Here is a 54,608-nt window from a genome sequence, read left to right as displayed (position 1 = left end):
GGGCGAACTGTCCCAGAACGAGCGCACTCACGCGCTGCAGGCGCTGCGCGATGGTCGCGCACGCGTTTGCGTCGCTACCGACGTGGCTGCGCGCGGTATCGATCTTCCTAATCTCGGCCTCGTCATTCACTCCGATCTGCCGAACGATCCCGAAGTGATGCAGCATCGTTCGGGTCGTACTGGCCGTGCCGGCCGCAAGGGCGTCAGTGTTCTCTTGGTGCCACCATCGCGCCGTCGCCGCGCCGAGATGCTGCTCAATCTCGCTGGCACGGATGCCGTCTGGGGATCAGCGCCGACCGTCGAGGAAATCCGTGTGCTCGATCAGCAGCGCATGCTGCAGGATACGTTGTTCACTGAAGAGTCCACCGAGGACGATCTGACGCTGGCGCGCGCGATGCTCGCCGAGCGTTCGGCCGAGGAGATCGCAGCGGCGCTGGCGCGGCTGTATCGCTCGCGTCTGCCGTCGCCGGAAGATGTGCAGGATCCCGGCACGTTCCGCGGTCGCGAGGATCGCCCCGGCAGCCGTCGCCGGGACGAAGAAGGCGCTCCGGTCCGCAAGACCCCGAAGAAGAGCGAACCGATGGGCGAGGGCGCCAAGTGGTTCCGCGTCGCCATCGGCCGGCAGAAGAATGCCGAAGCGCGTTGGTTGCTGCCGATGATCTGCCGTCGCGGCGGCATCGAGAAGGCCGATATCGGCGCGATCAAGATCTATGACGGCAATTCGGAATTCGAGATTTCGGCAGCCGCGGCTGAGAAGTTCGCGACCATGATCAAGCGTCCGGACAAGGAAGACAATATCCACATCGAGCCGCTAGCTAACGGTCCGGAAGGCGCGGTCGCATCGAGCCGCACGGCGCCGGAAGATCGCGACTATTCCAACAAGCGCCCGCGCAAGCCCAGCTTCAGATCCGATGGCGACCGTCCGGACTTCAAGGACAAGGGTGCCTATAAGGAGAAGTCCTGGAAGGACAAGCCGAAGAGCGACAAGCCTTACCAGGGCGACAAGCCGCGCTACGAGGGCAAACCGCGTTTCGACGACAAGCCGAAGTATGAAGGCAAGCCCAAGTTCGACGGCAAGCCGAAATACGATCCGGTGCGCGCCGACAAGCCGGCTTATGCAAAGCCCCGCGGCGAAGACACGCGTTACGAAGGCAAGCCGAAGTTCGAAAAGAAACCACGCGCTGACAAGCCGCCCTACGTCGCCAAGGCCAAGCGCGATGGCGGTGCGCCAGCTGCCAAGCCGGCTTTCGGCAAGAAGAAAAAGATCTGGGGCAACGCCGGGTAGTCTGGGCCCCGACCTCATGGTGAGGAGCGCGCTACTTTAGCGCGCGTCTCGAACCATGAGTTGGTGATATGCAATCATCCTTCGAGACGCGGCCAAGCGGCCGCTCCTCAGGATGAGGGCGGAGCGTGGGACAAATAGTGGCTAAACCCGTCCGCTTACCGGCAGCAGCGCGCCGGTCAACGCACTCGCCGCATCGCTCGCCAGGAACAGGATCACGCTGGCGAGTTCGTCCGGCGTGACCCACTTTGAAAAATCGGCATTGGGCATATCGCGGCGGTTCGCGGCTGTGTCGATCGTCGACGGCAATACGGCATTGACCGTGACCTTGCCCTTCAGCTCGGCGGCGAGCGTTTCCGTCAGCCGATGCACGCCAGCCTTCGAGGCGGCGTAAGGCCCCATGCCGGCGCCGGCCTGTAGCGCACCCATCGCACCGATATTGATGATCCGTCCGGCCTTCGACGACGTCAGATGCGGGATTGCCGCGCGCGAGGCATTGAGAGCCGTGAGCAAGTTGAGCCGATGCATCGTCTCCCAGCTCTTGTTGTTACCGTCGGCAATATTCTCGAAGGTGAATGCGCCGGCGATATTGATCAGCACGTCGATCTTGCCCAATTGTTTGACCACTGCAGCGATGACGGCGTCGGCTTGCGCGGCATCGGAGAGGTCGACGCCGCCGATCTGCAAGCGATCTGGCGTTGAGGCCGGCGTCTTGGCGGAATGGTCGATGGCGGCAATGGTTGCACCGCTCTTAACGGCGCGTTCGAGCACGACCTGACCCAGCGCACCGGACGCTCCGGTGATGACGACGATCTTTCCGTTCATGGGGAACTCCTGTTACGCGCGATGATCCTGCCCGGAATTGGCCTTGGGTAATAGCCACAGATAGATCGCGCCGGCAGCGAGCGCCATGCCGGCCATTAGGCCGGTCATCACCAGCGCTGGATGTCCGAACGGTTCGAACACCGCGATCATGGCGCTGGCGAAGGCGCCCATGACCATCTGCAGACATCGCATCACGCCGGCTGCCGCACCTGCCACATGCGGCAGGTTCTGCAAGGCTTCGTGGTTGGTGCTCGGTGCAAGCAGGCCGAAGGAAAAGATCGTGAGCGCCATCAGCGGCATCAACGACAGCGTCGTGATGGCGCCGGCAGGCACCAAAGCGACGGCTGCAACGGCGCTCGCGATCATCAGCAACAGACCGGCCATGATGATCTTGCGTGAGGCCACATGGCGGCGGCTTAGGCTCCCGCTGATCAGCGACGCAACCAGCACGCCGCAGGAGGTCAACCCGAACAGCAGCGCAAACATCGTGGTGGAGAGCCCGAGGCTGCCGATCAGCACGGATGGCGCGCCCGAGATGAAGGCGAACATGCAGGCGAAGGCGAAGGCGTAGAGCAGGGAGAAGCCGACGAAGACGCGATCGGACAGCACCATGCGATAGCTCTCGATCAATTGCTTAGGGTTGAGCGAACGGCGTTTCTCGACCGGCTGGGATTCGTCGAGGCTGATGGCGCCGACGATCAGCAGGACAAGTCCGACGGCGGCCTGCGTAGCATAGATGGTTCGCCAGTCGCTGACGGTCATCACCCAGCCGCCCAGCACGGGCGCGATCATCGGCGCGATGCCGAGGACCGCCGCGATCTGCGACAGCTTGTGGCGCGCCGTGCCGTGTTCGAACAGGTCGCGCACGATGGCGAAGGGCAGGATGGCGCAGGCGCCTGCGGCGAGACCTTGCAGCAGTCGAAACGCGAGGAGCACGGTGAAGGACGGCGCGAGCGCGCAGGCGCCGGCGGCGATCGAGAACAGCAGCAGCCCGTCGAGCAAGGTTGCGCGGCGCCCGAAGCGGTCAGCCAAGGGACCGCAGATCAGCGGCGAGATCGCAAAGCCCGCCAGGAACAGGCTGAGCGTCAGCGGCCCGCGTCCTGCGGCGTCGGCGAAACTCGCCTCGATCGCCGGAAGGCCCGGCAATCCCATGTCGATCGAAAGCGGTGGCAATGCTGTCAATGTGCCCAGAAAGGCGGTGAAGGCGAAGCTGTCGCGCCTGAGGGCCAAAATCGATTCCTTGAAAATGCGAAAAAGTGTTTATGCGGTCGCGGCGCTATTCTGCCGGACTGATTTGCGCCGGCAAGATCCGGCGGTCAATGAGACGGCTCAGCGTGAGCCCAAGCCCGACCATGGCAACGAGCGCTGCGAGCAGCGGAAGCTGCGCGTAGTGCATGCCGGCATTCAGCGCGACGCCGCCGATCCATGCGCCGGTGGCGTTGCCGAGATTGAACGCGCCCTGGTTCAGGGTCGAAGCGAGGTTCGGCGCGTCCGTGGCCGCATCGACCACCCAAATCTGCAGCGGCGAGACCAGCGCGAAGGCGATACCGCCCCACAGGATCAGCAGCACCAGGGTCGGAAGCGTCATGTGCACCACAAGCGCAAGTGCGCCGAGCACGATGACGAGACAGATGAATGCACCGATGATGGTCGTGAGTAGGTTGCGGTCGGCGAGGCGGCCGCCGATCAGATTGCCGATGGTGAGACCGACGCCGATCGCTAGCAGTGCGCCGGTCACGGCATGCGGCGTGAGGCCGGTGACCTCTTCAAGCAGCGGCGTGATGTAGGTGAAGAAGCTGAACATGCTGACTGAAGCCATGGTCGAGATCAGCATCGGCAGCAGCACCGGCCAGCGGCCCAAGGCGCGAAACTCTTTCGCCAGTCCGCCGCGTGTGCCCGGCATGCCCGATGAAACGAAGCGGGCGATCGCGAGAAAAGCGATGATGCCGATCACCACGACCGCCCAGAACGCGGCACGCCATCCGGCAGCCTTTCCCAGAGCTGTGCCGAATGGCACACCGAGCACATTGGCCAGCGTAAGGCCGGCGAACATCAACGACACCGCTTGCGTGCGCTGCTCACGTGGCACCAGATTGCTGGCAACGACGGCGCCAATTCCGAAGAACGCGCCATGGGCAAAGGCAGTGACCACGCGCGCGGTCATCAGCAGCCAGTAATCCGGCGCGAGGGCGCAGCCGAGATTACCGATCGCGAACAGCGCCATCAGAGCCAGGAGAGCAGTCTTGCGCGGGATGCCTGCGGTCGCCATTGCCACGATGGGTGCGCCGATCACGACGCCCAATGCATAACCCGACACGAGATAGCCGGCTTGCGGGATGGTCACCGACAGACTGCGCGCGACGTCGGGCAGCAGGCCCATGATGACGAACTCGGTCGTGCCGATGCCGAAAGATGCCGCAGCCAATGCGAGAATAGGAAGGGATAGTCGGATGGGTATTCTCCTGAGCGGAAATATTGCGATGCAACATTAGGAGATGTGCCACGACCTCAGCGATTTGGCGACCGCCTGGCAGGGGAGGCAGCATTGCGCGCCTCGGTCATCAAACTGTCGAGAGGCGTTTCGATGGAGCGGCTGTCGGCGGACAACAGGCCGACTTCAACATAAAATGCAGGCGGACGGCTCAGACCGGAGGCCAGCTGCGCATGGCCATGTCGGCGAGTTTTCGCAATTGCTCACGCGGTGCGCCGCCTGCGGCTTGCACGGCCATGCCCTGCAGGATGGCCGACACGTAGCGCGCGAGATCGCCGGCATCCGCATCGGCTGGCAGATCGCCTTCGGCGAGGGCGCGTGTGAAGCGAAGGCGCAGATCGTCCTCGCTCTTCGAGCGACGCGCCATCAGTTCCTGCTTGATCGTCTCCGCGGCATCACCGCAGCAGAGGGCGCCCTGGACCGCGAGACAACCGGGATTCCTGGGATCAGTCACCGCCTCAACGGATTCGTAGAGGATATGTTCGACCGCTTCGCGGGCCGTGGCCTTCTCCAGGCCGGTGCGGAAATAGCCGCCGGGACCATCGACGTAGCGATCCAGCGCCTTGCGGAACAGATCTTCCTTGTTGCCAAACGCCGCATAGAGACTGGGCTTGGTGATGCCCATGGCTTCGGTGAGGTCGGCCATCGACGCGCCTTCGTAACCCTTGCGCCAGAACACATGCAGCGCGAGGTCGAGGGCCGTGTCGGTATCGAATTCACGAGGACGTCCCAGTGCCACGACGGGCCCTCCAAAGTTTTCTACCGTTCAGTAGATAAGTCTCTTGACAGTAGATGTCGATAGTCCATCTATACCGGACGTTACGAATGTGTGCGTTGCAGCGAGATGCCCGGCGGGACCGGCCAGACGCGGAATGTACAGCTTAGCTACTGAAATGACAGGGCTTTACAAGGCCCACGCAGATTAAATGGGGTTCACAATGGCACATAATCTCCCTCGCAAGATCGCTTTTGGCGCCGGAATCGCGTTGGTGGCGGTCGCCGTTGGCGGCGGCGCGGCGCTGATGAATCTGTCCAGCGTAGCGGCTCAAGCCGAGTCCGGCGCGGTTGTTCCCGCTGCTGTTCAGGCTTCGGTTGCCTTGGTGGAAGCCAAGGCCACGGCGCCTTCGGACGAGTTCTCGGGCCGCCTTGAGGCCATCGAGCGCGTCGAGATTCGCTCCCGCGTCGCAGGCGCCGTCCAGGAGATCCACTTTCGCGAAGGCGCGCTGGTCAAGAAGGACGACCTTCTGATGCTGATCGATCCGGCGCTTTACGCCGCCGACGTCGATCGTGCCCAGGGACAGGTGTCCGCGTCGCGGGCGCGCCTGATCCTGACCAAGGCCGATTTCGACCGCGGTCAGCAACTGACCAGCTCCAGCATCACCCAGCGCGACCTCGACAATCGTATCAATGCGTATCGTGAGGCCGAAGCCAACCTCAAGGCTGCAGAAGCCGCGCTCAAGATCGCCGAGCTCAATCTCAGCTACACTGAAGTGCGCGCGCCGGTCGCGGGCCGGGTCGGCAAGGTGGAGATCACCGTCGGTAACCTGATTTCGGCCGGCCCGTCCGCGCCGCTGCTGACGACGCTGGTCTCGGTCAATCCGATCTATGCAAGCTTCAATGCCGACGAACAGGTGGTGTCGCGCGCGCTGAAGACGCTGGCAGACGAGAAGACGCCGGGCGATATCGACCGCATCCCGGTTCACATGACCACCGTCACTGATAGCGCACCGGTGAAGGGCCGCATGCAGTTCATCGATAATCAGGTCGATCCGCGCAGCGGTACGGTGCGGGTGCGTGCGATGTTCGACAATGCCGATGGTCGCTTGATGCCCGGCCAGTTCGCGCGGCTCACAATGGGCCAGCCGAAGGCAGAACAGACGCTGCTGATTAGCGAGCGGGCAGTTGGCACCGACCAGAACAAGAAGTTCGTCATGGTGGTCGATGCCAAGGACAAGGCGCAATATCGCGAAGTGATCCTGGGGCCCTCGGTTGATGGCATGCGCGTGATCCTCAACGGCCTCAAAGCCGGTGAACGGATCGTCGTCAACGGACTTCAGCGCGTGCGGCCGGGTGTGACCATCAAGCCGGAGATGGTGGCGATGAACGCCGCGTCTCTCGTCTCGATCAAGGCCGTCGCGCAGAACTGATAACGACCGCCCTGTCCGCAGGCGGGCAGGGCGCTCTTCCTAATACACAGCACGTCATCGAGGTCGAGCGATCGGCCGCGCGGGGCCCTTGTACCCCGCAGGTCTGGATCATCACGGAATAGCGCCATGAACTTTTCAAAATTCTTTATTGATCGTCCGATCTTTGCCGGCGTGTTGTCGACGGTGATTTTTCTCGCCGGCCTGTTGTCGATGCCGGTGCTACCGATCTCCGAATATCCGGAAGTCGCGCCGCCGACCGTGGTGGTGACAGCGAATTATCCCGGCGCCAATCCAAAGGTGATTGCGGAAACGGTCTCGACGCCTATCGAAGAGCAGATCAATGGCGTCGAGAACATGCTCTATATGAGCAGCCAGGCGACCACCGACGGCAGGATGACGCTCAACGTCACCTTCCGCCTTGGCACCGATCCCGACAAGGCGCAGCAACTGGTGCAGAACCGCGTCTCGCAGGCCGAGCCGCGCTTGCCGGCGGAAGTGCGCGCGCTGGGCGTGACGACGATCAAGAGCGCGCCAGACCTCACCATGGTCGTACATCTGCTATCGCCGAATGACCGCTATGACATGACCTATCTGCGCAACTACGCGGTGCTCAACGTGAAGGACCGCCTCGCGCGCATCGAAGGCGTCGGTCAGGTGCAGCTGTTCGGCTCGGGCGACTACTCCATGCGCGTCTGGCTCGATCCGCAGAAGGTCGCCGAGCGCGGCCTGTCGCCGGGCGATGTCGTGCGCGAGATCCGCGCGCAGAACGTGCAGGCAGCAGCGGGGCAGGTGGGCGGTTCGCCCAATGAGCCGGGCCTCGACCTGCAGCTCTCGATCAATGCGCAGGGGCGCCTGCAGACCGAAGAGGAATTCGGCGAGATCATCGTCAAGAACGGCGACAATGGCGAGGTGACGCGGCTGCGCGACATCGCCCGTATCGAACTCGGCGCCGCCGACTATGCACTGCGCTCGCTGCTGAACAACAAGTCCGCAGTGGCAGTTCCGATCTTCCAGTCGCCGGGCTCCAATGCGATCCAGATCTCCGACAATGTCCGCAAGACCATGAAGGAGCTGAAGGAAAACATGCCGGACGGTGTTACCTACGACATCGTCTACGACCCCACGCAATTCGTTCGCGCCTCGATCGAGGCGGTGATCCATACGCTGCTCGAGGCCATCGCACTGGTGGTGCTCGTCGTCATCCTGTTCCTGCAGACGTGGCGAGCCTCGATCATCCCGCTGATCGCCGTGCCGGTATCGGTGGTCGGCACCTTCGCCGTGATGCATGTGTTCGGCTTTTCGGTGAATGCGCTGACACTGTTCGGCCTCGTGCTGGCCATCGGCATCGTCGTCGACGACGCCATCGTCGTGGTCGAGAATGTTGAGCGCAATATCGAGCGCGGGCTCGATCCGAAGAGCGCGGCCTATCAGGCCATGCGCGAAGTGACCGGCCCGATCATCGCGATCGCGCTGGTGCTGGTCGCCGTGTTCGTACCACTGGCCTTCATCACCGGCCTGACCGGGCAGTTCTACAAGCAGTTCGCGCTGACGGTGGCAATCTCGACGGTGATTTCGGCCTTCAACTCGCTAACGCTATCGCCGGCGTTGGCCGCGCTGCTGCTAAAGGGCCATGACGCGCCGAAGGATGCGTTGACGCGCTTCATGGACAAGACGCTCGGCTGGTTTTTCGTCCGCTTCAACCGCTTCTTTGCCAGAAGCTCCGACGCCTATAGCGGCGGCGTGAAGCGCGTCGTCTCGCGCCGCGCGGCGGTGATGGGAATCTACGTTCTGCTGATTGGCGTCACCGGTTATCTGTTCCACGCAGTCCCGGGCGGTTTCGTGCCCGGTCAGGACAAGCAGTATCTGGTCGGGTTTGCGCAGCTCCCCGACGGCGCTACGCTGGATCGTACCGAAGAGGTGATCCGTCGCATGGGTGAGATTGCGCAGAAAGAGCCCGGCGTCGAGAATTCGATTCAGTTTCCGGGCCTGTCGATCAACGGCTTCACCAATTCGTCCAACTCCGGCATCGTCTTCATCGGCCTGGATGCGTTTGACAAACGCAAGGATCCGAGCCTGAGCGGAAATGCCATTGCGTTGTCGCTGAACAAGAAGTTCGCTGGCATCCAGGATGCCTTCATCGCCATGTTCCCGCCGCCGCCGGTATCGGGTCTCGGCACGATCGGCGGGTTCAAGCTGCAGATCGAGGATCGCGCCGGCCTCGGCTATGAGGCGCTGAACGACGCCACCAAGGCTTTTATCGGCAAGGCAATGCAGCAGAAGGAGCTGGCCGGTCTGTTCTCAAGCTATCAGATCAATGTGCCGCAGCTCTATGCGGATGTCGATCGCACCAAAGCGCGGCAGCTCAACGTGCCGGTTACCTCGGTGTTCGACACGATGCAGATCTATCTCGGCTCGCTCTATGTGAACGACTTCAACAAATTCGGTCGCACCTATTCGGTGCGCGTCCAGGCTGACGCCAAATTCCGGGCGCGGGCCGACGATATTGGCCAGTTGAAAGTTCGCTCCGACAGCAACGAGATGATCCCGCTCTCGACGCTGCTGCGCGTTAAGGAAAGTGCAGGGCCGGAGCGCGCCATGCGCTACAACGGTTTCCTGTCGGCCGACATCAATGGCGGCGCGGCGCCCGGCTATTCCACCGGCCAGGCGCAGGACGCCGTGGCGCGTGTCGCCAAGGAGACGCTGCCCAAGGGCATCGACTTCGAATGGACTGAACTGACCTATCAGGAAATCATCGCCGGCAATTCGTCGCTGATCGTGTTCCCGGTGGCGATGCTGCTGGTGTTCCTGGTGCTCGCCGCGCAATACGAAAGCCTGACACTGCCATTGTCGATCATCATGATTGTGCCGATGGGCTTGCTGGCGGCGATGTTCGGCGTCTGGTTGACCAAGGGCGACAACAACGTCTTCACCCAGATTGGTTTGATCGTGTTGGTGGGTCTGTCGGCGAAGAACGCCATCCTGATCGTGGAGTTTGCCCGCGAGCTGGAATTTGCCGGGCGGACACCGATCCAGGCCGCGATCGAGGCCAGCCGTCTGCGGCTGCGGCCGATCCTGATGACCTCGTTGGCCTTCATCATGGGCGTCGTGCCGCTGGTGACGTCGACCGGCGCAGGCTCGGAGATGCGTCATGCCATGGGTGTCGCGGTGTTCGCCGGCATGATCGGCGTCACGGCCTTCGGCATCTTCTTCACGCCGATGTTCTATGTGTTGCTGCGTGCCATGGCAGGCAACCGTCCACTGATCCAGCATGGCGAAGCGACGGTCGATCAGGCGGCGCCGCTGGCACCGGGATCGCACGAAGCAGAATCGCGCCCGCACGCCACGTCGCATTCGTAACGCCCGGGACCGGGGAAGGAGACGCCTGATGAGGGCTGCTGGTCCACGAATGCGCCGTTTCGACCCATTCTAAGGCGAGGAATTGCGTAGCCTGCGTCCAAGGCTGTTGGAATCGCCCCCAATTGGCCGGGTGCGCTTTCCTCCACTGCACATCTTCCGCTACAATGCGAAAGGCACTGCAGGGGAATGACGGGTTGCGGACGGGCTTCTACAAATGCGAATACCGGGTTGATGAGGCGGTCGGTCGCAGTGTGATGTTTGTCGAGCATGGCAGCATGCTCGGCGGCAATTCCGCTTTTGCCCATATCGGCAGCTATGAGCTCCGGGGTGACGAGGTGGTGGCGGAGATCGAGAGCCGCCGCCACATGAACGATCCCAACTATCCCTCGCTGCTCGGCCAGGATGTGGCGACCATCAGCGTCACCGGCCGGCCCTATGGCGACACCTATCGTTTTCAGGGTTCGTCGCCGCAAATGCCGGGTGCGAAATTCGAGTCGGTCATGACGACGATCGATGACGGCGAGATGCCTCCGGCCGGACCGATCGGTGCGGGTGGCATCGCCAACGGGCTGTATTCGATCCATCTGCGCACACTCGACGGCATCGATGGCGGGCTCAACGGCGTGATGCTGCTGCATGACGGCCGCATCCTCGGGGGAGACGCGTTCTTCTATTATCTCGGCGCCTATTCCTCCGCGGACGGACGCTGGAAGGGCGAGATGCTCAATCAGGAGCACACGCCGGCAAAGGGCGAGAACCCGGTCTTCGGCGGCCATGAAATCGGTATCGGCTTTTCCGGTACTTGCGACGAAACCGGCGCCGAACTGGAAGCCACGGCGCTGGCCGGCAAACGGAGCCTGCGGTTGCAGGCAGTGCTGAAGCTGATCCGCAAGGCCGTGTAAGTTCCAGGCTGGCGCACGGCTTGATGGGGTGCGCGCCTGTCCGTAATGTCACCGGCGAATGACACAGGTGGCGACAAATCCATGACCCAGCGTATCGGCGCGACGCCTCTGATCTGTTTGCTCGGTATCGCCGTCGGACTGGCTGTGCTGTGCGCGCCGGTGCGCATGCAGGCCCAGTCCGCCGATCTGGTTCTGTGCGATCGCCTCGCGGCCGATCCTGCCGATCCCGACAAGCCTGCCGATGTGAAGGGCGTGGCCGATATTGCCAAAGCCGATATTGCCACCGCCATCAAATTCTGCCGGACCGCGTCCGGCGGGTCGCGCCGTGCGATGTTCCAGCTCGGGCGTGCTTACGCGGCCAATGCGCAGGCAGCTGAGGCGCTCGCGGCATGGCGCAAGGCGGCTGACAAAGGCAGTACCTCCGCCATGGTCGAACTCGGCGTCGCCTATGGCAACGGAACCGGCGTCGCGCGCGACGAAGCGCAGGCGCGCAAACTGTTCGAGCGTGCGGCTGAAGCCGGCAATCCGCGCGGCGTAAGCAATCTTGCGGCACTATCCGGAGGCGCAGGCGCGGGTTCAGACCCGGTGCGTGCACGGCAATTGCTGGCGAAATCCGCGGAGACCAATGCCGAGGCGCAATATCAGCTCGGCATGATGCTGTCGGAAGGCATCGGCGGCGCGAAAGACGATGTTGCGGCACGCAGCCTGTTCGAGAAGGCGGCAGCACAGAACCATGCGGGCGCGTTGGAGCGCATGGGCGCGTTCGCGCAAAGCGGCCGCGGTGGTGCGTCGGATAAGGATGCCGCGAAGGCCTATTATGAGAAGGCCGCTGCGCTCGGCGACGACGATGCGAAGAAGGCGCTGGAACGCATCAAGTGCCCTTATGTGCTCAAGGACAAGCGCGGCAACGTGGTCAGCAATATGTGCTTCTGATCAGCCTAGCCTGACTGCGGTCTGTCGCAGGCGCGCGCCGGCGTACCCACGTCGAATTCGCGCCGGTCATTCACCGACGGATCAACGAAATAGGTGACGGCGTTGAACGGCACCGTGACGCGCGACTTGATCCCCTTGAACCACAGGTTGACGCTGAAGCGATCCGCGGTGACGTTCAGTCGTTCGAACTGGTGCTGCAGCACGAACGTCATCTCTTCGGGATATTTGGCGCGCTGGGTATCGGGCACGATGACGCCGTCGAACGAGGTCCTGAACGTGATCTCGTAATAGTGCCGGCCGCGCAGACCGCGTCTGGCGACGTCGGCAAGCGTGGATCTCACCTCGGCATATTGTGCGAGCGGGGCGGTGGTGCAGGGCTGTTGTGCTGCCGCGTGTGATGTGAGCGCGGCCAGCATCATCATGGCAACGGCGAGGGTGCGGAGGTCGCGAGGCAAGGATGGTGTCATGATCCTTTGTCGCGGCGGCAGCGGGCGGGTTCATGGGGCTGCGACAGCGATTTTCTGCCGCATGCGTCCGCAACCATTTGTTTGAAATTGGCCGCCTAAACTCCCGGCTCTGAGTCGCCTTTTGCGTTTCCCTGGAGCCGCCTGTGAACGAGAGCCTGATCGCCATCTGCCAGTTGTTTCTGGTGCCGCTGACCATTCTGTTTGCCGCGGTAGGGGTGGCCAATGCGCGCTTCGTCAAGCTGTTGGTGTGTTTGCTCGGCGTCGGTCTCGCCGGCCTCTGGCTCTATCGCATCTATCTCTGGACCGGCCTGTCGGTGATCGATCGCCGCACGGCCTACGGCCTCGCGGGAGCCTTTGCGCTATGCTGGGTGCTGACGCTGCTGCATCAGATCAAGAGCAGCTTCGGCGGCGGATACGATCGCTAGGCTCAGGCAAATCTGAATCAGGCCAGCCCGAGCGAGAAGGCCAGTGTGCCGATCGCGGCATGCGACAGGATCACCGGCCAGATGTTGCGCATCCGCAGATAGGCGAAACCCCAGACGATGCCGACCAGGAACGTGTTGAGCAGCAGCACGCTGTCGCCATAGGCGATGTGGATCAGCGAGAAGACCACCGAGGAATAGATCACATAGGTCCAGGGCCTGACCTGCAGCCGATCGGTCATCAGTTTCGGAATCGATCGGCACACGACTTCCTGGCAAGGGCTCGAGACCAGGACATAGAACGGCGCAAAGCTGAGCCAGACCGGTGGCTTGTGGTCGAAGGTGAGAAACCGGGTCTGCGCCACCATGATCGCCGCAATGCCCGCCGTTATTGCGGCACAGAATAGCCAGTGGCTGATGTCAGAGGGCCGGCTGAGGCCGAGTTCCGCGACAGAGAAGCCGGCCAGCAGGCACAGCGCGATACACAGCACCGAGACCAGCAGCAAGGCGGGGATGCGATATTCGAACGGCAGAAAGCCCCAGTGAATGGCGAGACCAGGCGCCAGCAGCAGCGCGGCAAATCCGGGCAGTGGAGCGATCAATCGCCATTGGAATCGTTGCTGTCGTAAAACCGTCATGATGTTCTATAGGTGAAATCATGTGGTGGTTTAAGGGCGGAGTGGCCACGCAGGTTGAGAGCGACGAAAGCGTGATCGTCGATATGTCCGCAGCAGGTGGTGACATTTCCGTCCGACGGTCTGCTCGGCCGTTGCTGGCCGCTCCGATGCGACAAAGTGGAACTCGCCGACTAGTATTGTGTCTCACACATCCGTCCATGACGTGAACAGCGCTGCCTGACCGCGTCGCTCGCCGTTCTCGTCTCTCAGTTCCCAGACGATGCCACCTTCGATCCAGAAGCGCCGGCCGGACTTGGCGATCCGCAACCCGCGATAATTGTCGATGAAGCCGTTACGTGCGACGGCATCCAGCAGGCGCTGGCGCTCGTCGCGGTTCGGCGCTTCTGCCGAGAGGCGCGACGGGATGGTGATGAATTCATCCCAGCCATATTCGAAGCAGCGCTGTGCGGTTCTGTTGGCATAGACGAAGACCGGATCGGCGGCAGTATTATGTGCGAGCACCGCAGATGGTGCGTCGCTGTAGAGCCACGCTGCATCTTGCCCAGGCGCCAACAGGGGCTTCCCGACAGTGCGGAGATAGCTCCCGGTGAGGAGTTTGAAGAAGGGGGCATCGAGTGCGAAAGCAGGGGGCGTCGGAGCGGTCACGCGACTCTCTCGGGGATAGGCTATGAGGACATAGCCCGCATGGCTCTATACGACATCGGCAGCGAAAGCGGTGCTGACTGCCCCGGAATGCATGGAGCAGCCGCTATCGGTCGGCAGTAAGGATCAGGTCGTGATCAACCTGTTTTCGAATGCCACGGTGCATTGATTCACCGAGACGGCCGCGTCCCGTTCGTCGATTGCGCGTCCCGTGTAATCCGATAGCTGCCCGGCTTATTTAGTCGTCGCATCGGCTGGGCTCTTGTTTTAGCCTCTCCCGAAAATGTCGTTCCAGGCGAAAGCCCAATGGACCGGCGCAAAGGGAGAAAACGTGAGCAACAACAAGAAGGGGCGATGGTTTGCCATCGCCGCGGTCCTTGCCGCATCGCTGTTCGCCGTAGCGCCAGGGCAGGCGCAGCAATATCCCGAGCGCAACATCACCATGGTCGTGCCATTTCCGCCCGGCGGAACGACCGACATCGTCGCGCGCATCCTCACCGAACAGCTCAGCACCGAACTCGGCAAGCAGGTGGTGATCGAGAATCGCGGCGGCGCCAGCACATCGATCGGTGCGCAAGTCGTGGCCGGTGCCGACAAGGACGGTTACACGCTTCTATTCGCCAGCGCGACGACCTTCACGACCAACCCGCATCTGCTGGCCTCCATCAAATACAAGCTCGAGGACTTTGCGCCCGTCGCGATGGTGGTGAAAGTGCCGTTTGCCTTCGTCGTGAAGAAGGACTTTCCGGCCGCCGACGTCGCGGCGTTTCGTGCCTATGCGCTGGCCAATCCGAGCAAGGTCAACAATGCCACCAACGGACCGGGCAGCACCGTGCACCTTATGGGTGAGATCGTGGCCCGCGGACTCGGCGTGAAGCTGCAGCATGTACACTATCGCGGTGCTGCGCCGGCGATGAACGACATGCTTGCGGGCATCGTCGACAGCAATGTGGAGGCGCTGACCAATACCGTGCCAAACCACAAGGCGGGCATGTACCGCGCGATGGCGGTCTTGTCTGAGGAGCGCCTTCCGCAATTGCCTGATGTGCCGACCTTCAAGGAGCTCGGATTCCCCTCGATCGTCGGCGCGACATGGTTCGCAGTCTTCGCGCCCGCGGGTACGCCGCAGCCAGCACTGGACAGGTTGAGCGCTGCCATCACCCGCATCGTCAAGACGCCGGAATTTGCAAAGAAGATGGAGCCGATCGGCAATCAGCCGTGGCCGATGACGCCGGCGGAACTCGAGACCCATGTGAAGAGCGAGCGCGACCGCTTGGGCAAACTCATTCGCGAAGCCAACATCACGGTCGACTGACCGCGTGAACAAGATCAAGGGAGAATATCAATGAATGCAGCCGTCAGCTCACCCGCCGTGAAAGTCGTCCGTTCGGTGCAGGATCAGGTCAGTCCTGAGGAATGGCAGTCGCGCGTCAATCTCGCGGCCTGTTATCGCCTGACGGCGATGTATGGCATGACCGAAATGATTGCCAACCACATCTCCTGCCGCGTGCCGGGAACGGACGACCAGTTCCTGATCAATCCCTATGGCATGCTCTATGAGGAGATCGATGCGTCGAGCCTCGTCAAGATCGACCTCGACGGCAACACACTGTTCAACGCGTCCGACTACGCTGTGAATGCTGCAGGCTTTGTGATCCACAGTGCCATCCACATGGCGCGTCACGATGTCGATTGCGTCGCGCATACCCATACGGTGGCCGGCATGGCCGTATCGGCGATGGAATGCGGGTTGCTGCCGGTGGCGCAGACCTGCATGCGCTTCCTTCATGTCGCCTATCATGACTTCGAGGGCATCGCGGACAATCCAGAAGAGCGGGAACGACTGATCGCGCATCTCGGCAATCACGAGGCGATGGTGCTGCGTAATCACGGCCTGCTGGTGGTGGGCAAGACCATCGCCGCGGCCTTCAACGTGCTGTTCCGGATGGAGCGGGCCTGTCAGGTTCAGGTCGCAGCTCTATCCTGCAACACCAAGCTGATCACGCCGCCGCAGAAGGTCCTGCAGGATACCTATGACCGCATGAAGCCACGCGACAATGTTCCGGGCCTCAGCGGCGAACTCGCCTGGCCGGCGCTGCTCCGCAAGCTCGACCGGGTCGATCCGTCCTATCGCAGCTGAGCTTGCGCTGGCAGGAGCGCCTGCTGGGCTCGCAGTCGCGGCAGTCAGATGCCGCGACCACAGGTCCGCTTACGGTTTGAAGAATGATACCGGCGTCATCAGCTGGTTCTCCTGGCTGATGAGATAGGCGGCCTCGGCGCTGATCTTCAGGTAGTCGGCCCAGGCCGGGTCCTTCTGCAGCGCCTGGCGCTTGGCCTCGCGATCGGCTGCGCTGTCATAAACCCAGATGTGCATGTAGCTGTTGACGTTGCCGGTCTCAATTTGCGCGTAGGCGAGTGGCTTGCCCAGATGGCGGCTCTGGATCTCGTAGCCGTGCTCGGCATACAGCGCCAGGTGTTTCTTGATGGTGCCGGGGCGGCAAGTGTAGGTGCGAACGTCAAGCAGCATGGGGTTTCCTCGAGCGGTGGCGGATCAATAGGGTCATTCGGCGGTGGCGCCGGACTGCGCGACAAGCACGGCCCAGCGCGCCACCTCGTCGTTCACGTATTTCTGGAATGTCGCCCGATCGTCGCCAACGGGGTCGGCGCCGAGCCCTTTGAGCCGCTCCTGGACAGCGGGGTCGGCCACGCTCTGAACAATGGTCTGCGCAAGCTTCTCGACGATAGCGGGGGGCGTGCCGGCCGGTGCGAACAGGCCGAACCACGAGCGTGCGTTCATGCCGGGGAACGGCGTTTCTGAGAAAGCGGGCACGTCGGGCAAGGCGGCGTGACGCGTGCTGCCCGTCACCGCCAGCGCCTTGAGCTTGTCACTCTGCACCAGTGAGAGAACTTCGGGCAGGTTGGCGAACATGATCTGCACTTGGCCGCCGATCATATCGTTGAGCGCCTGTGCGCCGCCCTTGTAAGCGACGTGCGTGATCTTCGCACCAGCCAGTGTGCTGAACTGCTCGCCGGACAGATGGGACGCGGTGCCCACGCCGCCCGATGCATAGTTGACGCTCGCGGCATTGGCCTTGGCGTAAGCGGCGAGTTCGCTCACCGAATTGACCGGCACCGACGGGTGCACCACCAGCAGCAGGGGCACCGACGCCAGGTTTGACAAGGCCGCGAAATCGCGCGTGAGGCTGTAGCTGAGCTTCTGGTAGAGCGATGCATTGATCGCGTGGCTCGATGTGGCCATCAGCAGCGTATAGCCGTCGGGCTCCGAGCGCGCCGCCGCGGCACCGCCGATATTGCCGTTGGCGCCGGCCTTGTTTTCCACCACGATCGACTGGCCGAGCCGTACCGACATGGCTTGCGCCACGGTGCGCGCGATCACGTCGGTGGCACCACCGGCGGCGAACGGCACGATCACGCGCAGGGGACGTTCTGGATAATCGGCCATCGCGCTGACTGAGGTGAGGGCCAATGCTACGGCCACGACGAGGCTCCGCAACGGGATGATTGCTTTGTGCATTTTGTTTCCTCTGCCTCTTGTTTTTATGTCCTGCCGACGGCGCGCCCCGCAGATGCGGGGCGGTCGTGGCGGTGGGCGTCATGCCATGCCGACCTGCGCATACAAACGCGCAGGTGGCGATGGCAGCGCCCGGTCAGGCGTCCATGCGGGACACTCTATGCAGCCGCGCGGCGACGGCGCTAGGACGGATCAGACGTTGTGTTGGACTTTTTCGCGTGTCAGTCCAGTGGACGGCAATGCTTCCTCCGGAAGTCGCCCGGCGTGAGGCCGGTCTGCTTCTTGAAGAAGCGCGCGAAGTAGGCCGGATCCTCGATATTGAGGCGGAACGCGATCTCGGCGATGCCCGTTTCGGTGTTGCTGAGCCAGCGCTTGGCTTCGAGGACCACGCGCTCCTGCACCACCTGGCTGGCCGTGCGCGCCACAGTGCGCTTGACCGCATCGTTGAGCTGGCGCTCGCTCACGCCAAGCGCCTCGGCGTACTGGCCGATGGTACCGAAGCGCAGGTAGTGCGTTTCCACCAGCATCGCGAAACGGCGCGCGAGCGCCTGGTGTGGACCAACGCCACCGGCGGGCTCGTTGCCGGGGCACACACGGCGCAGGCGCGTGAGCAGGATCAGCAGGCTGGCCCGCACCACATCGGGAAATCCCGGCTGGCGATCGCGTGCCTCACGCTCCATCTCGCAGAGCAGTGGCAGCATGCCGTCATGCTGGGCCTGCGTGAGATAGAGCGCGCTGTTGCCGCGCGCAGGGTGGAAGAACGGAAGTTTCGCGACATCTTCGGCGCGCGGAAACATCCGCGCGAAGAAGTCGGTGCTGAAGTTCAGCACGTAGCCGTGAGGCTTGACCGATGACGTCCAGGCATGGACCTGGCCCGGCGAAAGAAAGAACACTGAGTGGTCGCGCACGTCGAAATGCGCGAAGTCGAGTGTGTGCGTGCCGCTCGCCCGGGTCATCCAGAGCAGATGGTAGTAGTTATGCCGGTGCAGGAAACCGCGCGGGATGTCGTCGCGGTCCTCCAGTCGTACGAGGTCGAAGTAGAACGAGCCTTCGCCCGCGAAATCCGAGGTTTCAAAGGTCGGAAACTCGCCGGAGCGGGCGGAGAGGAGAGCTTCGGGCAAGTGAAGGTGTCCTTGCGGTTTCGGGGCACGGTTATCAGCGTCATCCTATCGCAAAAAGCCGGAGAGTACCGGGTGTTGGCGAATGCGACACCGGACGGTCTCTCCGAGGAGTTCGGCAGCTCTATAAGAATTCTGGGTGCCGCTCCATCACACCCGGGAAGTTGCGTCGGGGGATGCTCCTGCAGGCATTTTATGGCGTTCGCTCGGAAGGGGACCTGATGGAACGGACGCAGACGGCGGGTCGTCGCAACTGAGCTTGCGCTGGATCAATTGCAGAACGGATTTCGGGCGATGGCGGTTGCCGAGCTGGCCGCCGTCGCCTACATGAGGGCGCATGACGCAGACCTCCGAATTCGGCTTCACCAGCTTCCAGCCCTCCCTGAATGAAGAAAATATCGCGCTTCTGGTGCAGACCTTTTACGGCCGTGCCCGCGAGGATGATTTGCTGGGGCCGATCTTCAACAGCGCCGTGACCGACTGGGATCATCACATCGCGCAGATCAGCGATTTCTGGTCGTCGATGATGCTGAAGACCGGCCGCTACAATGGCCGGCCTATGCGTCCACATCTCGTGCTGCCGCTGAAGGGTGAACATTTCGATCGCTGGCTTTTGTTGTTCGAACAGACCGCGCGCGAGATATTTCCGGCTGAGGTCACCGAGGCCTTCATGACCCGCGCGCGCCGTATCGCTGACAGTTTCGAGATGGGCGTTGCCTCGGTGCGCGGCGAGATCGCTGCGCCGCGACATAGCGTTTAAGGCGGTAGGCACGTGATGCAACGCCGGTCTTGCGAGAGCCGGCCGTTGCGCTAGGCTGCGACTCCAGCAAACCGGGAATCGGTCCATGAAACGTCTGTCTGTCCTCGTTCTCTTGAGCCTGTTCAGTGCTGCGCCCGCAATGGCGCAATCCTGCAACGCCGTCAGCGGCGACGGCAAGCCGCTCGCGGGCGCTGCCAAGAAGAGCTTCATGAAGAAGTGCTGCGAGGACAACGCCAAGAGCGCCGAGGGCAAGCCACTGGCCGGCGCCGCCAAGACCTCATCGGTTAACAAGTGCATGAAGGGCTGAGGCTGCTGCCTCACGCATCCAGACGTGCAAAAGCCCCGCTCGCGCGGGGCTTTTCGATTCCGGGCTGAAGCGACGTCAACTCGAAGTCTTCGTCTCAGCTCTTCGCTTCGAGCTTGTCCTGAGTCTTCGTGTCGAAGTCGCTGGCGTCATGGCGTTCGCGCAACTGGCCGGCCGGGTCGCCCGAGGTGCGATTGACCATGCGACCGCGCTTCACGGCAGGTCGTGCCGCGATGGTCTTGGTCCAGCGCTGCAGGTTCTTGTAGCTCTGCACATCGAGGAACGTGCCGGCATCGCCGTAGATGGCGCTCTCCGCAAGGCCGCCATACCAGGGGAAGATCGCCATGTCGGCGATGCTGTAATCCTTGCCGGCGATGAATTCGTTGTTGGCCAATTGACGATCGAGCACGTCGAGCTGGCGCTTGGTCTCCATGGCGTAGCGGTCGATGGCATATTCGATCTTGGTCGGCGCATAGGCATAGAAGTGCCCGAAGCCGCCGCCGAGGAACGGCGCGCTGCCCATCTGCCAGAACAGCCAGGATAGGGTTTCGGCCCGTTCCGCTCCGTCCTTTGGAAGGAAGGCGCCGAATTTCTCGGCGAGATGCACCAGGATCGCGCCGGACTCGAAGATACGGAACGGCTTGTCGCCGCTGCGATCCATCAGCGCCGGGATCTTGGAGTTCGGATTGACATCGACGAAACCCGAACCGAACTGGTTGCCGTCGATCCGGATCAGCCATGCATCGTACTCCGCGCCTGTATGGCCGGCAGCGAGCAGTTCCTCGAACATGATCGTGACCTTCTGGCCGTTCGGCGTCGCCAGCGAATAGAGCTGGAACGGATGTTTGCCGACGGGGAGCTCCTTCTCATGGGTGGGGCCGGCGATGGGCCGGTTGGTCGAGGCAAATTTGCCGCCGTTTTCCTTGTCCCAGGTCCAGACTTTGGGAGGCGTGTAGGGGGCGTCGGTCATGTCAGGCTGGCTCCGGAAAAGGGGCAGGGTTGATGGTTGCCGGGGACAGGTAGGGATGAATGCAATTGCATGCAAGATGGCGAGGCGTCCTATGCCGGAAGCCGCCTTGTGCCGGGCTAAGACATGCGATGTAACGAGTCTGCGCCGTAATTGCCGATGGCGGCGTTTCCCTCCGTCCGAAGATTCCCCTCCCGATGAGCGACACCCCAGCGCAGACCGTCGGCGCATCGCCCACCAAACGATCCTTCGCGGCGCTCCATCACCCGGGATTCCGCGCCCAGTTCATCACCTATGTGCTGGCCATGATGGCCGACAATATCGAGCATGTGATCAGCTACTGGGTGGTGTTTCAGAAATTCCAGTCGCCCGCGCTGGGTGGTTTTGCCATCGTCTCGCACTGGCTGCCGTTCCTGCTGTTCTCGGTCACGTCTGGCGCGCTGGCGGAGCGTTTCGACCCGCGGCGCGTGATCCAGTGCGGCATGGCGCTGTTCATTCTGGCATCGCTGGGCTGGGGCTATTTCTTTGTCACCGATACCCTGCAGATGTGGCAGGCGATGGTGCTGTTGGTGATTCATGGCTGTGCCGGCGTGCTCTGGCAGACGCCGAACCAGATGCTGCTCTACGACGTCGTCGGTTCCGCCGACCTGCCGAGCGCGGTGCGTCTGAACGCCATGGCGCGCTATCTCGGTGTCATGGTTGGCCCAGCGGTCGGCGGCGTGATCCTGCTCGCGCTAGGGCCGGCCTATGGCATCATGCTCAACACCATCTTCTATCTGCCGCTGGTGCTGTGGCTGATCAAGGCACCCTATGGTCCGCGCTTTCGCACCGGCGCGCCCGCGCCTCAGCGCGCCGTGCGGGGCTTTGCGGACATCGTCCAGACCATGCGCGACGTGCGCCACCGGCCGGTGATCGTGTCCATGATCGCGCTGGCCGGCGCGGCCTCGTTCTTCGTCGGCAATGCCTATAGTTCGCAGATGCCGGGCTTTGCCAGTGATCTCGGCCATGGCGATCCCGGCATGTCCTACAGCATGCTGCTGGCGGCTGACGCAGCCGGTGGCCTGCTTGCCGGCCTGGCGCTGGAGGGCAGGCAATTGCTGGCGCCGAAGCCGCGTACGGCGATCATTCTGGCGCTGCTCTGGTGCGGTGCGTTGGCGATCTTCGCGCTGACCGGTCACTACGCCATTGCGCTGGTGTTCCTGTTTGCGGCGGGATTTCTCGAATTGTCGTTCAACGCGATGGCGCAGAGCCTCGTGCAGCTCGATGCACCCCTGGACAAGCGCGGCCGCGTCATCGGTCTGTTCAATATGGCGAGCCTGGGCTTGCGCGCCTTCAGCGGCATCTCGGTCGGCGTCGTCGGCAGCATGATCGGGATCCATTGGTCGCTGGCGCTGTCGGCGCTGGCGACCATGATTGTTGCTGGAGGCCTGCTGGCGCTGCCCTAGCGAGGAAGAACCTCGGCGTCCTACCAGTCGACCAGCCGGTCGTCGCCGCCGAACGCAGCCGGCATGGCGGCGTAATGTGGCAGGCCGTCGCGGACTGGAGCGATCGCCTCGCTGCAATTGATATGCAGGCTCGGCTTGAACGCGTCCCCGAGCAGATAGCCGTTGATGCTGCGCATGCCGATCCCGTCGAGCTCGATAATCAGCCGCGTGGCGCACTTTGCGCAGCTGAGGCGCGGGGTCGTCCTCAGTGCGAACGACGTCGTGTCGCCCTGAATGACTTCTACGCCGTCGGCCGGATAGACGGCTTCGGCCACATAAGCTGCGCCATGGACGGTCTGGCAGTCGGCACAGTGGCACCAGAAATGTGCGATGGGGTCGGCGCTGATCCGGAGTTTGACAGCGTTGCAGGGGCAAGCGAGTTCCATGGGCGCACCTCATCTGATGCGCAAAACTACCAGCCGACCGCAATCGCCGACAACTGCCGCGGCTTGCGACAAATCGCTCGCCGCGGCTGGCAGTCGCTATTTGCCGCTTTGCAGCGCAGCCGTTTGCTTGGCGAGCTGCTTGTCGAAATCCTGTTCGAGCACTGCAGCGTAAGTGGCGAGCTCGCCGGGTTTGACGAAGGGGTTCGGCGCGCCGTCCTTCATCGCCGCACGCTTGGCCTGCATGCCATAGACTTCCGGATGCGGCCCGAGCAGCACGTCGATCTTCATGGCCTTGGCCTTGGCATAGGTCGACCGATAATCGTCGACGATGCCGGCATGGGTTGGATTGCCGACCAGCCGGTTCAGCGCCACGGTGCCGCTGCAGAAGAACAGGACCTCACGGTTCTCGCTGCCGTCCTTCACGGTCATCTCCCAGCTCGTGCAGCCCGGCGAATGGCCGGGTGTCGCATGCGCCGTCAGCGTGGTGCCGCCGAGCGTGACCTTGTCACCCTCGGTGACGGTGCGATCCACCTTGACCGGCGGGAAACCAATATCGGTGTTCTTTTCATCGCCCGGATAGGTGCCGCTTTCGAGCAACGGCTTATCCCGTAGGCCTGCGATCAGTTGCGCGCCGGTGTCCTTCTTGATCTCCGCAAAACCGCCGGTGTGATCGAAATGGGCATGGCTGTTGAGGATGATCTTGATATCGGCTTCCTTGAAGCCGAGCTTTGCGATGTGCTCCTTGATCATCCCGGTCGATTGCGGGACGCCCGTATCCATCAGGATCAGGCCGTCGGATGTCTTGATGAGATAGACCGCGATGCCGTCGGTGCCGACGTAATAGATGTTGTCGATCAATTGAAACGGCTCGAAGGGGGCGGTCCACTTGACCATGACCTGCGCCAGAAAATCCTTGACGGTCTGCGCTTGCGCGCTACCTGCAAATAGCGCCAGAGCGCAGACGGCGCCTGCGAGCGTCTTCATGATGGCCTCCCGGTTTGATTTTTATTGGTTCTTTTGAACGCCGGGATTGAAGCGCGATTTGGGCAGATCTCTCAAGCGCCATTCCTGCATGCCGGCATCGCGCATAACAGGCACGGCCGGGCGGCGAATGTTGCGAGCGCGTTGAACCATCCCGGCCGTTTTGGGTTAGACTTCACCCATGAAACAACTGATCTGCCCCAATTGCCAGACACGCGTCTTCTTCGAGCAGAGCGATTGCGTGCAATGCGGCGAGGCGCTGATCTTCGACACCGCGCAGTCCAATGTCGTCAGCGCCGCGGCGGCCATGTCCTGTGCCAATCGCGATCTGATCGCCTGCAACTGGGCCACGGATGACAGCGATCCGTTCTGTCCGTCCTGCCGGCTTACGCGAACAATTCCCAATCTGGTATCCGATCGCAATGTCGCGCTCTGGAAGCGGGTTGAGCAAGCCAAGCGGCGTCTGACCTACGACCTGATGCGACTCAGGCTACCCCTTGCTGTGTCGAGCGGCGCGCATATCGCGTTCGACATTCTCTCGGACGAGACCGCCGGACATCCGATCATGACCGGGCATTTGTCGGGGCTGATCACGATGAACCTCTCGGAAGCTGACGATGCCGAGCGCGAGGCGCGCCGCGCCGCGTTTCGCGAACCGTATCGAACGCTGCTCGGCCATTTCCGCCACGAGGTCGGGCATTTCTACTGGGAAGCGCTGGTCGATCAGTCGCAGCTCATCGGTCCGTTCCGGATGATCTTCGGCGATGAAACGCGCGACTATGGCGAGGCACTCGCGGCCTATCACAATCGCGCCGATCGCTCGTGGAATAGCGATGCCTTCATCAGCGAATATGCGACCTCGCATCCGTGGGAAGACTGGGCCGAGACCTTCGCGCATTTCCTGCACATCGTCTCGACGCTGGACACCGCATCGTCGCTGCCGCTGTCACTGGACGAGCGCTCGCGCCATACGCTGGACGATCCCTATCTCGAGCGTGACTTCGAAGCGCTGCTGTCGCTGTGGGATGCTGTGTCCTACAGCATGAACGAACTCAATCGTTCGATGGGCATGAGCGACGCTTATCCGTTTCACCTGACACAGGCGGTGAGGGGAAAGCTGCATTTCGTGCATCTGGCGATTCTGAAAACGCGCAGCGAAAGCTGAATGGCCTTACGCTGTCATTCCGGGGCGGGCCGAAACGCGAAGCGGTTCGGCGCGAACCTCAGCCACTCCAATTGGAGTGGCGGGGAATCTTGATGTGTTCATCACCTCTTGATCCAGCGCGGCGGAGGGAGCGACTCCCATCTTGAGATTCCGGGTCCGCGACCGCCAAGTGGCGCTCGCGTCCCGGAATGACGAGGTTGGCTCTTACTGCTCCATCTTGATCCCGGCGTCCGTGATCACCTTTTTCCAGCGTGCGATTTCGTCGGTGACGAAGGCGCGGAATTCATCCGGGGTGGTGCCCATGGGGACGATGCCCTGATCGTCGAGCTTCTTCTTCAGGTCGGGATCGGTGAGCGCCTTCTTTGCCTCCGCGGCCACGCGATCCACAATCTCCTTCGGTGTGCCTGCGGGCGCGATGATGCCGGACCAGGTGCCAGAGACGAAATCCGGCACGCCGGCTTCCGCCATGGTCGGCACGTCGCCGGCCGCCGGGACGCGCTCCTTGGCAGCCACGGCGAGCGCCTTGGCATTGCCGGACTTCACCTGCGACATCAGCGGGCCGATAACGTCGAACATCACATTGATCTGGCCGCCGACCGTATCCTGCAGCGCGCCGGACGTGCCCTTGTAGGGAATGTGCTGCAGATTGATGCCTTCGCGGCTCTTCAGCATTTCCATGGTCAGATGTGCCGCCGAGCCGATGCCTGACGAGGCGAAGTTCAGCGAGCCAGGCTTCGCCTTGGCGAGTGCGATGAACTCCTTCATGTCCTTGGCGGGCAGGGACGGCGTCGCAATCAAAATCAGCGGCGCGACCGAGGTCAGCGACACATAGGTGAAGTCCTTCATCGCGTCATAGGGCAGCTTCGGATTGAGCGTCGGATTCACCGAATGCGCCGCGATCACGGTGCCGAAGGTGTAGCCGTCGGGGGCTGCCTTGGCGACGGCGTCGGTGCCGATGGCGGCATTGGCGCCCGGCTTGTTCTCGATGACGATGGGCTGGCCCAGCGCGATCGCCATCTTTTCCGAGACGAGGCGCGCCATCAGGTCGGTGTAGCCGCCCGGCGTATAGGGCACGACCATGCGGATCGGCCGGTTCGGCCAGCTCTGCGCAAAGGCAGTCTCGGCGCTGCCGGCGCAGGCGGCCATCACGGCGATCACGCTCGCGGCGCGGACGAAGCTCTTCATCATTTCATTTCCTCGACTGCCGGCGCGCTCCAAGGCGGCGGGAGCGCCGTAGCGCCTGCCTCGGATCGCAGACCGTTCTTCTTGTTGTCTGCCCGTTCTGCGCCGCGACGGATGTCGCGGGATGCAGAGTCCCGCATGCAGGCTACCGCATCGCACGGTAACGGGGAAAGTAGACGAAAGGCCGCTAACGTCTGCTGCCGCAGCGTGGAATTTGTCGATGTGAGACGCGGATGCATGTGACCTCCCGTGACGACCTTGTTGATTGCTGTGATGCAGGTGAGGGGATGGGCGTACGCTATCGATGCCCGTGCCTGAGCGCGTGCGTGGCCGTCCCGGTGGCCTCCCTCGAAAATGAGGGAGATGAAGCGCCGAAAGGCGCGACTTGGTAACAGTGCCGCAGCGTGCTGTCCGGATCGCCGGACCACAGAGGCCGCGGAAACGCCTTTCGACGCTCCATCGTGGCGATTTCTGTCCCCGGGACCGTTCTTCCGGGCAAAGGCGCAGACCTCCGCAGTCCGCTGATCCCGACGGTTTCCCGCCGTTCACCAATGCCACGTCCAGCCAGCATGAGTGGCAGACCCCCGTAGTGGGGCCGGACGGTGACCCAAGGCCTCCCGAGTGCGTGAGGAAACGTCTTCCTCCCGCCCGCAGGCGCCACATCCCGCCCCGCGCCAGTCGGCGTCCCGGTAACGCTCCCTCAAGTGGAGCGGGATGCAGGGGAATATAATCTGCGTTGGAGTGGCGTCAAGGATTATTTTCAGATTTATTCTTGCGGGCAAGGACGCCAACAACGGAGGGGCGCCACTTCGGAATACGCGATTGGCGCCGAATGCCGACAATTTTGCTCCCGCTTACACCTAGCGCATCGGCGGAAGTTGGGAGATTCGCTCCCGCGCTATGGGTGCTTATGTCGGTCGGGCGCACCGGTCCCGTAGCCGCGCAGTTCGGCGTACCGTGCGACTTGTTCAGAGGAAAGAAACTCCGTCAAAGCGAGGTGGTAACGCAGGTGGGCGGCTCGAAGATCGCCCTGTGCAGAGGCAATGCGCGCCGTCGCGGTGTTCAGCGCGTCTTGCGTCGCCTGCTTCTCGGCGAATAGCCGATCGAGCGCGGTCTCTTCGGAGAGGATTCGCTTGCCGATAGGGATCGTCTCTATCTTCATTACTTCGAAAAGCGCCTTTGCTTTTGTGCGTTGATCGTCTGAGAGGCGCAGCGTGTCCCCTAGTTCGAGAACATGGGCCGGTCCGGGATAGCCGTTGAGCTCCGCCGGAAGGGACAAACCCATGCCCCGCCCTGCCTTGAGATCCACGATCTGTTGGTCCGACAAGGCTTTGATACTGCGGCGCTCCATGCCCGCATAGGGCGAGGCGGCTATCTCTCGGTGAGAGACTTTGCAGTTGCAGTCCTCAGCGCTGGCGATCTGGGGCATGAGAGCCGCGAGGGCGAGGGCAAGAGCAAGAGCAAGAGTGATCTGGTAGATGGGCTTCATTGCGGTCTCCAAGGTTCGAGTTCCGCTCCATCTTGCCGTGCGTCGGGCGCATCGAGTATGATCGCTATCATGTCGAACGCGCTCGTCGCTACGTTATCTGAGTTGTCTCAGCTCGAGCAACCGCTTGCCGCAGGTCACATCCTGTTTCGCGCTGGTGATCCGGTTCGGGTGCTCTTCCTGGTGGTGGCAGGCACCGTCCGGCTCACGAAGTCGTTGCCGCATGGCTCGCCGCTGGTACTTCAGAGTGCGGGCCCAGGCGCCATCGTGGCCGAGGCGTCGCTATTCGCTGACCGGTACCATTGCGAGGGCGCTGCGGCGGAAGACTCGGTGGTCCGCCCGGTGCCTCTGAGGCGGCTCAAGGAGGCGCTCGCGAAGCGTCCCGACTTCTCGCTGGCCCTGACATGTTACCTGACGCAGGAGGTTCAGCGGGCCCGAACGCATGCCGAAATCCTCTCGCTGAAGACAGTTGCCGCTCGGATCGACGCCTGGGTCGCGACGGAGGAGGGACCGCTACCGCCCAAAGGGCAGTGGCGTCGAGTTGCTGCGGAAATTGGTGTCACGCCGGAAGCCCTCTATCGCGAGTTCGCGAGGAGGCGACGACGACGGTTGGGCCGATCACGCGGTCCAGAGGCGTAGCGCAAGATCGAAGGGTGTCGCAAATTAGCTGATCGGAGCGCGTAGCCAGCCACAGCATCATAGCGACACCGCGAATGAGTAGTGCCCATCTCGTGGCGCAGCATTGCAGGCTCAGGAACGCTGGGACATGCCGACGGGCGCGGGCTGTTCGGAATATTCAGTCCAGGCCTGACGGAGTATCTGTACCGAGGAGGAGAGAAATATGAAGGCCATCACGGCGGCAACCGCCAGATCCGGCCACGCGCTCGACGAGCCCCAGACTCCCAGGGCTGCGAACATGACAATGACGTTGCCGATGGCATCGTTGCGGGAACACAGCCAGACAGAGCGCACATTGGCGTCGCCGTCCTTGTAACGCATCAGCAGCAGCACCGAGGCGAGGTTGGCTGCCAGCGCCAGGAAGCCGATCGCGCCCATGACCTCGGCACTTGGAACGCCGAGGATAAGCGTGTGATAGACGGTCGAACCGAACACCCATAGAGCCATGACGCTGAGCGAAAGGCCCTTGAACAAAGCCGCCGTTGCCCGCGTCCTGATGCCGGTGCCGATGACCGCGAGGCTCAGCCCGTAAGTGACTGTATCGCCGAGGAAGTCGAGCGCATCCGCTTTCAGCGCCTGTGACCCCGCGATCTGTCCGGCGATCATCTCGACAAGAAACATGATGCCGTTGATGGCAATGACCGTCCACAGCACGCGCTTGTAGCGGGGATCGACGCCGTCGAAGACCGGAACGCCCCCGGAGCAACCGCATGCCTCGGTCTCGCAGGCCGCCGGGGAGACAGGCTTCGCGTTCGCCTTCGAAAAATCGATGGGCGGCGGCTCGCAGCAGGTGTCGGTGGTGCAACAGGTCTTGTCGGACATCGGCTTCCTCTCAATGTGAGACAAGCGTACAATCTCTAGCGACTAGAGGTTCAAGGGAAAAATGGATTACGCAATCGGAGAAGCGTCGCGTCTGACGGGCATCAAGGTGCCGACGATACGTTACTACGAGGGGATTGGCCTTCTGGCCGCGCCCACGAGGACGGAGGGAAAGCAGCGCCGCTATCGGCCGGAGGATGTCGCCCGCCTGAATTTCATCCGGCACGCCCGCGAGCTCGGTTTCGAGATCGCCGATATCGCCGAATTGCTGACCCTGAGCGAGGGACCCGATCAGTCTTGCGCAGAGGTCGATCGGATCACGCGCCGGCACTTGTCGGACGTCGAGCGCCGGATCGCGCAACTCACCGCGTTACGCGGAGAATTGAAGCGCATGGTGGAAGAGTGCAGTCATGGCAGGGTCAGTGACTGCCGGGTGATCGAGACGCTGTCCGGATGACACGAAGCCCGGCGGTTGCTCGCCGCGTCCGAGGTCTCGTCCTCATGAAGATGTGATGACCGATATCGGGCGACTCGTCGCGACGTGATCGGTTGCGAGCTTTGTTGTTCGCGGCATCAGACCGGATGGTCACAGTTGATCGCTAAAATGGCGCGCGACGTCGACGCGTCGGCGCACTCCGACCTTGGTGCGTGCGCATCCTCAAGCCAATGAGCCCGCGATGCCGATCCAATTCCGCAAGACCTCAATCAGATCTCGCAAGCGAACACTGGGACTGGCCGCCTTCGGCCTGATCGTGGACGCGATCGTCAGCCATCCCCGCGTCGACGTGCCGGCGATGGTGAATGTCGCGATGATGTCGCGCTTTGCCATAGCGCCTGTCATGGCGTCGCTCGGCGGTCTCTCATGGACGACCAGCACAGGTTCGAGCGACACCGTTGCGCCGACGCCGGTGATGAGCGTGGATCATGTGACACGGATGTGCGCGCGGGCGCATGGCAGCGCCAGCTGATCGACAGCCGGATCTCTTGAACAACAAGGCCCGGATGAAACAGGCGCTTCCTCCGGGCCATGTGGGATCAGACGAGGTGTCGGCTCAGGCGACGCGCTTGATGGCGTCGCTCAGGATCGAGACGATCTCGTCGATCTGGTTCTTCTCGACGATGAGGGGCGGCGACATCGCGAAGGCATCGCCGCTCTGGCGCAGATAGAGGCCGCGGTTGAAGCAGTCGACCATGACGTCATAGCCGCGCGCAGCCGGTGCATCTTTCCGCGGAGCCAGTTCGACGGCGCCCATCAGGCCGCAATTGCGGATGTCGATGACATTGGGCAGGTCGCGGAGCGCGTGCAGGCTATCGCGCCAGTAGTCGGACAGCGAGGCACCGCGCGTCAGCAGTCCCTCGCTCTTGTAGATGTCCAGCGTCGCGATGCCTGCGGCGCAGGCGACCGGATGCGCCGAATAGGTGTAGCCATGGAACAGCTCGATCTGGCTTTCCGGTCCGGTCATCAGCCCGTCATAGATCTTGCGGCTAGCGAACACGGCGCCGCAGGGCACGGTGCCGTTGGTGATGCCTTTCGCGGTGGTCATCAGGTCCGGCGTCACGCCGAAATAATCTGCGGCGAAAGGCGTGCCGAGGCGGCCGAAGCCGGTGATGACTTCGTCGAAGATCAGCAGGATGCCGTGCTTGGTGCAGAGCTCGCGCAGGCGCTGCAGATAGTTCTTCGGCGGCGGCAGCACGCCGGTCGAACCGGGCACCGGCTCGACGATGACGGCGGCAATTGTGTCGGCGCCATGCAGCGCGACCAGACGCTCGACGTCGTCGGCGAGTTCGGCGCCGTGCTCCGGGAGGTCCTTGGAGAATGCGTTGCGTGCGAGATCGTGGGTGTGGCGGATGTGATCGGTGCCGGGCAGTTGGGCTGACGAGAAGGCGCGGCGGTTATTGACCATGCCGCCGACCGAGGTGCCGCCGAAGCCGACGCCGTGATAGCCGCGCTCCCTGCCGATCAGGCGCGTGCGCGAGGCCTGGCCGTTGGCGCGATGATAGGCCAGCGCGATCTTAAGCGCGGTATCGCCCGACTCCGAGCCGGAATTGGTGAAGAAGATGCGGTCGAGGCCGGCGGGTGCGATCTCGGCCAGACGATTGGCGAATTCGAAGGCGAGCGGATGGCCCATCTGGAACGCGGGGGCGAAGTCGAGGGTGGTGAGCTGTTTCTCAACGGCACTGGCGATCTCGCGGCGGCCGTGGCCGGCATTGGTGCACCAGAGGCCAGCCGATCCGTCGATCACCTTGCGGCCGTCTTCAGTCGTGTAATACATGCCCTGCGCGGACGCGAACATGCGCGGTGCCGCCTTGAACTGGCGGTTGGCCGTGAACGGCATCCAGAACGACTCGAGTTGTAACGTGTTCGGAATCTGATGAACGGTCACGGCACGGCTCCCTTGGCTGATTCAGCATCTGGATCATGTTCGCCCGAATGCAACAAGTCCTTTTCTCGATCTGATTAACCTGTTGATTTTATTGAATGGGCCGGGTCATATTTGTTCGATCCGAAACACTCGCAACAGGGATTTGGCGTGACCATCGATCTAGGCGAACGGCTGCGCTTCGTGCGTGGGCGTCACAAGCTGTCGCAGCGTGAACTGGCCAAGCGCGCGGGCGTGACCAATTCGACGATCTCGCTGATCGAGTCCAACCAGATGAACCCGTCGGTCGGCGCGCTCAAGCGTATTCTCGATGGCATTCCGATGGGGCTCGCCGACTTCTTCGCCATCGAACCGGACCGGCCGCGCAAGGCATTCTACCGCTCCGACGAACTGACCGAAATCGGCAAGACGCCGATCTCCTATCGCCAGGTCGGCGACAATTTGTTTGGCCGCAGCCTGCAGATCCTGAAGGAGCGCTACGAGCCGGGCAGTGACACCGGACGGGTGCCGCTGGTGCATGACGGCGAGGAGGGTGGCATCGTGGTCTCGGGCCGGCTGGAAGTGACCGTCGATGAGGAGCGCCGCATCCTCGATCCCGGCGACGCCTATTATTTCGAAAGCCGCCGTCCGCATCGCTTCCGCTGCGTCGGCGCGAAACCCTGCGAAGTGATCAGTGCGTGCACGCCGCCGACATTCTAAGGATCTAAGCCGCGCTGGGGCTAACGGGAGGTATCGATCCCTCTCATGAGCAGGTCGATACTGGCATCGGTGAAAACCGCGACGTCGATCTGCCTTCGCGTTCCAAATAACAGTGACCACACCGTCAACAGCAGCGCCGGGCTCATCACGATTTCGGTGAATGTGCTTGCCTGCGACGGGCGGAATTCGCCCGCCGCCACTCCCGCGTCGATCACCATTCGGAACTGGTCGATGACCGGCCGCATGAACTCGTCATAGTGCCGGTCGACGAGGTCGGGGAAGCGGGAGCCGTCGGCGATCAGGAAGCGGAGTGTTTCGCGGAAAGGTCTGTCCTCGGCAATCTTGCGATACACGAAGACCATGAGTGCGCGCAGGCGCGCGTTGTATGGTCCTTCCAGCGTCGCGGCATAGCTTTCCAGTTCGGGAAAGAACGCCTGGGACTTGTATCGGATCATCTCGTCGAACACGCGCTCCTTGGTTTCGAAATAGAAATAGATCGTGCCTTTGGTGACGGACGCACGGGCGGCGACATCCTCCAGCCGGGTCGCCGCATAGCCGTTTTTGGCGAACTCCTCGAAGGCCGCGTCGAGGATCTCGATCGGTCGTTCCGCTTTTCGACGGGCGCGCTTCTTCAGCTCAGCATTCATGGGAGCAGGATAATCGATCCCTTGCAGAGGTGCTATTGACTTTTGAGTCAGTCAATAATAGTGAGTGATTGCTCACTTAACGCGCGCGGTGAAATGCATAACGCTTTCAAAATGATGTCTCCGTTGCCAGCCGATGCGGCCGGCACCGCAGATCAGCGACGCGAGCTGATCGAAATCGTGGCCACAACGAAAGCGACACTGATTGCCCGTCAGGCGCCGGACGGGGCGAGGGCTGCATGAAGAATGCGGATGACAGCAAATCGCCACCGCGACTGTTCCGTGGTGCCCGTGTCCGGATGAGCCTTCTCGGTCGTGAACGGCACCCCAAATACGGCGATCGCCAGGGAGTCATCGTGGGGCACGGCTCGCCGAGCAGTTGGCGGGTCAAGTTCGACGAGCGCAAGACCATCCAGGCGATCCACCGGGACTATCTCGAACTCGTCGCCCAACCCGCGGCGGCATCCCTTCAGGTCGCCCAGCGACGCGGTTCCACGGGCGGGGCGTCGAACCCGTGAGCGCTCTCCTTACAGAACATGTCATGCGTGGCCGCCATTGGCGGCCGTCGGTCTCGTTGCCTGTCGTTGCGGCGCTGGGCCTTCTGGTCGCCGGATGTTCGTCATTGCCACGGACGCCGTATGGCGTCGCGGATGCATCCAGTGCGCGCGTCCTCGATCTCACGGACCTGCGCCGTTATGCGGACGAACCGGCCTCGACGTTCCGAAGCGGTCAGAACCAGGTCGCGTTGCGAGGGCCTCGAACCTATCTGGCGCTGTCGGGAGGCGGGGCGGACGGCGCCTATGGCGCCGGCGTGCTCAACGGCTGGACCGAGGCGGGGACGCGCCCGACGTTCTCGATGGTATCCGGTGTGAGCACCGGCGCACTGATCGCGCCCTTCGCATTTCTCGGTCCCGACTATGACGCGACCCTGCGTGACGTCTACACCAGCGGCGTCGCCGCGAGCCTGCTCGATGCACCCAATCCGTTCAATGCGATCTTTGGTTCGGGCCTGTTCGGCAACACGCGGCTACGCGAACTGGTGGCGAAGTATATCGACGAGAACTTCGTCGCGGCCGTCGCAGCCGAACATGCGAAGGGGCGGATGCTGTTCGTCGTCAAGACAAATCTCGACTCCCAGCGGACCGCCATCTGGGACATGGGACGGATCGCCTCACTCCGCACGCCCGAAGCATTGAACCTGTTCCGGGATGTCGTCGCGGCATCGGCGAGCCTGCCCGTGGTGTTTCCGCCGATGCTGGTGACCGCGGAGGCGAACGGCAAGCGCTTCGAGGAGATGCATGTCGATGGCGGCGTCACCGCGCCTGTCCTGACATTGCCGGAGGCTTTCCTGCTACGCGACGCGACATTCGCCAGCGCAGGGAAGCTGCAACTCTACGTCCTGATCAACAACAAGATCGAACGGGAATTTCAGGTCATTCCCAATTCCACCATCGAAATCGCTGCGCGGGCGTCATCGACTGTGACGAAGATTCAGACACGCTCCATCCTTTACAGTACCTATGCCTTCGCCCGCCGCAACAAGTTCGGATTCAACCTGACCTATATCGAGGGCGATCGACCGCCATCGCCGATGTCCGGCTTCGACACCGCCTATATGCGCGCGCTGTTCCTGTACGGTTATGAGAGGGCGCGGGGCAATCGTCTCTGGTCGAAATCCCCGCCCTCCGACGATCAGGATTCCGTGGCGGCGTCACACACAGCAATCACGCGGCAAGTCGCAAGCGGCAACTGATGCGCGATGCGACGTTCAAACCCGGCACATGCGTGCTGAAACAGGAGTGACCTCATGAGACTTTCCATGCTTCGCAAAATCGTTTCGCCCCGCCGGATTGCGCTGGTATCGATCCTGCTCGTCGCCGCCTCGGGTTCGGCGGCGGCGCAGTCGCTGCCGTTCACAGGCCTTACCGGATCCTGGGCAGGCGCGGGAGCGATCTCGCTGTCCGACGGATCGAAGGAGCGGCTTCGCTGCAAGGCGACATACCAGGTCAGCAATGGCGAAAGGCGGCTCCTGCAGAGCTTGCGCTGTGCGAGCGACAGCTACCGCTTCGATCTCAACAGCGACGTGGTCAGCCAGGATGGCACCATCGCCGGGACATGGAGCGAAACCAGTCGCGGAATCAGCGGAAGCATCGCGGGCCGCGAGTCCGGCGGCCTCATCTCGGCCGTCATCGACGCGCCGGGCTTCTCGGCCAGCCTGTCGCTCTCGACGCGCGGCAATAAGCAGTCTTTCTCCATATCGTCCGAAGGCGACATCCGGAACGTCGCCATCAACATGAGCAGAAACTGATCGGGATCGCTGCTCAGCAATCGCAGGTGTTTCGCTATGTTTTCTCGTTGTCGTCGGGCAATTGTCGCGCAGCATGGTGGACGTGGAGGATTTCAATCGTGTCTGCTGTCACGCGATAGAAGACGACATAAGGATAGCGGCCGAGCGGTGCGGCGCGAACATGCGGGCGATCGGGAACGAGGCGGGCACTGTCTGGCCATCGTGCGATGCGCGCGACGACAGCCTGGATACGCCGTCCGACAGTGGGGGCGATCGCCGGATAATGGGCGATAAGCCAGTCAGCAATCTGATCGATGTCTGTGAGAGCTTCGTCTGTATAGACGACCTTCATCAGCGGCGGAATTTGGCGAAGGCGGCTTCGACATCAGTCACGGTGGCAAACCGGCCAGCATCGGCAGCCCGCAATCCGCGATCGATGCCGGCAAGTTCTTCCGGCGTTGGCTGATAGGCGTCCCCCTTCACGCCGGCTTCAAGCTCGCGGGCATAGGCCGCCAGTTCGTCCTGCACATGTGGCGGCCACGTCTCGACGCGTTCCAGGATATCGGCAAGGGGCTTGGTTTTCATGGCGTCAAGGTATCACGACGGAGACACAACGTCACGGGGATGCCCTGAGGAATCCATCCGCCCCACCTGAATTTGAATGGCTGCCCGCGTGCTAAATCTCTATGCTGTGGGCATGTCGCGATTCATGTGTCTATCGATTGCTCTCCTCCTGTCGCTTACCTCTGCCGCTGCGCTGGCGGCGCCGGTCAAGAAGAAGCCGCCGCAATGGAAGGGCTACGGCTTCCTGCCGGGTTATCACCAGCCGCTGAATAACAGTGTTCCGCTGTTCATGCAGAAGCGCGCGGACCTGCGTATGGCCAAACGCGACCGGCGCCATTGGTATATCGACCGTACCCCGGTCTATTACCGCTGGTCCGACGGCGAGAAGTATTATTTCGGCCGGCCCGGTTTCTATCGCGGCCAGTACAATGGCGGCAGCATGGGCCCATGCTGGACGCGAACCCCGATCGGACCGATCTGGAATTGCGGCTAGGCGAGGCGGCGCATCTCGCAGCGCCGATTCCCGTGAAAGTTTCCGGTCGACGTTGTAGCGACCTTCATTAAATCATCGCAGCGACTATCTGTTGCTCCGGGTTGATCGCGGCGGAGTTCAAAAGCGCCGTGAAATCAAAATCAACGAAAGCACATTTCGAGTTCCGGCCACTATCTTCGCCCGACAGGACTTTGGTTCAGGGGCGGAGATATCAGTGGCTAAGATTTCACGACGTGATGTGTTGGCAGGTGGCGCGGCCATGCTTGGGTCGCTTGGCGCATCCGGGGGGACGTTCGGCCAGCAGCCCACCGAGAATTTCGATCTCGTAATCCGGGCGGCGAGGTCATCGACCCCAGCCAGAATCTGCGCGGCATTCGCGATATCGGCATCAAGTTCGGGCAGGTCGCCGCCGTTGAGCCGAGCATTCCAGCGGAGCGCGCAAAGCAGAGCATCGATGCCAAGGGCAAACTGGTGACGCCCGGCCTCGTCGATCTTCACACCCATGTCTATCCCTATGGGTCGGCGATCGGCATTCCGCCGGACGAGCTGGTGCCGTTCTCGGCGACGACGACCTATGTGAGTGCCGGAGATGCCGGCGCCAACACCTTTGCCGGATTCAAGCGCGATGTCGTCGGGCATTCGCGCAGCCGGCTGTTTGCTTTCGTGCACATCTCGACCATCGGCCTTGCGGGCTTTCCCGTGGGCGAATTGCTGAACATCGACTATGCGAATGTCGATGCCGCGGCGCGCACCATCGCCGAAAATCCCGATCTCGTGCTCGGCGCCAAGGTGCGCGAGACGCTGGCTTTCGTCGGTAATAACGGCATCGAGCCGCTGAAGCGGGCCATTCTGGCCGTTGAACGCTCGGGCACCAAGGGGCGGGTGATGTGCCACATCGGCAATGCGCCGGGCGATCTGTCGGTGCTGGTCGATACGTTGCGTCCCGGCGACATCCTGACTCATCCCTACAGCGCGCTCGGCAACAACACGGTGCAGAACGGCAAGGTGCTTCCGGCGCTGCTGGAAGCCAAGAAGCGCGGCGTCATCATCGATGTCGGTCATGGCGCCGGCAGCTTCGACTATGACATTGCCGAGGAGGCAATCCAGCAGGGGCTCGTGTTCGATACGATTTCCAGCGACGTCCATGTGGCCGCGGCGAACACACCGAGCCGGCCGTATCTGCCCTGGGTGCTCAGCAAGTTTCTCGCGCTTGGCTTCTCGCTCGACCAGGTGATCGCGGCCGCCACGGTCAAGCCGGCCAATGTCATCAACCGTGTGCCCAAGCTCGGCACGCTGCAGGTCGGTGCGCCCGCGGACGTGGCCATTCTCGAACTCGTCGAGGGTCCGGTGGAGCTGCTCGACACCTCGAACAAGCCCCGCACCGGCAAGGCCTATCTAAAGGCGGTTCAGACGGTGCGCGGCGGGGTCCCGTTCGGACGGCCGTATTCTCTGCCGTTCTCGGCAAACTGACGAAAGCGGCGCGTAGCCGGGTGAGCGGAGCGACCCGGGGCTATGCTGGCCCGGCTATGGCGCCGCACGCCGACGTCATGCTGGAATTTACCGCCGCCGCCGGGGAGGGTGACGGCGATCGCCATTCGGCACGCTGGTCTGCCCTGCGTCTGCCGCGCGCTCAAGGCATCTGCCACGGCTTTCGAGAAAACCGCCATCCGGTCTAGGCTCGCACCAACCGAATCTCGAATTGGACGTGCGACATGACATTGGCGATGAGCTGGGACGAATGGGCGAAACATGACGCCGTGGCGCTGGCGGCGCGCGTGCGCAAGGGCGACCTGACGCCGGCCGATCTGGCGGCGCAGGCCGCGGCCGGCATCGCCAGCACCAATCCCGCGCTCGATGCCGTCGTCGAAGTGTTCGACGACGTCGTCGCCGATCCTGCCAAGGACGGTATGAATGCCGAGGGCGCGTTCGCTGGCGTTCCTTACCTGATGAAGGACCTCGGCCCGACCCTGAAGGGACGGCTGCAGGAATTCGGCTCCATGATCATGCAGGGGCACCGCCCCGCGCAGGACAGCTTCCTGACCGGCAAGATCCGGGGCGCCGGGCTCAACATCATTGGCCGCAGCACTACGCCGGAATTCGGCGTCTGCAGTTCGGCCGAGAACAAGCTCTATGTTACCCGCAATCCCTGGGACACCGACTACACCACCTGTGGCTCCTCCGCCGGCTCTGCGGCGATGGTCGCGGCCGGCGTACTGCCGATCTCCCACGCCACGGATGGCGGTGGTTCGATCCGCATTCCTGCGGGCGTGAACGGCCTGATCGGCCTGAAGGTCTCGCGCGGCGTCTATTCGCTGGCGCCCGCGCTGTCGGATCTCTCCGGGTTGGTCTCGATCCAGGGCTGCGTCAGCCGCAGCGTGCGCGACACCGCAGCCTTCGTCGACAATTGCCGCGGCGGCGCTCCTGGCGAATTCATGCCGTTCTGGTCGCCGGCCGAACCCTATAGCGAGTTGATCAAGCGCGACCCGGGCAAGCTACGCATCGCGCTGTCGCATGAGTGGGGCGACTACAAAGCGCCGCCGCATTTCGTTGTGGAGCTGGAGCATGTCGGCAAAATGCTCGAAGGGCTCGGCCATCACGTGGAATGGGCATTGCCGGAGGTGGATTTCCGCAACGCGTTCGCCGCGCAGACGACCTGCTACATCAGCAATTTCGCGCAGGTGATCGCCGGTCATCTGGCGCGGCTCGGTTTGGATAAGCCGACCACCGATCTGCTGGAGCCGATCAACATCAAGATCTGGGAGAGCGGGCTGAACACGTCCTATACCGAGCGCAACGCGATGCAGGCGGTGTTCAACACGACCTCGCGGGCCTTCGGAAATTTCTTCGAGCGCTACGACATCATCCTGACGCCGATCACCGCCAAGCCGACGCCGAAGGTCGGGACATCAGAATATCTCACCACCAGCACCAATCCGTCGGTGCATGACTGGTTCGCCAACCTGTGGAAGAACTTCGCCTATACGCCGCTCGCCAATCTGTGCGGCATCCCCGGCATCTCGCTGCCGCTCGCGGCGCAGGAAAACGGGCTGCCGCTCGGCATCCAGGCGCAGACGCGTCAGGCGAATGACGGCCTGCTACTGCAACTGGCCGCGCAGATCGAGCGGGCGATCGACGGCAAGTGGAATGGCGGCAAGCTGCCGGCAAAGCATGTCAGCCGGCAATAGGCGTGTCGGCGTATCTTGTCTTCGTCGCGCTAAAGATGCGTGACACAGCGGATATCGAATGGATCGAACATGGTTTCAAGCTTACCGGCTCCCGTGTCCCAGTCGGTCGCTGCCAGGCTGACGCGGGCGGCGATATTCCTGGTCGTGACGATCAATCCCGGACCGGCCCCCGAGAAGGCGGTTCGTGGCTTGTGCGGCGACCTGTCGAGCCTGCTGCGCGGCGTGGGCTTCCGCAATCTCAATGGGCAGTTGTCCTGCATCATGGGGTTCGGCTCTGACGCCTGGAGTCGGGTGTTCGGAGCGCCGAGTCCGAAAGACTTGCATCCGTTTCGCGAAATTCGCGGCGTGCATACCGCCGTTTCGACACCCGGCGACATCCTCTTTCACATCCGCGCGGCGAGCATGGATCTCTGTTTCGAGCTGGCGACGCACATCATGTCGCGGCTCGCCGACGCGGTTTCGGCCGTGGACGAGGTGCACGGTTTCAAATTCTTCGACGACCGCGATCTGATCGGCTTTGTTGACGGAACTGAAAACCCTGTCGGTCAGGCCGCTGACGCGGCCACCCTTGTCGGCGATGAAGATCCTGGCTTTGCCGGAGGCAGCTACGTGATCGTGCAAAAATATCTGCACGACGTCGCGCGATGGAACAAGGTGCCCGTCGAGGAACAGGAGAACATCATCGGCCGGCACAAGCTGTCCGATATCGAACAGCGCGATTCCGAGAAGAAGCCGTATGCGCACAACGTCCTGACGTCGATTGAAGAGAACGGGGAGCAGCTTCAAATCCTGCGCGACAACATGCCGTTCGGCGAGGTGGGCAAAGGTGAGTTCGGCACCTATTTCATCGGTTACGCCCGTTCCCCGCAGCGCATTGAGAAGATGCTGGAGAACATGTTCATCGGCAACCCGCCGGGCACTTACGACCATCTGCTGGATTTCAGCCGCGCGGTGACGGGGACGCTGTTCTTCGTTCCCACAGCGACGTTTCTGGACGATGTCGATCCCGAGGCTTAACCGGTTCGCTTATCTGCCCACCACTTGCTGAAACAGGAGATTGTGCATGGGTGTCGATCTCTTGAATATCAAGGGTCTCACAGAGCTCGCGCATCAGGGGCCGGTCGTCATGGTCAATCTGATGCGGTTCCGGGAGCGCTCGCTCGACGGCGATGGGTCGGGCTGGGACGCCTATCTGCGTTACAGCGCGCTGACCGTGCCGATGATCAAGGCACGCGGCGGCACCTTGCTGTGGACCGGTGACGCCAAGGCCGTCGCGCTCGGCGAACCGGATCACCAGCAGCGGGACTATCTGGCGCTGGTTTATTATCCCTCCGTTGCAGCCTTCATCGAGATGATGACGTCACCGGACTATGAAAATCTCTGCGACCCGCACCGGACCAACGGCTGTGCCGAGCATGTGATCATCTGCACGAGCGAGGCTTACAGCAAGTTCAAGATCGGGTGAGGGTGATCACCACCGGCTTTCAGCCAACCGGCGGCATCGATCCAGAACCTCAGATGAGCCGGGTGGCGATGAGGATGGAGATTACGAGCAGAACCGCGACGATGATCACGACGAAGGGGAACATCGCGCGATAGGCGTCCCGCTCGTGGCCGGGGGTGCCTGCGAGATTGCAGACGATCGACATCCGCACCGGCGAGACCATGTTGAGCGACAGTGCCGCGGCGTGCTGAAGCGCGACGACGGCGGCGACGTCGAGGCCGGCCTCGGTGGCGAGGCTGAGCTGCGACGGCATGAACAATCCGTTGGCCGCATTGCCGCTATTGGCCAGCGCGCCGAACACGGCCGAGATCATCGGCGTGACCGTCACCGACCAGACCCCGAACGTGTCGTACATGCCGCGGGCGAGGCCCCCGGCGATGCCCGAGCGCGACAGCAGTTCGGCCATCATCGAGAACACGATCACCGTAAGGACGGCGAGCCGGCCGGTCTTCCAGGCGGCTGCGATCTCCGCAGGGAAGGCCCGCTGATGGCCGTGCAGCAGGGCGGTCAGCACGGCGGCTGCGACCAGCCAGGTGCCGGCGTGAAACAACGGCGCCCAGATAGGCACGCCTGCGAAAGGCTGGACGCTCCAAGACGACTGCAGGAGGTGATTGAGCGGCGGAACGAGGCGTGTCAGTGCGAGCCAGCCGATTAGCAGCGTGAATGGCAGCATGCGCCGTGCAGCAGCGGTGATCGCCACACGGTCCGGCTTCTCGTCGATGAGATAACGCAGCACGATGGCCGGCCCGAACGCCGCCAGCATCGCCGGCTCCGGCCCGAGAAACGCCGTTGCAACGATGGCGAGGCCGAGACTGCCGAGCAGCCAGAGTGCTTCGCTGGCGCGCTCGCGCCAGTCGGTCGTGATGCCGGCGCGCTCCGCCATGCGCCAGTAGATGGGCAGCCACAGGATGTTGAACACGAGATAGATGAGACTGGTGTGCAGCGCGAGCGCCGTGGGATCGGTCCGCGCGAAGGCAGCGCCGACTACCGCGCCGCTGCCCATGGCACCCCACACGATCATGGTCTGGCTGATCAGCGAGAAGGCGAGGAGCTCGATCGGCTTCAGGCCGAGGCGGCGGATCAGCACCATCGTTCCCATGATGCCGATGCCGAAGCCCGTCGCGGATTCCGCGAAGGGGCCGATCAGATAGCAGGCGGTGAACAGCAGGCGCCGCCGCGCTCGCGCATCCGGTAGTGACGTCTCGACCGGCATGGCTGCGTCGCCGGGGCGGATCGCCATTTGCCAGAACAGCAACCCGCCGAGAATATACGGCACGACGATCCAGCCGATCCATGCGCCGCGCAGCAGCGCCGTTCCAGCGTCAGCGATCCCGAACAGCTGCGGGGCGGTGGCCAGCGCGACTGCAAGCGCCGTGGCGAGGCCGATCAGCGAGGCGGGGAGCGTGCCGGCGAGTCCGCTGGCGATGGCGCCGATCACCGCCAGCGCGGGCAGCGCCCAGATCAGGTAAAGCACGTTCCGCCCCCAGGTTTCTCGTTGGGGGCTGGATGCGCGGGAAAGGCGGGGACGTCAACCGCGCTGCGCGCATAGGGCGCGTGCAACGTCGATCCGCCCAGCGCTTGCTAACCGTCGAAGCCGACGAACACCGTGGCTTCCTCGACCGACTTGCGTTCGGACACCACCGCATTGGCGGGAAAGCTGTCATCCGGCCATCCGAGCGCAATGCTTTTCATGATGACCTGATCGTCCGCAATCCCGGCATGCTCGCGCACCACCGGTGACTGCATGATGCCCTGGCTGTTGATCACGGCGCCAAGGCCGCGCGACCAGGCGGCATTGACGAGGGCGGTCGCCACGGCGCCGCAATCGAACGGCGTATCGTCGCTGCCGTCCAGCACGCGGTCATAGGTCACGATCACGCAGACCGGCGCGTCGAACTGACGGAAGCCACGCAGCACCCAGTCCTGCCGCATCTCCTTGTCGTCCCTGGCGATCCCCATGGCCGAGAACAACTGCTTGGCGACGCCGACCTGCCGGTCGCGGTGATGACCCCCGAAAGCCTGACCGGTGCGAAATTCGCGTGACTGCGGGATACCTGCGATCATCCGTTCGGTATTGCCGGCGCGGATCCTGTCGAGCGGCTCGCCGGTCACGACATAGAAATTCCATGGCTGGGTGTTCATCGACGACGGCGCGCGCATCGCCAGGTTGATGATTTCCTCGATCAGCTTTTTGGGGACCGGATCTGGTTTGTAGCCGCGGATGCTGCGGCGGCCGAGAATGACGTCATCGAACTTCATAGGCCTGGAATCTCCCGGGGGCGTTTCTGAATTGGGCGGGATATTCCCGGTTTCCTGGGCCGTGTGCAAGATTGACGTGAGGGGCAGGAGGCGGTCGCCGTTCAGTTGCAGGGCGGAACAGCGAAGCGTATTCCGCTGCGCAAACATCTCCATGGCGGCGGATTACGCTTCGCCAATCCGCCCTGCGATTGCTAGTGTTGTTGTTCAATCCCATCATGCCGGGCCGAGGGCGATGAACACACGCAGCGATCATCTTGAAAAGCCAATGACGTTCGACGGCGTGACGCTCACGCCGCAGAAGGAGGTGGTCCGTGCCTTCTACAAGGATATGTGGGACCATGCGGATGTGACTTTGATCCCGCAAATCTTCCATGAGGATTTCACCTTCAGGGGATCGCTCGGACCGGTGCTGGTCGGACATGACCAGTTCGCCGACTATGTCCGCTGGGTCACCGGCGTGCTGCAGAATTATACAACGGACATTCTCATGATGATCGAGGAGGGCAATCGCGTTGCCGGCAAGGTCTACTTCCATGGCGTTCAACGCGAAGCGATGTTCGGCAATCCGCCGACAGGAAAGCTCGTCGGGTGGCTTGGAGCGCCGATCTTTTCGTTCGACGGGCCGAAGGTGCGCGACCTCTGGGTGCTCGGTGACATCTACGGCCTGCTCGGGCAGATCGGGACAGATGGCATGCAGGGCAACGAATTTTCCACGTCTCGGTGAGACTGGCCGAAGCGCACTCAACCCGTCCGGTTGAGTTCCTCTCCTGCGGCTACGTCCCGCGATCATGACCATGTGGCCAGACGTCGCGTTTGCCACATTTGCGATCTGGTTACTCGTTAACATGGTAACACGCAGGCAATGCGTACCCTGCGCATAACCATACGTTGTTACATTGTTGCGGATCGACATGAATCGCCGATCCGTGCTACCTCGCTCGCAGAGTTTGAAAGAGACGCTGAAAGTGATGATTTTCGCCCGCATTCTTCCCCATGGCCTGCTGCGCATCCCGCGCAGGGCGTTGGTGATGGTCGTGCTGGCGACGTACATTTTCGCCGGCGCCATGCACGGTCTCTGCGAATTCGATGTGACCAATCCGTCCGGAGCGACGACCGTCTCGCTCGCGGAGAAGGCGACCGGCCATTCCGACAAGGGAGTCGTCGCGGACAATCACTGCCACGGCTGCTTCTCTGTGACGGCACAGCCGCTAGTCTTCGCGGCGATGCCCGTCTCCATCGAGACCCGCACTGCGGTTTTCCACGATGTCGAGCGTCGCAGCCTGCCGCGCGGGATCGATCCTCCCCCACCCAAATTCCTGACCTGACCGTCATCGCCGGGCGCTTAGCGCCCAGACTCCGTCATTCGTCAGGTTTCCATCATGTTCTCGAAGATCGCCACGCGTTTCGCGTGCGCGGCTGTGCTCTTCGTCAGTTCGTCGCTGACGGGGGTAGCTCATTCGCAAACCCTCACCATGGGTGCTGCGCTTCAACGCGCGCTCGCCGCCAGTCCGCGTCTGACCGCCGCCGAGCGTGACGTCGGGATTGCGCGCGGTCAGCGCATCCAGTCCGGCGCGCTGATCAATCCGGAGATTTCGTACGAACAGGACAATTCGTTCGGTTCGGGCGCCTACAGGGGAACACGCTCGGCGGAGACCACGCTGCAGGTCAGCCAGATGTTCGAGCTGTGGGGCAAGCGCGATGCGCGTATCGCTGCCGGTCAGGCGGGCCTCGATGCTGCGGGCATCGGACGCCAGGCCGTCCGGCTTGAAGTGCTGTCCGAGACCGCGATCGCCTTCGTGAGCGTGCTCGGCCTGCAGCGACGGATCCAGATCCTCGACGAACAGATCGAGGCGATCGACAAGATCTCGCCGCTGCTGCAGCGGCGCGTCGAGGCCGGCGCATCATCCATCGCAGAGACCGGACGCGCCGAGGTCGCATCGGCACTGGTCAAGGCCGACCGGGAGCGCACCAGGTCGTCGCTCGCTAGCGCGCGCCGCGAACTGGCGATCCTGATGGGCGATAGCGCGGCGAAATTCGCGGCCGTCGCCGGACGGCTGGACGCGACCGGCAGGCCGCCGACCTTTCAGTCGGTGGTCGCGGCGATTGATGCGAATCCGCAGCTCGTCCGCTGGAAGGCGATCTATGCGCAGCGCAACGCCGAACTGCTGCTCGCCCGATTGAAGCCCTATCCGGACGTCACGGTATCCGCCGGATGGCGCCGCTTCAGTGAGACCGGCGACAACGCCGTTCGGCTTTCGCTGTCGGTGCCGATCCCGGTGTTCGACCAGAACCAGGGCAACATCCTCTCCGCGCAGGAAAGCCTCGCCAAGACCGCTGCCGAACGCCAGGGCAACCGCAACATGCTGATCGTAGTGGCGGGCCGCGCCTACGACTCGCTGCAGGGCTCGCTGCGCGAACTTGCCATCCTGCGCGAGACCGCGATCCCCAAGTCCAGGGACGCGGCCGACGCGATTTCCGAAGGCTACGGGCAGGGACGCTATTCGCTGCTCGAAGTGCTCGACGCCCAGGCCAGCGTCGCGCAAGCGCGCCTGCGCGAACAGGAAGCCCAGCAGAATTTCCACGTCGCCGTCGCCACCATCGAGGGGCTGGTCGGCAATCCGTTTGCACTGGCGCGGGGGAGCGCACGATGAACAAGCCAATCATGGTCCTGGTGGCTGCGGCCGCGATCTTCGCGCTCGGCGCCGGGGTCTACGCCACCGCACCGAGCAAGTCCGACACGCAGACCGCGGCCGCCTCCAAGGCTGCCAGGCAGGGCGACAAGGCCAAAGGTGAAAAGGTGAAAGGCGAGAAGGGCCACGACGAGAAAGGCCACGGTGACGAGGGCGTCGTGGAAATGAGCGACGCGCGCGTCGCCTCGTCCAACATCGAAATCCTCTCCGCCAGAAGCGAAACGCTGCACGACTCTCTGGTGCTGAACGGGATCCTGCAGCCCAATCAGGAGACGTTGGTGCAGGTGACGCCGCGTTTTCCGGGCGTCGTGCGCGAGATCAAGAAGCGCATCGGCGACACCGTCGAGAAGGGCGAACTCCTCGCGAAGATCGAGAGCAACCAGAGCCTGAGCGTCTATGAGATGCGGGCGCCGATCTCGGGGACGGTGATCGACCGCCAGATCTCGCTCGGCGAATATGCCTCCGAGCAGAAGCCGGCCTTCATCGTCGCCGACATTTCGACGGTCTGGGTCGATCTGTCCGTTTACCGCCGCAACCTGCCGCGCGTCCGGATCGGCGACAGGATCTTGATCGATGTCGGCGATGGCGGAAAGCCGATCGAGGCCAGCCTGTCCTATATCTCGCCGGTTGGCAGCAGCGACACGCAGAGCGCACTCGCGCGCGCCGTCGTGCCGAATATGGACATGCGCCTGCGTGCGGGCCTGTTCGTTTCGGCACGCCTGATCCTGTCGGCCAAGCCGGTCGCGATTGCCGTTCGGGCGTCGGCGATCCAGACGGTCGAGAACCGCAGCGTCGTCTTCGTCCGTAGCGGCGACAAGTTCGAGGCGCGCGACGTCGAACTCGGTGCGCGCGACTCCGACAATGTCGAGATCCTGTTCGGACTGCTCGACGGCGACAGATACGCGGCGAAGAACAGCTTCATCGTGAAAGCGGAGCTCGGAAAGGGATCGGCGTCCCATGAACACTGAGCTCGCTCCGGGAATTCAACCATGATCGACAGGCTTCTCGCATTCTCCGTGCACCAGCGCTGGCTGGTCATGATCGCTGTGTTGATGATGGGCGCCTTCGGCGTCTGGAACTTCACGCGCCTGCCGATCGATGCCGTTCCTGACATCACCAATGTCCAGGTTCAGATCAATACCAACGCGCCGGGCTTCTCGCCGCTGGAGGTGGAGCAGCGCATCACATTCCCGATCGAGACGGGGATGGCCGGCCTGCCGAACCTCGTGAACACGCGCTCGCTGTCGCGCTATGGCCTCAGCCAGGTCACCGTCGTGTTCAAAGACGGCACGGACATCTATTTCGCGCGTCAGCTGGTCAACGAACGCGTCCAGCGGGTGAAGGACTCGCTGCCGACCGGCATCGAGACGGCGATGGGACCGGTCTCCACCGGCCTCGGCGAGATCTACATGTACACCGTCGAGGCGAAGGAGGGGGCGAAGAACGCCGAAGGCAAGCCTTACACGCCGAGTGACCTGCGGACCGTGCAGGACTGGATCATCAAGCCTCAGCTCCGCAATGTGCAGGGGGTCAACGAGGTCAACACCATCGGCGGCTTCGAGAAGCAGTTCCACGTGCTTCCGGATCCGGCCAGGCTGATGGCCTACCGTCTGAGCTTCCGCGACGTGATGACGTCGCTCGCCAACAACAATGCCAATGTCGGCGCCGGCTACATCGAGAAGAACGGCGAACAGTATCTGGTGCGCACGCCCGGACAGGTCGCCGATGTCGAGGAAATCCGGCAGATCGTCATCGGCTCCCGCAATGGCGTCCCGGTCCGCATCCTCGACATCGCGGAGGTCAAGGAGGGCACTGACCTGCGCACCGGCGCGGCGACCGTCGACGGCAAGGAAGTCGTGCTCGGCACGGCGATGCTGCTGATCGGCGAGAACGGCCGGACCGTGGCGCAGCGTGTCGGGCAGAAGCTGGAGCAGATCCAGAAGTCGCTGCCGGAAGGCGTCTCTCTCCGCGCGATCTACGACCGCACCCATCTGATCGACGCGACCATCACGACCGTCGAGAAGAACCTGGTCGAGGGCGCGCTGCTCGTCATCGCGATCCTGTTCCTCATCCTCGGAAACTTCAAGGCGGCCTTCGCCACCGCGCTCGTCATTCCGCTGTCCATGCTGTTCACCATCACGGGCATGTTCGAGAATAAGGTCAGCGCCAATCTGATGAGCCTCGGCGCCATCGATTTCGGCATCATCATCGATGGAGCTGTCATCATCGTGGAGAACTGCCTGCGTCTGCTCGCCCATGAGCAGGCGAAGCGAGGGCGCCTGCTCAGCCGCGAGGAACGTTTTGAGACGATCATCGAAGCCTCGCGCGAGGTCATCAAGCCCAGCCTGTTCGGCACGCTGATCATCGCGGTGGTCTATCTGCCGGTGCTCACGCTGACCGGCGTCGAAGGCAAGATGTTCACGCCAATGGCGCTGACCGTACTGATGGCGCTCCTGGGCGCCAGCATCCTGTCGATGACCTTCGTTCCGGCCGCTGTGGCGCTGTTCGTGACCGGCAAGGTCTCCGAGAAGGAAAACTGGTTCATGCGCGCAGCGCGCCGGACCTATGTGCCGCTGCTCGATCTCGCGATCCGTCTGCGCCTCGTCGTGGCGGCCGCGGCCGTGGCGCTGGTCGTCGTGAGCGGATACGCCGCGACGCGGATGGGCGGCGAGTTCATCCCGAGCCTCGACGAGGGCGACGTCGCGATCCAGGCGATGCGCATCCCCGGTACCAGCCTTACGCAATCGCTCGAGATGCAGATGGCACTCGAGCGGAGGCTGGCCAGGATTCCAGAGGTGAAGGAATCCTTCGCCCGCACCGGTACCGCGGAGGTGGCGACGGACCCGATGCCGCCGTCGATCTCGGACGGCTATGTCATGCTCAAGCCGCGCGACCAGTGGCCGGATCCGAAGAAGTCGAAGCTCGATCTGATGAAGGAGATCGAGGCCGCATCCGAGGAGGTCGCAGGCAGTCTTTACGAACTCTCGCAGCCGATCCAGCTTCGCTTCAACGAACTGATCTCGGGCGTGCGTAGCGACGTCGGCGTCAAGATCTTCGGCGACGACCTCAATGTGCTGGCAGGGATCGCGGGGCAGGTGCAGTCGGCGCTACAGAACATCCAGGGCGCCGCGGACGTCAAGACCGAGCAGGTCGCCGGGCTTCCGGTGCTGACGGTCAAGCTGGACCGCAAGGCGCTGGCGCGCTTCGGCATCAGCGTGTCGGACGTGCAGAACCTGGTCGAGATTGCGGTGGGCGGCAAGACCGCCGGCCTGGTGTTCCAGGGCGACCGCCGCTTCGACCTCGTCGTGCGCCTTCCGGACGACCTCCGGACGGATATCGAGGCGATCAAGGCGCTGCCGATCCCGCTGCCGCCGCTGGAGGGCCAGCCGAGCCAGAGCAAGGCGATGCCGGCGGCGTTCGGGACCTCGCCGCTGGCCCAGATGCGCTATGCGCCGCTGTCGGAACTGGCGGAGATTTCGGTCGCACCGGGCCCGAACCAGATCAGCCGCGAGGACGGCAAGCGCCGCATCGTCGTCTCCGCCAATGTGCGTGGACGTGACCTCGGCTCCTTCGTCGGCGAGGCGCAGCAGCAGATCGCGCAGAAGGTCAAATTGCCCGCGGGCTACTGGATCGGCTGGGGCGGCCAGTTCGAGCAGCTCGTCTCGGCGACGCAGCGTCTGACCATCGTGGTCCCGATCGCGCTACTGCTGATCTTCCTGCTGCTGTTCATCAGCCTCGGCTCCGTGGCTGACGCGCTGCTGGTCTTCAGCGGCGTGCCGCTGGCGCTCACGGGCGGCATCTTCGCGCTGCTGCTGCGTGACATTCCGCTGTCGATCAGCGCGGGCATCGGCTTTGTCGCGCTTTCGGGCGTGGCGGTGCTCAACGGTCTTGTCATCATCACCTTCATCGCGCGGCTTCGCCTCGAAGGGAAAAAGGTGGTGGAGGCCGTGCGCGAAGGCGCGCTGACGCGCCTGCGGCCTGTGCTGATGACGGCGCTGGTGGCCTCGCTCGGCTTCGTGCCGATGGCGATCGCGACGGGGGCGGGGGCCGAGGTGCAGCGCCCGCTCGCGACCGTTGTCATCGGCGGCATCGTCTCCTCGACCATCCTCACGCTTCTCGTTCTTCCGGCGCTCTACATCCTGTTCCGCCGGGAATCGTCGCCTGCCCATGCGGAGGCGAAGCCTGTCCATGCCATCCACGGAGACCATTGATGAAGACAATCCTGCTCGTCCTATCCGCGCTGGTGCTGGCGGCGCCGGCGATGGCGCAGCACGCCCATCAGAAGGGGCCCAACGGTGGACCCATGGAGGATGTCGCCGGCGTGCATGTCGAGATGATCGCTGCGGGGAAGGTGCTGACCTTCAACATCCTCGACGAGGCCAACAAGCCGCTCCCGAGCAGCGGCTTTTCCGGCGCGGTGTTGCTGACCTCCGGAAGCGACCGTGAGACACTGCCGCTCGTCACCTCCGGGACTGCATTGAAGGCCGAAGCGAAAAGCGACATCGCCAAGGGCGCTTCGGTGAGCGTCACGCTGAAGACCGCCGACGGCAAGTCTGGCCAGGCCAGGTTCAAGCACTGAGGGATCAATCCCGGATGACGCAAGAGCTTCATCCCGGCGGCGCTTGCTCGACCCAAACTACGCGCTATTTGTCGCTATCGGATGCCATCAGCAGGAACTTGCGCTTCAGCGCGTTGACCCTGGAGACGTAACCCGCAACGGAATGGTCGCCGCATCGCTCATTGGCCGTCATCTGGAAGCGACGGCGCGCATAAGCGGTGGCGGGTCCTCCACCGCACAGATGGATGAAGGCGGCGAGATCCTGCACCTGTTGCGGGGTCGGCGCCACGCCGCCGGCGCGCGCGAGGACCGCGGCGACATTGCGGTCCAGATAGATCGATGCGAGCTCGGTGGCATGGCTCGGGATGGCACGAATATAGGGGCCGAAGCCGCAGCCCGTATCCTGAACCGCGTTCGCCCGGATGCAGAAGCGCGAAACTTCGGCATAGGCCGGATCGGTCATTTGAAAGAGACCGACGGCGCTGGATGCGGGCCGATAGATCGCGAACGGATTGAAGCTGAACCGCCAGCGCCAATAGGTGCGATCCAGGGGATTACCGGAACTCTCGACCTGCGCCAGCGCAGCGAGCAATTCGGGCGTGATCGACCGCGTCGAAAAGGCGCGAAACAGCGGCCCGTAATGCCGCCACGTCTCGGCCGGCTCCTTGTCCAGCCTGTGGCCGACAAAGAAGAACAACTCGCTCGGCTTGTGGATCACGTGATAGATGAGGTTGGACAGCACGAGGGTGACCAGCACGATCGCGACGGCGCCAGTGATTTGAATGGCGCGGGGCAGTTTCGCGAGCGTCCGTTGCGCCGAGCGCAGGCTGCGCCGCCAGCGGCGACGGCGTTTGGCGCTGAAGATGAATGGGCCCTTCGTCATGGCTGATGGCAGCGCGCTAATCCACCTGCGGCTGGCTGATGCCGAGCTTCTTGACGCGGGTGCGGACTGATAGCGGTGACCGCTTCAACCGGATCGCGATCTCGTTGACGCTGCGACCGACCGACAATTGCCGCCGCAATTCTTCGTCCTGCTGCGAGGTCCAGACGGCGTCGGATTTCTGGCTTAGTTTCATGAGGACTTATAATAGTCTGTAGCCCGGATGAAGCCAACGGGTCGCGCGTCGCGCGCCCGATGATAAGCTCCGCGTAATCCGGGCTACGCTTGCTTTCGCGATACGCAGTCGCCCCGCTTCACAGCGCCGGACGGCGAGCGGCCGGGTTTCGTGACGCGCGGGTCGCGATGGTTTCACCGGCAGCAAACATCTCGACGTTGGTGGATTACGCTTGCTGGTTGGATGTCGCAGTGAAGGCCAACGCATCGACGTTGGTGCATCCGATTACTGGTTCTGGATGGAGACGCTCATTCCGCTCAGGTCGAAATCGAACTGGAGGCCCAGTTGCTCGCCTTCCAGCGTCAGGACGACGCCCTTGGCGTTGCGCATCTGGATGGCGCGCCTGCCTGCACCGACCGCCACACCTGCACCGAGCGCCGTATAAATGCCTTCGATGTCCGAAGCCTGATGCATATTTTGCGCCGCGCCGACCAGATCGGTCGAGGAGCCCCCAAACGTCAGGCCCGCGCTCACGCCGCCGATGCGAAACGGATACATCTCACCACGGAAGCTGAGGATTCCGCTCCCTGCCTGCGCTCCGATGAACCATCCGGCCTTGAAGAACTTGAAGCGGACTTTGCCGGTTTCCGCGTGAGCGGGCAGCGACAGTGCGGCGGACAGCAGAGTTGCGACGGTGAGACGCGTGAGGCAGCGAGCTATTTGAAAGCGCATATTGATATTCCGGTCATCGGGCTGCCGCGTGACGGCCCCGCGGCAACTAGATAGAGCATCGCAGGACTCGTCAATAACGTAGGTCGACCCGCGGTCGCCTCCCAACGGGTGCAACGTCCGACGTCAACGCGTGGCGCGCAAGTGTGACCTGTCTGCTGTAGCTCGCAGAGCGAAGGCGGAAGCGTATTGCGCCGATATGACGATGGCGGATTACGCTGCGCTCATCCGGCCACCGCTTGCCGATGGACATGCGACCAAAATTGTCATTATATCGCCGGAATGTCATCGCCTACCTGATGACACTGACGTGACGACGATACAGACCAATCCGCCTAACCTGCAGCACTCATTCGCATTCGAAAGAACACGATGACAGGTCTCTCGCGCAGGACGACGCTGGTGAAGGCGACAAGTGCAGCCGAGGCGTCGGACGTTTCAGAGCGCACCATGATCGCGCGCCGCCAACTGCTGCGTTTTTTCGCCGCTAGTCCTCTTCTCACGGCGACCTCTCTCGGTACGATCTCCACCCTGTTGACGGCTAACTCGGATGCGCTCGCGCAGAGCTACGACGTGCTGCGCGGCTCGCGAAGAGCGTTCGGCCCGGACGGCATCATCACCGCTCCGGCCGATGCGCTGGACGTGTTTGAGTTCGAGCCGGCGGCGAAGAAGGCCGTGCTCAGCCAGGACGCGCCGGCGCACTGGGGCTACCTCCAGAGCGGCGTCGACGGCGACGTGACGCGCGACGCCAATCACACGGCCTTCGCGAAGTACAACATCCGCGTTCAGCGTCTCATCGATGCCCGAAAGATCGACACCAGCGTGAAGATCTTCGGCGAAACCTGGGCCAGCCCCATCTTCATGTGCCCGGTCAGCAGCCTCGGCGCCTACGATCCCGAGGCGGGGGTCACCGTGGCGCGCGCCGCTGCCAAGCGCAACCATCAGATGATTCTCTCGACGGTCGATAATGCGAGCATCGTCGACGTCAACCAGGCGCACGGCCGGCCCGCCTGGTTCATGTTGTATCCGACCGATGATTGGAACGTGACGCGCGCGCTGGTGCAACGCGCCGAGAACGCGGGTTCTCCGGCGATCGTCCTCACGGTCGACCGCCAGGGCGGCCGCAATACCGAAACCCTGTTCCGCGAGCGGCGCCAGGACCTGCGCGAGTGCTCGGGCTGTCACACACCGGGCTTCACCAATGAGGTCAGCCGCAAGGCCAACTTCGCGGACATCGACGTTTCCAAAGTCACCAACCTCTACGGCACCGGGATGACGTGGGAGTTCGTCGATCGCCTGCGCGGGATCGTCAAGGGCAAGCTCGTGCTGAAGGGCATCATGACGGGTGAGGACGCCAAGGAGGCGCTGCGCCACGGCGTGGACGGCCTGATCGTCTCCAATCACGGTGGGCGCGCGGAAGAGAGCGGGCAATCGACGATCGGTGTGCTGGCAGAGGTCGTGGATTCGGTGGGCGGCCGCATCCCGGTGCTCATCGACGGGGGCGTACGCCGCGGCACCGATGTCCTGAAGGCGCTCGCCTTGGGCGCCGCGGCCGTCGGCATTGGCCGGCCTTACGTGTGGGGCCTGGCGTCGTTCGGCGAGGCCGGCGTGGACCGGGTGCTGCAGATCCTGGACGATGAGTTCATCACGATCATGCGGCAGGTGGGTGCGCTGGACATCAACCACATCACGCGGCGCTGCGTCACCAGCGCCTAGCCGTGCGCGACCTCCGATGAAGCAACAGCGCCTCATGCCTGGATCATGGCCATCGACGGTTTGACCGCGCGCGACAAGATTCCAAGTGATTTGGGGAAATGCAGCGAGTAGGGCGGAATAGCGAAGAGTATTCCGCCGAGAAATTGCTGTGGCGGATTACGCTGCGCTAATCCGCCCTCGCTTGGCGCAGCACTACGCGACGGACATTTTGGTAGTGATCGAGGAGGGGCACCGCGTTTCCGGTGAGGTGTTCTTCCACGGCATCCAGCGCGAAGCGCTGTTCGGGCAGCCGCCGACTGGCAAGCATATCGACTGGCTGGGCGCGCCGATCTTCACCTTCGATGGTCCCAAAGTGCGCAACCTCTGGGTGCTCGGCTTCCGGTGCGTCGCGAGGTCTTGAGCGAAGCAGCAGACGGCATTGTAGCTGTAGATCACTGAATGTCCGCATCTGTCGCCCACGGGGTGGATTGCGGCTTTCTGAACCGGAGGTCGGCAGTTCGATCTCTCCGGCACCATCCGACCAATTACTTCGTCCTCGCGGTCTCCGGGCGCCATCGCTGCAGCGCTGGGCTATTCGTCCCAAACCGCGTTCGCCCCGGCGTTCCGGAAGCTGACGGGCGAAACTCCGACCGATTGGCGCCGACGCGTTGTCTGACGGCAATCGCTCTGCAGGTCGAGCAATCGCTCTGGCGCAGAAGGACGCCTGCTTCACTAGAAATCATCCTGCCACGTCAACGACAGGAGACGAACGATGAACTCGAAACGCGTCGTCAGTGGGCTTGCGAATGCTTCCGGACGGAGGGTGCTTGCGACCACGCTTACGTATGCGATTTCGCTAGTCGTCAACTTCACGTCGGCCGCCGGCATCCAAACAAT

The 54,608-nt window shown here is 62.9% G+C and carries 59 protein-coding genes (1 of these 59 only partly in view); 33 read left to right on the top strand and 26 right to left on the bottom strand.

Annotated elements, in window-relative coordinates:
- On the top strand, window positions 1-1,285 hold the 3' portion of the coding sequence (locus AB8B20_RS05915; RefSeq protein WP_439071969.1) for a DEAD/DEAH box helicase. Its footprint begins 821 nt before the window's first position; 1,285 of the gene's 2,106 nt are visible here — the last part of the coding sequence; its start codon lies off the left edge, out of view; the stop codon is at window positions 1,283-1,285.
- Window positions 1,286-1,426: 141 nt separating this feature from the next.
- Here AB8B20_RS05915 and fabG read toward each other — a convergent pair whose 3' ends face one another.
- The 4 genes from fabG to AB8B20_RS05895 form a co-directional block, all read right to left on the bottom strand.
- A complete protein-coding gene (gene fabG, locus AB8B20_RS05910) occupies window positions 1,427-2,107 on the bottom strand; it encodes a 3-oxoacyl-ACP reductase FabG (protein ID WP_439071968.1) in 681 nt (226 codons plus the stop codon).
- A gap of 12 nt (window positions 2,108-2,119) precedes the next feature.
- The gene (locus AB8B20_RS05905; RefSeq protein WP_439071967.1) at window positions 2,120-3,337 is read right to left on the bottom strand and encodes a multidrug effflux MFS transporter; all 1,218 of its coding nucleotides are present in this window, start codon (window positions 3,335-3,337) and stop codon (window positions 2,120-2,122) included.
- A 46-nt stretch (window positions 3,338-3,383) separates the two neighbouring features.
- Entirely contained in the window at window positions 3,384-4,532 is a 1,149-nt protein-coding gene (locus AB8B20_RS05900; protein WP_439071966.1) for an MFS transporter, read from the bottom strand.
- Window positions 4,533-4,749: 217 nt separating this feature from the next.
- Entirely contained in the window at window positions 4,750-5,337 is a 588-nt protein-coding gene (locus tag AB8B20_RS05895; RefSeq protein WP_068736841.1) for a TetR/AcrR family transcriptional regulator, read from the bottom strand.
- A 199-nt stretch (window positions 5,338-5,536) separates the two neighbouring features.
- On the opposite strand from AB8B20_RS05895, the gene AB8B20_RS05890 reads away from it, so the two are divergent.
- From AB8B20_RS05890 to AB8B20_RS05875, 4 genes are all read left to right on the top strand, one after another.
- Window positions 5,537-6,745, top strand: a complete 1,209-nt coding sequence (locus AB8B20_RS05890) for an efflux RND transporter periplasmic adaptor subunit (protein WP_439071965.1) — start codon at window positions 5,537-5,539, stop codon at window positions 6,743-6,745.
- Window positions 6,746-6,871: 126 nt separating this feature from the next.
- Complete coding sequence (locus AB8B20_RS05885; RefSeq protein ID WP_439071964.1) at window positions 6,872-10,102, top strand: efflux RND transporter permease subunit; 3,231 nt, start codon at window positions 6,872-6,874, stop codon at window positions 10,100-10,102.
- A gap of 194 nt (window positions 10,103-10,296) precedes the next feature.
- The gene (locus AB8B20_RS05880) at window positions 10,297-11,004 is read left to right on the top strand and encodes a GrlR family regulatory protein (RefSeq protein ID WP_093759064.1); all 708 of its coding nucleotides are present in this window, start codon (window positions 10,297-10,299) and stop codon (window positions 11,002-11,004) included.
- Window positions 11,005-11,085: 81 nt separating this feature from the next.
- Window positions 11,086-11,937 (top strand): tetratricopeptide repeat protein, encoded by an 852-nt coding sequence (locus AB8B20_RS05875; protein ID WP_120292576.1) that lies wholly within the window; start codon window positions 11,086-11,088, stop codon window positions 11,935-11,937.
- A 5-nt stretch (window positions 11,938-11,942) separates the two neighbouring features.
- Here AB8B20_RS05875 and AB8B20_RS05870 read toward each other — a convergent pair whose 3' ends face one another.
- On the bottom strand, window positions 11,943-12,404 hold the full coding sequence (locus AB8B20_RS05870; RefSeq protein ID WP_439071963.1) for a ClpXP protease specificity-enhancing factor SspB: 462 nt from the start codon (window positions 12,402-12,404) through the stop codon (window positions 11,943-11,945).
- A gap of 143 nt (window positions 12,405-12,547) precedes the next feature.
- On the opposite strand from AB8B20_RS05870, the gene AB8B20_RS05865 reads away from it, so the two are divergent.
- Window positions 12,548-12,829, top strand: a complete 282-nt coding sequence (locus AB8B20_RS05865) for a hypothetical protein (protein WP_089263998.1) — start codon at window positions 12,548-12,550, stop codon at window positions 12,827-12,829.
- A gap of 17 nt (window positions 12,830-12,846) precedes the next feature.
- Here AB8B20_RS05865 and AB8B20_RS05860 read toward each other — a convergent pair whose 3' ends face one another.
- Both AB8B20_RS05860 and AB8B20_RS05855 read right to left on the bottom strand, forming a co-directional pair.
- Window positions 12,847-13,464 carry a lysostaphin resistance A-like protein gene (locus tag AB8B20_RS05860; protein WP_439071962.1) on the bottom strand — a complete coding sequence of 206 codons (618 nt, stop codon included), beginning with the start codon at window positions 13,462-13,464 and terminating at the stop codon, window positions 12,847-12,849.
- 183 nt (window positions 13,465-13,647) lie between these two features.
- Window positions 13,648-14,109, bottom strand: coding sequence for an MEKHLA domain-containing protein (locus AB8B20_RS05855; protein WP_439071961.1), 462 nt, complete (start codon window positions 14,107-14,109; stop codon window positions 13,648-13,650).
- 328 nt (window positions 14,110-14,437) lie between these two features.
- On the opposite strand from AB8B20_RS05855, the gene AB8B20_RS05850 reads away from it, so the two are divergent.
- Window positions 14,438-15,421: a Bug family tripartite tricarboxylate transporter substrate binding protein gene (locus AB8B20_RS05850; RefSeq protein ID WP_439071960.1), complete on the top strand. Its 984-nt coding sequence runs from the start codon at window positions 14,438-14,440 to the stop codon at window positions 15,419-15,421.
- A gap of 30 nt (window positions 15,422-15,451) precedes the next feature.
- Window positions 15,452-16,246, top strand: coding sequence for a class II aldolase/adducin family protein (locus tag AB8B20_RS05845; protein WP_439071959.1), 795 nt, complete (start codon window positions 15,452-15,454; stop codon window positions 16,244-16,246).
- 69 nt (window positions 16,247-16,315) lie between these two features.
- On the opposite strand, the gene AB8B20_RS05840 is transcribed toward AB8B20_RS05845, so the two are convergent.
- The 3 genes from AB8B20_RS05840 to AB8B20_RS05830 all read right to left on the bottom strand — a co-directional run bounded on the left by AB8B20_RS05840 (window position 16,316) and on the right by AB8B20_RS05830 (window position 18,759).
- Window positions 16,316-16,633: an NIPSNAP family protein gene (locus AB8B20_RS05840; RefSeq protein ID WP_439071958.1), complete on the bottom strand. Its 318-nt coding sequence runs from the start codon at window positions 16,631-16,633 to the stop codon at window positions 16,316-16,318.
- Between the two features lie 33 nt (window positions 16,634-16,666).
- Complete coding sequence (locus AB8B20_RS05835) at window positions 16,667-17,641, bottom strand: Bug family tripartite tricarboxylate transporter substrate binding protein (RefSeq protein WP_439071957.1); 975 nt, start codon at window positions 17,639-17,641, stop codon at window positions 16,667-16,669.
- 218 nt (window positions 17,642-17,859) lie between these two features.
- Complete coding sequence (locus AB8B20_RS05830; RefSeq protein ID WP_439058566.1) at window positions 17,860-18,759, bottom strand: helix-turn-helix domain-containing protein; 900 nt, start codon at window positions 18,757-18,759, stop codon at window positions 17,860-17,862.
- 334 nt (window positions 18,760-19,093) lie between these two features.
- Here AB8B20_RS05830 and AB8B20_RS05825 point away from each other — a divergent pair, with 334 nt between their 5' ends.
- Window positions 19,094-19,516 (top strand): group III truncated hemoglobin, encoded by a 423-nt coding sequence (locus AB8B20_RS05825; protein ID WP_439071956.1) that lies wholly within the window; start codon window positions 19,094-19,096, stop codon window positions 19,514-19,516.
- A gap of 85 nt (window positions 19,517-19,601) precedes the next feature.
- A complete protein-coding gene (locus tag AB8B20_RS05820) occupies window positions 19,602-19,823 on the top strand; it encodes a hypothetical protein (protein WP_093758344.1) in 222 nt (73 codons plus the stop codon).
- A gap of 94 nt (window positions 19,824-19,917) precedes the next feature.
- Here AB8B20_RS05820 and yghU read toward each other — a convergent pair whose 3' ends face one another.
- Window positions 19,918-20,790 (bottom strand): glutathione-dependent disulfide-bond oxidoreductase, encoded by an 873-nt coding sequence (yghU, locus tag AB8B20_RS05815; RefSeq protein WP_439071955.1) that lies wholly within the window; start codon window positions 20,788-20,790, stop codon window positions 19,918-19,920.
- Between the two features lie 194 nt (window positions 20,791-20,984).
- Between yghU and AB8B20_RS05810 the strand changes: the two genes are divergently transcribed.
- Window positions 20,985-22,232 carry an MFS transporter gene (locus tag AB8B20_RS05810; protein WP_439071954.1) on the top strand — a complete coding sequence of 416 codons (1,248 nt, stop codon included), beginning with the start codon at window positions 20,985-20,987 and terminating at the stop codon, window positions 22,230-22,232.
- A 20-nt stretch (window positions 22,233-22,252) separates the two neighbouring features.
- On the opposite strand, the gene AB8B20_RS05805 is transcribed toward AB8B20_RS05810, so the two are convergent.
- Together AB8B20_RS05805 and blaBJP are read right to left on the bottom strand one after the other, a co-directional pair.
- Window positions 22,253-22,657, bottom strand: coding sequence for a GFA family protein (locus AB8B20_RS05805; protein ID WP_439071953.1), 405 nt, complete (start codon window positions 22,655-22,657; stop codon window positions 22,253-22,255).
- Window positions 22,658-22,753: 96 nt separating this feature from the next.
- A complete protein-coding gene (blaBJP, locus tag AB8B20_RS05800) occupies window positions 22,754-23,641 on the bottom strand; it encodes a BJP family subclass B3 metallo-beta-lactamase (RefSeq protein WP_439071952.1) in 888 nt (295 codons plus the stop codon).
- 178 nt (window positions 23,642-23,819) lie between these two features.
- Between blaBJP and AB8B20_RS05795 the strand changes: the two genes are divergently transcribed.
- On the top strand, window positions 23,820-24,803 hold the full coding sequence (locus tag AB8B20_RS05795) for a zinc-binding metallopeptidase family protein (RefSeq protein ID WP_439071951.1): 984 nt from the start codon (window positions 23,820-23,822) through the stop codon (window positions 24,801-24,803).
- A 204-nt stretch (window positions 24,804-25,007) separates the two neighbouring features.
- Here the strand turns inward: AB8B20_RS05795 and AB8B20_RS05790 are convergent, their stop codons facing one another.
- Window positions 25,008-25,988 (bottom strand): Bug family tripartite tricarboxylate transporter substrate binding protein, encoded by a 981-nt coding sequence (locus tag AB8B20_RS05790; RefSeq protein WP_439090613.1) that lies wholly within the window; start codon window positions 25,986-25,988, stop codon window positions 25,008-25,010.
- 895 nt (window positions 25,989-26,883) lie between these two features.
- Window positions 26,884-27,474 (bottom strand): Spy/CpxP family protein refolding chaperone, encoded by a 591-nt coding sequence (locus AB8B20_RS05785; protein WP_439071949.1) that lies wholly within the window; start codon window positions 27,472-27,474, stop codon window positions 26,884-26,886.
- A 69-nt stretch (window positions 27,475-27,543) separates the two neighbouring features.
- On the opposite strand from AB8B20_RS05785, the gene AB8B20_RS05780 reads away from it, so the two are divergent.
- Window positions 27,544-28,110 (top strand): Crp/Fnr family transcriptional regulator, encoded by a 567-nt coding sequence (locus AB8B20_RS05780; protein WP_439071948.1) that lies wholly within the window; start codon window positions 27,544-27,546, stop codon window positions 28,108-28,110.
- 111 nt (window positions 28,111-28,221) lie between these two features.
- Here the strand turns inward: AB8B20_RS05780 and AB8B20_RS05775 are convergent, their stop codons facing one another.
- A complete protein-coding gene (locus tag AB8B20_RS05775) occupies window positions 28,222-28,971 on the bottom strand; it encodes a cation transporter (RefSeq protein ID WP_320444328.1) in 750 nt (249 codons plus the stop codon).
- Window positions 28,972-29,032: 61 nt separating this feature from the next.
- On the opposite strand from AB8B20_RS05775, the gene AB8B20_RS05770 reads away from it, so the two are divergent.
- Both AB8B20_RS05770 and AB8B20_RS05765 read left to right on the top strand, forming a co-directional pair.
- On the top strand, window positions 29,033-29,425 hold the full coding sequence (locus tag AB8B20_RS05770; protein ID WP_093758351.1) for a MerR family transcriptional regulator: 393 nt from the start codon (window positions 29,033-29,035) through the stop codon (window positions 29,423-29,425).
- A gap of 220 nt (window positions 29,426-29,645) precedes the next feature.
- The gene (locus AB8B20_RS05765) at window positions 29,646-29,936 is read left to right on the top strand and encodes a hypothetical protein (RefSeq protein WP_089264020.1); all 291 of its coding nucleotides are present in this window, start codon (window positions 29,646-29,648) and stop codon (window positions 29,934-29,936) included.
- A gap of 84 nt (window positions 29,937-30,020) precedes the next feature.
- Here the strand turns inward: AB8B20_RS05765 and AB8B20_RS05760 are convergent, their stop codons facing one another.
- A complete protein-coding gene (locus AB8B20_RS05760) occupies window positions 30,021-31,352 on the bottom strand; it encodes an aspartate aminotransferase family protein (protein ID WP_439071947.1) in 1,332 nt (443 codons plus the stop codon).
- Window positions 31,353-31,499: 147 nt separating this feature from the next.
- Between AB8B20_RS05760 and AB8B20_RS05755 the strand changes: the two genes are divergently transcribed.
- Window positions 31,500-32,048: a cupin domain-containing protein gene (locus tag AB8B20_RS05755; protein ID WP_089264656.1), complete on the top strand. Its 549-nt coding sequence runs from the start codon at window positions 31,500-31,502 to the stop codon at window positions 32,046-32,048.
- Between the two features lie 20 nt (window positions 32,049-32,068).
- Here AB8B20_RS05755 and AB8B20_RS05750 read toward each other — a convergent pair whose 3' ends face one another.
- Window positions 32,069-32,695, bottom strand: a complete 627-nt coding sequence (locus tag AB8B20_RS05750; protein WP_439071946.1) for a TetR/AcrR family transcriptional regulator — start codon at window positions 32,693-32,695, stop codon at window positions 32,069-32,071.
- Between the two features lie 236 nt (window positions 32,696-32,931).
- On the opposite strand from AB8B20_RS05750, the gene AB8B20_RS05745 reads away from it, so the two are divergent.
- The 3 genes from AB8B20_RS05745 (at window position 32,932) to AB8B20_RS05735 (ending at window position 35,000) form a co-directional block, all read left to right on the top strand.
- Window positions 32,932-33,210 (top strand): hypothetical protein, encoded by a 279-nt coding sequence (locus AB8B20_RS05745; RefSeq protein WP_439071945.1) that lies wholly within the window; start codon window positions 32,932-32,934, stop codon window positions 33,208-33,210.
- A gap of 23 nt (window positions 33,211-33,233) precedes the next feature.
- Window positions 33,234-34,445, top strand: a complete 1,212-nt coding sequence (locus AB8B20_RS05740; protein ID WP_439071944.1) for a patatin-like phospholipase family protein — start codon at window positions 33,234-33,236, stop codon at window positions 34,443-34,445.
- 66 nt (window positions 34,446-34,511) lie between these two features.
- Window positions 34,512-35,000: a hypothetical protein gene (locus tag AB8B20_RS05735; protein ID WP_439071943.1), complete on the top strand. Its 489-nt coding sequence runs from the start codon at window positions 34,512-34,514 to the stop codon at window positions 34,998-35,000.
- 34 nt (window positions 35,001-35,034) lie between these two features.
- Here the strand turns inward: AB8B20_RS05735 and AB8B20_RS05730 are convergent, their stop codons facing one another.
- Complete coding sequence (locus AB8B20_RS05730; protein ID WP_089264024.1) at window positions 35,035-35,331, bottom strand: type II toxin-antitoxin system RelE/ParE family toxin; 297 nt, start codon at window positions 35,329-35,331, stop codon at window positions 35,035-35,037.
- Window positions 35,331-35,564, bottom strand: coding sequence for a hypothetical protein (locus AB8B20_RS05725; RefSeq protein WP_089264025.1), 234 nt, complete (start codon window positions 35,562-35,564; stop codon window positions 35,331-35,333). The genes AB8B20_RS05730 and AB8B20_RS05725 overlap by 1 nt, the downstream gene beginning before the upstream one ends.
- A 112-nt stretch (window positions 35,565-35,676) precedes the next feature.
- On the opposite strand from AB8B20_RS05725, the gene AB8B20_RS05720 reads away from it, so the two are divergent.
- A complete protein-coding gene (locus AB8B20_RS05720; protein ID WP_439073036.1) occupies window positions 35,677-36,036 on the top strand; it encodes a hypothetical protein in 360 nt (119 codons plus the stop codon).
- A 117-nt stretch (window positions 36,037-36,153) separates the two neighbouring features.
- On the opposite strand, the gene AB8B20_RS05715 is transcribed toward AB8B20_RS05720, so the two are convergent.
- Entirely contained in the window at window positions 36,154-36,540 is a 387-nt protein-coding gene (locus AB8B20_RS05715; RefSeq protein ID WP_439071942.1) for a hypothetical protein, read from the bottom strand.
- Between AB8B20_RS05715 and AB8B20_RS05710 the strand changes: the two genes are divergently transcribed.
- The 4 genes from AB8B20_RS05710 (at window position 36,508) to AB8B20_RS05695 (ending at window position 40,686) form a co-directional block, all read left to right on the top strand.
- Window positions 36,508-37,506 (top strand): amidohydrolase family protein, encoded by a 999-nt coding sequence (locus tag AB8B20_RS05710; protein ID WP_439071941.1) that lies wholly within the window; start codon window positions 36,508-36,510, stop codon window positions 37,504-37,506. The two genes, AB8B20_RS05715 and AB8B20_RS05710, sit on opposite strands and share 33 nt — an antisense overlap.
- Window positions 37,507-37,748: 242 nt before the next feature.
- On the top strand, window positions 37,749-39,221 hold the full coding sequence (locus tag AB8B20_RS05705) for an amidase (RefSeq protein ID WP_439071940.1): 1,473 nt from the start codon (window positions 37,749-37,751) through the stop codon (window positions 39,219-39,221).
- A gap of 69 nt (window positions 39,222-39,290) precedes the next feature.
- On the top strand, window positions 39,291-40,238 hold the full coding sequence (locus tag AB8B20_RS05700) for a Dyp-type peroxidase (protein WP_120292472.1): 948 nt from the start codon (window positions 39,291-39,293) through the stop codon (window positions 40,236-40,238).
- A 46-nt stretch (window positions 40,239-40,284) separates the two neighbouring features.
- Entirely contained in the window at window positions 40,285-40,686 is a 402-nt protein-coding gene (locus tag AB8B20_RS05695; RefSeq protein ID WP_439071939.1) for a DUF1330 domain-containing protein, read from the top strand.
- Window positions 40,687-40,735: 49 nt separating this feature from the next.
- Here AB8B20_RS05695 and AB8B20_RS05690 read toward each other — a convergent pair whose 3' ends face one another.
- Both AB8B20_RS05690 and AB8B20_RS05685 read right to left on the bottom strand, forming a co-directional pair.
- On the bottom strand, window positions 40,736-42,199 hold the full coding sequence (locus AB8B20_RS05690) for an L-lactate permease (protein WP_439071938.1): 1,464 nt from the start codon (window positions 42,197-42,199) through the stop codon (window positions 40,736-40,738).
- 107 nt (window positions 42,200-42,306) lie between these two features.
- Window positions 42,307-42,984: a nitroreductase gene (locus tag AB8B20_RS05685; RefSeq protein ID WP_320444316.1), complete on the bottom strand. Its 678-nt coding sequence runs from the start codon at window positions 42,982-42,984 to the stop codon at window positions 42,307-42,309.
- Between the two features lie 265 nt (window positions 42,985-43,249).
- Here AB8B20_RS05685 and AB8B20_RS05680 point away from each other — a divergent pair, with 265 nt between their 5' ends.
- The 6 genes from AB8B20_RS05680 (at window position 43,250) to AB8B20_RS05655 (ending at window position 50,253) form a co-directional block, all read left to right on the top strand.
- A complete protein-coding gene (locus tag AB8B20_RS05680) occupies window positions 43,250-43,708 on the top strand; it encodes an ester cyclase (protein ID WP_439071937.1) in 459 nt (152 codons plus the stop codon).
- Between the two features lie 244 nt (window positions 43,709-43,952).
- Window positions 43,953-44,309 carry a hypothetical protein gene (locus tag AB8B20_RS05675; RefSeq protein WP_439073035.1) on the top strand — a complete coding sequence of 119 codons (357 nt, stop codon included), beginning with the start codon at window positions 43,953-43,955 and terminating at the stop codon, window positions 44,307-44,309.
- Window positions 44,310-44,363: 54 nt separating this feature from the next.
- Window positions 44,364-45,635 (top strand): divalent metal ion exporter subunit IhpA, encoded by a 1,272-nt coding sequence (gene ihpA, locus AB8B20_RS05670; protein WP_439071936.1) that lies wholly within the window; start codon window positions 44,364-44,366, stop codon window positions 45,633-45,635.
- A complete protein-coding gene (gene ihpB / locus AB8B20_RS05665) occupies window positions 45,632-46,642 on the top strand; it encodes a divalent metal ion exporter adaptor subunit IhpB (protein WP_439071935.1) in 1,011 nt (336 codons plus the stop codon). Before ihpA ends, ihpB begins: the two co-directional genes overlap by 4 nt.
- A 21-nt stretch (window positions 46,643-46,663) precedes the next feature.
- A complete protein-coding gene (locus AB8B20_RS05660; protein ID WP_439071934.1) occupies window positions 46,664-49,885 on the top strand; it encodes an efflux RND transporter permease subunit in 3,222 nt (1,073 codons plus the stop codon).
- Window positions 49,885-50,253, top strand: coding sequence for a hypothetical protein (locus tag AB8B20_RS05655; RefSeq protein ID WP_439071933.1), 369 nt, complete (start codon window positions 49,885-49,887; stop codon window positions 50,251-50,253). Before AB8B20_RS05660 ends, AB8B20_RS05655 begins: the two co-directional genes overlap by 1 nt.
- A 64-nt stretch (window positions 50,254-50,317) precedes the next feature.
- Here the strand turns inward: AB8B20_RS05655 and AB8B20_RS05650 are convergent, their stop codons facing one another.
- The 3 genes from AB8B20_RS05650 to AB8B20_RS05640 form a co-directional block, all read right to left on the bottom strand.
- Window positions 50,318-51,115 carry a lytic transglycosylase domain-containing protein gene (locus AB8B20_RS05650; RefSeq protein WP_439071932.1) on the bottom strand — a complete coding sequence of 266 codons (798 nt, stop codon included), beginning with the start codon at window positions 51,113-51,115 and terminating at the stop codon, window positions 50,318-50,320.
- A 16-nt stretch (window positions 51,116-51,131) separates the two neighbouring features.
- Window positions 51,132-51,308, bottom strand: a complete 177-nt coding sequence (locus tag AB8B20_RS05645) for a hypothetical protein (RefSeq protein WP_439071931.1) — start codon at window positions 51,306-51,308, stop codon at window positions 51,132-51,134.
- Between the two features lie 264 nt (window positions 51,309-51,572).
- The gene (locus AB8B20_RS05640; RefSeq protein WP_441253321.1) at window positions 51,573-52,124 is read right to left on the bottom strand and encodes a hypothetical protein; all 552 of its coding nucleotides are present in this window, start codon (window positions 52,122-52,124) and stop codon (window positions 51,573-51,575) included.
- A 264-nt stretch (window positions 52,125-52,388) separates the two neighbouring features.
- On the opposite strand from AB8B20_RS05640, the gene AB8B20_RS05635 reads away from it, so the two are divergent.
- The 3 genes from AB8B20_RS05635 (at window position 52,389) to AB8B20_RS05625 (ending at window position 54,387) form a co-directional block, all read left to right on the top strand.
- Window positions 52,389-53,732: an alpha-hydroxy acid oxidase gene (locus tag AB8B20_RS05635; protein ID WP_439071930.1), complete on the top strand. Its 1,344-nt coding sequence runs from the start codon at window positions 52,389-52,391 to the stop codon at window positions 53,730-53,732.
- 148 nt (window positions 53,733-53,880) lie between these two features.
- A complete protein-coding gene (locus AB8B20_RS05630; protein ID WP_439071929.1) occupies window positions 53,881-54,132 on the top strand; it encodes a hypothetical protein in 252 nt (83 codons plus the stop codon).
- Between the two features lie 114 nt (window positions 54,133-54,246).
- Window positions 54,247-54,387 carry a helix-turn-helix domain-containing protein gene (locus AB8B20_RS05625; protein WP_309946277.1) on the top strand — a complete coding sequence of 47 codons (141 nt, stop codon included), beginning with the start codon at window positions 54,247-54,249 and terminating at the stop codon, window positions 54,385-54,387.
- Window positions 54,388-54,608 lie beyond the last annotated feature (221 nt).

Source organism: Tardiphaga sp. 866_E4_N1_4, from assembly GCF_052076075.1.
Classification (GTDB): Bacteria; Pseudomonadota; Alphaproteobacteria; order Rhizobiales; family Xanthobacteraceae; genus Tardiphaga; species Tardiphaga robiniae.
The sequence above is the reverse complement of the archived record's forward strand: the minus strand, read 5'-3'. Positions and strand labels throughout refer to the sequence as shown.

What these genes read in the sequence shown, in the direction of transcription:
- AB8B20_RS05705 (WP_439071940.1), top strand. Translation starts at nt 37,749, where the DNA reads ATGACATTGGCGATGAGCTGGGACGAATGGGCGAAACATGACGCCGTG.
- AB8B20_RS05775 (WP_320444328.1), bottom strand. Translation starts at nt 28,971, where the DNA reads ATGTCCGACAAGACCTGTTGCACCACCGACACCTGCTGCGAGCCGCCG.
- AB8B20_RS05845 (WP_439071959.1), top strand. Translation starts at nt 15,452, where the DNA reads ATGAATGCAGCCGTCAGCTCACCCGCCGTGAAAGTCGTCCGTTCGGTG.
- AB8B20_RS05685 (WP_320444316.1), bottom strand. Translation starts at nt 42,984, where the DNA reads ATGAAGTTCGATGACGTCATTCTCGGCCGCCGCAGCATCCGCGGCTAC.
- AB8B20_RS05875 (WP_120292576.1), top strand. Translation starts at nt 11,086, where the DNA reads ATGACCCAGCGTATCGGCGCGACGCCTCTGATCTGTTTGCTCGGTATC.
- AB8B20_RS05860 (WP_439071962.1), bottom strand. Translation starts at nt 13,464, where the DNA reads ATGACGGTTTTACGACAGCAACGATTCCAATGGCGATTGATCGCTCCA.
- AB8B20_RS05635 (WP_439071930.1), top strand. Translation starts at nt 52,389, where the DNA reads ATGACAGGTCTCTCGCGCAGGACGACGCTGGTGAAGGCGACAAGTGCA.
- AB8B20_RS05645 (WP_439071931.1), bottom strand. Translation starts at nt 51,308, where the DNA reads ATGAAACTAAGCCAGAAATCCGACGCCGTCTGGACCTCGCAGCAGGAC.
- AB8B20_RS05890 (WP_439071965.1), top strand. Translation starts at nt 5,537, where the DNA reads ATGGCACATAATCTCCCTCGCAAGATCGCTTTTGGCGCCGGAATCGCG.
- AB8B20_RS05835 (WP_439071957.1), bottom strand. Translation starts at nt 17,641, where the DNA reads ATGCACAAAGCAATCATCCCGTTGCGGAGCCTCGTCGTGGCCGTAGCA.
- AB8B20_RS05655 (WP_439071933.1), top strand. Translation starts at nt 49,885, where the DNA reads ATGAAGACAATCCTGCTCGTCCTATCCGCGCTGGTGCTGGCGGCGCCG.
- AB8B20_RS05745 (WP_439071945.1), top strand. Translation starts at nt 32,932, where the DNA reads ATGAAGAATGCGGATGACAGCAAATCGCCACCGCGACTGTTCCGTGGT.
- AB8B20_RS05715 (WP_439071942.1), bottom strand. Translation starts at nt 36,540, where the DNA reads ATGGGTGTGAAGATCGACGAGGCCGGGCGTCACCAGTTTGCCCTTGGC.
- AB8B20_RS05765 (WP_089264020.1), top strand. Translation starts at nt 29,646, where the DNA reads ATGCCGATCCAATTCCGCAAGACCTCAATCAGATCTCGCAAGCGAACA.
- AB8B20_RS05650 (WP_439071932.1), bottom strand. Translation starts at nt 51,115, where the DNA reads ATGACGAAGGGCCCATTCATCTTCAGCGCCAAACGCCGTCGCCGCTGG.
- AB8B20_RS05785 (WP_439071949.1), bottom strand. Translation starts at nt 27,474, where the DNA reads ATGAAGCCCATCTACCAGATCACTCTTGCTCTTGCTCTTGCCCTCGCC.
- AB8B20_RS05725 (WP_089264025.1), bottom strand. Translation starts at nt 35,564, where the DNA reads ATGAAAACCAAGCCCCTTGCCGATATCCTGGAACGCGTCGAGACGTGG.
- AB8B20_RS05720 (WP_439073036.1), top strand. Translation starts at nt 35,677, where the DNA reads ATGTCGCGATTCATGTGTCTATCGATTGCTCTCCTCCTGTCGCTTACC.
- AB8B20_RS05780 (WP_439071948.1), top strand. Translation starts at nt 27,544, where the DNA reads ATGTCGAACGCGCTCGTCGCTACGTTATCTGAGTTGTCTCAGCTCGAG.
- AB8B20_RS05675 (WP_439073035.1), top strand. Translation starts at nt 43,953, where the DNA reads ATGATTTTCGCCCGCATTCTTCCCCATGGCCTGCTGCGCATCCCGCGC.
- AB8B20_RS05695 (WP_439071939.1), top strand. Translation starts at nt 40,285, where the DNA reads ATGGGTGTCGATCTCTTGAATATCAAGGGTCTCACAGAGCTCGCGCAT.
- AB8B20_RS05660 (WP_439071934.1), top strand. Translation starts at nt 46,664, where the DNA reads ATGATCGACAGGCTTCTCGCATTCTCCGTGCACCAGCGCTGGCTGGTC.
- ihpB (WP_439071935.1), top strand. Translation starts at nt 45,632, where the DNA reads ATGAACAAGCCAATCATGGTCCTGGTGGCTGCGGCCGCGATCTTCGCG.
- AB8B20_RS05795 (WP_439071951.1), top strand. Translation starts at nt 23,820, where the DNA reads ATGAAACAACTGATCTGCCCCAATTGCCAGACACGCGTCTTCTTCGAG.
- AB8B20_RS05825 (WP_439071956.1), top strand. Translation starts at nt 19,094, where the DNA reads ATGACGCAGACCTCCGAATTCGGCTTCACCAGCTTCCAGCCCTCCCTG.
- AB8B20_RS05770 (WP_093758351.1), top strand. Translation starts at nt 29,033, where the DNA reads ATGGATTACGCAATCGGAGAAGCGTCGCGTCTGACGGGCATCAAGGTG.
- AB8B20_RS05790 (WP_439090613.1), bottom strand. Translation starts at nt 25,988, where the DNA reads ATGAAGAGCTTCGTCCGCGCCGCGAGCGTGATCGCCGTGATGGCCGCC.
- AB8B20_RS05810 (WP_439071954.1), top strand. Translation starts at nt 20,985, where the DNA reads ATGAGCGACACCCCAGCGCAGACCGTCGGCGCATCGCCCACCAAACGA.
- AB8B20_RS05820 (WP_093758344.1), top strand. Translation starts at nt 19,602, where the DNA reads ATGAAACGTCTGTCTGTCCTCGTTCTCTTGAGCCTGTTCAGTGCTGCG.
- AB8B20_RS05700 (WP_120292472.1), top strand. Translation starts at nt 39,291, where the DNA reads ATGGTTTCAAGCTTACCGGCTCCCGTGTCCCAGTCGGTCGCTGCCAGG.
- ihpA (WP_439071936.1), top strand. Translation starts at nt 44,364, where the DNA reads ATGTTCTCGAAGATCGCCACGCGTTTCGCGTGCGCGGCTGTGCTCTTC.
- blaBJP (WP_439071952.1), bottom strand. Translation starts at nt 23,641, where the DNA reads ATGAAGACGCTCGCAGGCGCCGTCTGCGCTCTGGCGCTATTTGCAGGT.
- AB8B20_RS05735 (WP_439071943.1), top strand. Translation starts at nt 34,512, where the DNA reads ATGCTTCGCAAAATCGTTTCGCCCCGCCGGATTGCGCTGGTATCGATC.
- AB8B20_RS05840 (WP_439071958.1), bottom strand. Translation starts at nt 16,633, where the DNA reads ATGCTGCTTGACGTTCGCACCTACACTTGCCGCCCCGGCACCATCAAG.
- AB8B20_RS05680 (WP_439071937.1), top strand. Translation starts at nt 43,250, where the DNA reads ATGACGTTCGACGGCGTGACGCTCACGCCGCAGAAGGAGGTGGTCCGT.
- AB8B20_RS05750 (WP_439071946.1), bottom strand. Translation starts at nt 32,695, where the DNA reads ATGAATGCTGAGCTGAAGAAGCGCGCCCGTCGAAAAGCGGAACGACCG.
- AB8B20_RS05870 (WP_439071963.1), bottom strand. Translation starts at nt 12,404, where the DNA reads ATGACACCATCCTTGCCTCGCGACCTCCGCACCCTCGCCGTTGCCATG.
- AB8B20_RS05885 (WP_439071964.1), top strand. Translation starts at nt 6,872, where the DNA reads ATGAACTTTTCAAAATTCTTTATTGATCGTCCGATCTTTGCCGGCGTG.
- yghU (WP_439071955.1), bottom strand. Translation starts at nt 20,790, where the DNA reads ATGACCGACGCCCCCTACACGCCTCCCAAAGTCTGGACCTGGGACAAG.
- AB8B20_RS05740 (WP_439071944.1), top strand. Translation starts at nt 33,234, where the DNA reads ATGCGTGGCCGCCATTGGCGGCCGTCGGTCTCGTTGCCTGTCGTTGCG.
- fabG (WP_439071968.1), bottom strand. Translation starts at nt 2,107, where the DNA reads ATGAACGGAAAGATCGTCGTCATCACCGGAGCGTCCGGTGCGCTGGGT.
- AB8B20_RS05805 (WP_439071953.1), bottom strand. Translation starts at nt 22,657, where the DNA reads ATGGAACTCGCTTGCCCCTGCAACGCTGTCAAACTCCGGATCAGCGCC.
- AB8B20_RS05730 (WP_089264024.1), bottom strand. Translation starts at nt 35,331, where the DNA reads ATGAAGGTCGTCTATACAGACGAAGCTCTCACAGACATCGATCAGATT.